53 protein-coding genes and 1 riboswitch (2 of these 54 cut by a window edge) are annotated in these 56,573 nt (G+C 71.9%); of the genes, 22 read left to right on the top strand and 31 right to left on the bottom strand.

All coding sequences use genetic code 11. The features are described from left to right. Positions 1–363: the 5' portion of an amidohydrolase family protein gene (locus ACIP6U_RS41575; RefSeq protein ID WP_401727969.1), read on the bottom strand. It extends 945 nt beyond the left edge of the window; only the first 363 of its 1,308 coding nucleotides appear in the window; the start codon lies at positions 361–363; its stop codon lies beyond the left edge, outside the window. Positions 364–456: 93 nt separating this feature from the next. Next, entirely contained in the window at positions 457–1,629 is a 1,173-nt protein-coding gene (locus ACIP6U_RS41570) for a trans-sulfuration enzyme family protein (RefSeq protein WP_401727967.1), read from the bottom strand. Positions 1,630–1,781: 152 nt separating this feature from the next. On the opposite strand from ACIP6U_RS41570, the gene ACIP6U_RS41565 reads away from it, so the two are divergent. After that, positions 1,782–2,243 carry an Lrp/AsnC family transcriptional regulator gene (locus ACIP6U_RS41565; protein ID WP_401727966.1) on the top strand — a complete coding sequence of 154 codons (462 nt, stop codon included), beginning with the start codon at positions 1,782–1,784 and terminating at the stop codon, positions 2,241–2,243. 9 nt (positions 2,244–2,252) lie between these two features. On the opposite strand, the gene ACIP6U_RS41560 is transcribed toward ACIP6U_RS41565, so the two are convergent. Then, positions 2,253–3,101 (bottom strand): PhzF family phenazine biosynthesis protein, encoded by an 849-nt coding sequence (locus ACIP6U_RS41560; RefSeq protein ID WP_401727965.1) that lies wholly within the window; start codon positions 3,099–3,101, stop codon positions 2,253–2,255. 107 nt (positions 3,102–3,208) lie between these two features. Between ACIP6U_RS41560 and ACIP6U_RS41555 the strand changes: the two genes are divergently transcribed. After that, a complete protein-coding gene (locus ACIP6U_RS41555; protein WP_401727963.1) occupies positions 3,209–4,186 on the top strand; it encodes an Lrp/AsnC family transcriptional regulator in 978 nt (325 codons plus the stop codon). 17 nt (positions 4,187–4,203) lie between these two features. Here ACIP6U_RS41555 and ACIP6U_RS41550 read toward each other — a convergent pair whose 3' ends face one another. From ACIP6U_RS41550 to ACIP6U_RS41535, 4 genes are read right to left on the bottom strand one after another with little or no spacing between them, the layout of a single operon-like run. Then, positions 4,204–4,875, bottom strand: coding sequence for a response regulator (locus tag ACIP6U_RS41550; RefSeq protein ID WP_401727961.1), 672 nt, complete (start codon positions 4,873–4,875; stop codon positions 4,204–4,206). Positions 4,876–4,906: 31 nt separating this feature from the next. Next, positions 4,907–6,229: a sensor histidine kinase gene (locus ACIP6U_RS41545; RefSeq protein ID WP_401727959.1), complete on the bottom strand. Its 1,323-nt coding sequence runs from the start codon at positions 6,227–6,229 to the stop codon at positions 4,907–4,909. Between the two features lie 45 nt (positions 6,230–6,274). Beyond that, complete coding sequence (locus ACIP6U_RS41540) at positions 6,275–6,745, bottom strand: GNAT family N-acetyltransferase (protein WP_401727958.1); 471 nt, start codon at positions 6,743–6,745, stop codon at positions 6,275–6,277. A 4-nt stretch (positions 6,746–6,749) separates the two neighbouring features. Continuing rightward, complete coding sequence (locus ACIP6U_RS41535; RefSeq protein ID WP_124002368.1) at positions 6,750–7,523, bottom strand: IclR family transcriptional regulator; 774 nt, start codon at positions 7,521–7,523, stop codon at positions 6,750–6,752. Positions 7,524–7,660: 137 nt separating this feature from the next. Between ACIP6U_RS41535 and ACIP6U_RS41530 the strand changes: the two genes are divergently transcribed. Next, positions 7,661–9,190 (top strand): aldehyde dehydrogenase (NADP(+)), encoded by a 1,530-nt coding sequence (locus tag ACIP6U_RS41530; RefSeq protein ID WP_401727956.1) that lies wholly within the window; start codon positions 7,661–7,663, stop codon positions 9,188–9,190. A gap of 104 nt (positions 9,191–9,294) precedes the next feature. Continuing rightward, the gene (locus ACIP6U_RS41525; protein ID WP_401727954.1) at positions 9,295–9,903 is read left to right on the top strand and encodes a DUF1349 domain-containing protein; all 609 of its coding nucleotides are present in this window, start codon (positions 9,295–9,297) and stop codon (positions 9,901–9,903) included. Here ACIP6U_RS41525 and ACIP6U_RS41520 read toward each other — a convergent pair. After that, positions 9,806–11,251: an MFS transporter gene (locus tag ACIP6U_RS41520; RefSeq protein WP_401727952.1), complete on the bottom strand. Its 1,446-nt coding sequence runs from the start codon at positions 11,249–11,251 to the stop codon at positions 9,806–9,808. The genes ACIP6U_RS41525 and ACIP6U_RS41520 overlap by 98 nt on opposite strands. A gap of 70 nt (positions 11,252–11,321) precedes the next feature. Between ACIP6U_RS41520 and ACIP6U_RS41515 the strand changes: the two genes are divergently transcribed. The 6 genes from ACIP6U_RS41515 (at position 11,322) to ACIP6U_RS41490 (ending at position 16,615) form a co-directional block, all read left to right on the top strand. Further along, on the top strand, positions 11,322–12,317 hold the full coding sequence (locus tag ACIP6U_RS41515) for a GlxA family transcriptional regulator (RefSeq protein WP_401727950.1): 996 nt from the start codon (positions 11,322–11,324) through the stop codon (positions 12,315–12,317). Next, entirely contained in the window at positions 12,314–12,832 is a 519-nt protein-coding gene (locus ACIP6U_RS41510) for a GNAT family N-acetyltransferase (RefSeq protein WP_401727949.1), read from the top strand. The genes ACIP6U_RS41515 and ACIP6U_RS41510 overlap by 4 nt, the downstream gene beginning before the upstream one ends. A gap of 75 nt (positions 12,833–12,907) precedes the next feature. Then, positions 12,908–13,639: a DsbA family oxidoreductase gene (locus tag ACIP6U_RS41505; protein ID WP_401727948.1), complete on the top strand. Its 732-nt coding sequence runs from the start codon at positions 12,908–12,910 to the stop codon at positions 13,637–13,639. 59 nt (positions 13,640–13,698) lie between these two features. Beyond that, the gene (locus tag ACIP6U_RS41500) at positions 13,699–14,820 is read left to right on the top strand and encodes an aminotransferase class V-fold PLP-dependent enzyme (protein WP_401727946.1); all 1,122 of its coding nucleotides are present in this window, start codon (positions 13,699–13,701) and stop codon (positions 14,818–14,820) included. A 45-nt stretch (positions 14,821–14,865) separates the two neighbouring features. Further along, positions 14,866–15,483 (top strand): RNA polymerase sigma factor, encoded by a 618-nt coding sequence (locus ACIP6U_RS41495; protein WP_401727945.1) that lies wholly within the window; start codon positions 14,866–14,868, stop codon positions 15,481–15,483. A gap of 49 nt (positions 15,484–15,532) precedes the next feature. Then, entirely contained in the window at positions 15,533–16,615 is a 1,083-nt protein-coding gene (locus tag ACIP6U_RS41490; protein ID WP_401727944.1) for a maleylpyruvate isomerase family mycothiol-dependent enzyme, read from the top strand. A gap of 53 nt (positions 16,616–16,668) precedes the next feature. On the opposite strand, the gene thpD is transcribed toward ACIP6U_RS41490, so the two are convergent. From thpD to ACIP6U_RS41465, 5 genes are all read right to left on the bottom strand, one after another. Next, on the bottom strand, positions 16,669–17,556 hold the full coding sequence (thpD, locus tag ACIP6U_RS41485) for an ectoine hydroxylase (protein WP_401727943.1): 888 nt from the start codon (positions 17,554–17,556) through the stop codon (positions 16,669–16,671). A gap of 7 nt (positions 17,557–17,563) precedes the next feature. Continuing rightward, complete coding sequence (locus ACIP6U_RS41480) at positions 17,564–17,986, bottom strand: ectoine synthase (protein ID WP_401727942.1); 423 nt, start codon at positions 17,984–17,986, stop codon at positions 17,564–17,566. 53 nt (positions 17,987–18,039) lie between these two features. Beyond that, a complete protein-coding gene (ectB, locus tag ACIP6U_RS41475) occupies positions 18,040–19,311 on the bottom strand; it encodes a diaminobutyrate--2-oxoglutarate transaminase (protein ID WP_401727940.1) in 1,272 nt (423 codons plus the stop codon). Between the two features lie 54 nt (positions 19,312–19,365). Next, a complete protein-coding gene (gene ectA / locus ACIP6U_RS41470; protein ID WP_401727939.1) occupies positions 19,366–19,896 on the bottom strand; it encodes a diaminobutyrate acetyltransferase in 531 nt (176 codons plus the stop codon). A gap of 293 nt (positions 19,897–20,189) precedes the next feature. After that, on the bottom strand, positions 20,190–21,272 hold the full coding sequence (locus tag ACIP6U_RS41465) for a pyridoxal-phosphate-dependent aminotransferase family protein (protein WP_401728100.1): 1,083 nt from the start codon (positions 21,270–21,272) through the stop codon (positions 20,190–20,192). A gap of 201 nt (positions 21,273–21,473) precedes the next feature. Between ACIP6U_RS41465 and ACIP6U_RS41460 the strand changes: the two genes are divergently transcribed. The 5 genes from ACIP6U_RS41460 (at position 21,474) to ACIP6U_RS41440 (ending at position 26,232) form a co-directional block, all read left to right on the top strand. After that, the gene (locus ACIP6U_RS41460; RefSeq protein ID WP_401727937.1) at positions 21,474–22,325 is read left to right on the top strand and encodes a transporter substrate-binding domain-containing protein; all 852 of its coding nucleotides are present in this window, start codon (positions 21,474–21,476) and stop codon (positions 22,323–22,325) included. Beyond that, on the top strand, positions 22,322–23,155 hold the full coding sequence (locus tag ACIP6U_RS41455; RefSeq protein ID WP_401727936.1) for an amino acid ABC transporter permease: 834 nt from the start codon (positions 22,322–22,324) through the stop codon (positions 23,153–23,155). Before ACIP6U_RS41460 ends, ACIP6U_RS41455 begins: the two co-directional genes overlap by 4 nt. Next, positions 23,152–23,958 (top strand): amino acid ABC transporter ATP-binding protein, encoded by an 807-nt coding sequence (locus ACIP6U_RS41450; protein ID WP_401727935.1) that lies wholly within the window; start codon positions 23,152–23,154, stop codon positions 23,956–23,958. Before ACIP6U_RS41455 ends, ACIP6U_RS41450 begins: the two co-directional genes overlap by 4 nt. 48 nt (positions 23,959–24,006) lie before the next feature. Further along, entirely contained in the window at positions 24,007–25,104 is a 1,098-nt protein-coding gene (locus ACIP6U_RS41445; RefSeq protein ID WP_401727934.1) for an amidohydrolase family protein, read from the top strand. A gap of 231 nt (positions 25,105–25,335) precedes the next feature. Continuing rightward, on the top strand, positions 25,336–26,232 hold the full coding sequence (locus ACIP6U_RS41440) for an SCO1860 family LAETG-anchored protein (RefSeq protein ID WP_401727933.1): 897 nt from the start codon (positions 25,336–25,338) through the stop codon (positions 26,230–26,232). A gap of 221 nt (positions 26,233–26,453) precedes the next feature. Here ACIP6U_RS41440 and cobC read toward each other — a convergent pair whose 3' ends face one another. Genes cobC through cobM form a run of 6 tightly spaced genes read right to left on the bottom strand, consistent with a single transcriptional unit; the run spans position 26,454 to position 32,822 of the window. Further along, positions 26,454–27,515: an Rv2231c family pyridoxal phosphate-dependent protein CobC gene (gene cobC / locus ACIP6U_RS41435; protein ID WP_401727932.1), complete on the bottom strand. Its 1,062-nt coding sequence runs from the start codon at positions 27,513–27,515 to the stop codon at positions 26,454–26,456. After that, positions 27,505–28,428 carry a sirohydrochlorin chelatase gene (locus tag ACIP6U_RS41430; protein ID WP_401728098.1) on the bottom strand — a complete coding sequence of 308 codons (924 nt, stop codon included), beginning with the start codon at positions 28,426–28,428 and terminating at the stop codon, positions 27,505–27,507. The genes cobC and ACIP6U_RS41430 overlap by 11 nt, the downstream gene beginning before the upstream one ends. Next, entirely contained in the window at positions 28,422–29,060 is a 639-nt protein-coding gene (locus ACIP6U_RS41425) for a precorrin-8X methylmutase (RefSeq protein WP_401728096.1), read from the bottom strand. The genes ACIP6U_RS41430 and ACIP6U_RS41425 overlap by 7 nt, the downstream gene beginning before the upstream one ends. Before the next feature lie 23 nt (positions 29,061–29,083). Continuing rightward, positions 29,084–30,778, bottom strand: coding sequence for a precorrin-3B C(17)-methyltransferase (gene cobJ / locus ACIP6U_RS41420; protein WP_401727931.1), 1,695 nt, complete (start codon positions 30,776–30,778; stop codon positions 29,084–29,086). Further along, positions 30,775–32,007 (bottom strand): precorrin-6y C5,15-methyltransferase (decarboxylating) subunit CbiE, encoded by a 1,233-nt coding sequence (cbiE, locus tag ACIP6U_RS41415; protein WP_401727930.1) that lies wholly within the window; start codon positions 32,005–32,007, stop codon positions 30,775–30,777. The genes cobJ and cbiE overlap by 4 nt, the downstream gene beginning before the upstream one ends. Beyond that, positions 32,004–32,822 carry a precorrin-4 C(11)-methyltransferase gene (cobM, locus tag ACIP6U_RS41410; RefSeq protein ID WP_401727928.1) on the bottom strand — a complete coding sequence of 273 codons (819 nt, stop codon included), beginning with the start codon at positions 32,820–32,822 and terminating at the stop codon, positions 32,004–32,006. Before cobM ends, cbiE begins: the two co-directional genes overlap by 4 nt. A gap of 96 nt (positions 32,823–32,918) precedes the next feature. Between cobM and ACIP6U_RS41405 the strand changes: the two genes are divergently transcribed. Continuing rightward, complete coding sequence (locus ACIP6U_RS41405; RefSeq protein ID WP_401727927.1) at positions 32,919–33,647, top strand: ZIP family metal transporter; 729 nt, start codon at positions 32,919–32,921, stop codon at positions 33,645–33,647. Positions 33,648–33,685: 38 nt separating this feature from the next. On the opposite strand, the gene cobI is transcribed toward ACIP6U_RS41405, so the two are convergent. From cobI to ACIP6U_RS41355, 10 genes are all read right to left on the bottom strand, one after another. Then, on the bottom strand, positions 33,686–34,417 hold the full coding sequence (gene cobI / locus ACIP6U_RS41400) for a precorrin-2 C(20)-methyltransferase (protein WP_401727926.1): 732 nt from the start codon (positions 34,415–34,417) through the stop codon (positions 33,686–33,688). Next, positions 34,414–35,871 (bottom strand): cobyrinate a,c-diamide synthase, encoded by a 1,458-nt coding sequence (locus tag ACIP6U_RS41395; protein WP_401727924.1) that lies wholly within the window; start codon positions 35,869–35,871, stop codon positions 34,414–34,416. The genes cobI and ACIP6U_RS41395 overlap by 4 nt, the downstream gene beginning before the upstream one ends. A gap of 4 nt (positions 35,872–35,875) precedes the next feature. Then, the gene (gene cobO, locus ACIP6U_RS41390) at positions 35,876–36,475 is read right to left on the bottom strand and encodes a cob(I)yrinic acid a,c-diamide adenosyltransferase (RefSeq protein ID WP_401727923.1); all 600 of its coding nucleotides are present in this window, start codon (positions 36,473–36,475) and stop codon (positions 35,876–35,878) included. Beyond that, positions 36,475–38,502 carry a putative cobaltochelatase gene (locus ACIP6U_RS41385; protein ID WP_401727922.1) on the bottom strand — a complete coding sequence of 676 codons (2,028 nt, stop codon included), beginning with the start codon at positions 38,500–38,502 and terminating at the stop codon, positions 36,475–36,477. Before ACIP6U_RS41385 ends, cobO begins: the two co-directional genes overlap by 1 nt. Further along, the gene (gene cobN, locus ACIP6U_RS41380; RefSeq protein ID WP_401727921.1) at positions 38,499–42,152 is read right to left on the bottom strand and encodes a cobaltochelatase subunit CobN; all 3,654 of its coding nucleotides are present in this window, start codon (positions 42,150–42,152) and stop codon (positions 38,499–38,501) included. The genes ACIP6U_RS41385 and cobN overlap by 4 nt, the downstream gene beginning before the upstream one ends. Continuing rightward, positions 42,149–43,660 carry a cobyric acid synthase gene (locus tag ACIP6U_RS41375; protein WP_401727920.1) on the bottom strand — a complete coding sequence of 504 codons (1,512 nt, stop codon included), beginning with the start codon at positions 43,658–43,660 and terminating at the stop codon, positions 42,149–42,151. The genes cobN and ACIP6U_RS41375 overlap by 4 nt, the downstream gene beginning before the upstream one ends. Beyond that, positions 43,657–44,601, bottom strand: a complete 945-nt coding sequence (locus ACIP6U_RS41370; protein ID WP_401727919.1) for a cobalamin biosynthesis protein — start codon at positions 44,599–44,601, stop codon at positions 43,657–43,659. Before ACIP6U_RS41370 ends, ACIP6U_RS41375 begins: the two co-directional genes overlap by 4 nt. A gap of 97 nt (positions 44,602–44,698) precedes the next feature. After that, positions 44,699–44,862, bottom strand: a riboswitch (cobalamin riboswitch). 78 nt (positions 44,863–44,940) lie between these two features. Next, positions 44,941–45,162 (bottom strand): hypothetical protein, encoded by a 222-nt coding sequence (locus ACIP6U_RS41365; RefSeq protein ID WP_401727918.1) that lies wholly within the window; start codon positions 45,160–45,162, stop codon positions 44,941–44,943. A 33-nt stretch (positions 45,163–45,195) separates the two neighbouring features. Beyond that, positions 45,196–46,443, bottom strand: coding sequence for an anion permease (locus ACIP6U_RS41360; RefSeq protein WP_401727917.1), 1,248 nt, complete (start codon positions 46,441–46,443; stop codon positions 45,196–45,198). Positions 46,444–46,596: 153 nt separating this feature from the next. Continuing rightward, positions 46,597–47,403 carry a lysozyme gene (locus ACIP6U_RS41355; RefSeq protein ID WP_401727916.1) on the bottom strand — a complete coding sequence of 269 codons (807 nt, stop codon included), beginning with the start codon at positions 47,401–47,403 and terminating at the stop codon, positions 46,597–46,599. Between the two features lie 195 nt (positions 47,404–47,598). Here ACIP6U_RS41355 and ACIP6U_RS41350 point away from each other — a divergent pair, with 195 nt between their 5' ends. The 3 genes from ACIP6U_RS41350 (at position 47,599) to ACIP6U_RS41340 (ending at position 51,760) form a co-directional block, all read left to right on the top strand. Further along, on the top strand, positions 47,599–48,330 hold the full coding sequence (locus tag ACIP6U_RS41350; protein ID WP_401727915.1) for a class II aldolase/adducin family protein: 732 nt from the start codon (positions 47,599–47,601) through the stop codon (positions 48,328–48,330). Positions 48,331–48,507: 177 nt separating this feature from the next. After that, positions 48,508–49,635 carry an alpha/beta hydrolase family protein gene (locus ACIP6U_RS41345; protein WP_401727914.1) on the top strand — a complete coding sequence of 376 codons (1,128 nt, stop codon included), beginning with the start codon at positions 48,508–48,510 and terminating at the stop codon, positions 49,633–49,635. A 631-nt stretch (positions 49,636–50,266) separates the two neighbouring features. Continuing rightward, positions 50,267–51,760 carry a hypothetical protein gene (locus tag ACIP6U_RS41340; protein ID WP_401728094.1) on the top strand — a complete coding sequence of 498 codons (1,494 nt, stop codon included), beginning with the start codon at positions 50,267–50,269 and terminating at the stop codon, positions 51,758–51,760. 24 nt (positions 51,761–51,784) lie between these two features. Here ACIP6U_RS41340 and ACIP6U_RS41335 read toward each other — a convergent pair whose 3' ends face one another. Next, complete coding sequence (locus ACIP6U_RS41335) at positions 51,785–52,198, bottom strand: VOC family protein (protein WP_401727913.1); 414 nt, start codon at positions 52,196–52,198, stop codon at positions 51,785–51,787. Between the two features lie 97 nt (positions 52,199–52,295). Further along, on the bottom strand, positions 52,296–53,186 hold the full coding sequence (locus tag ACIP6U_RS41330) for a neutral zinc metallopeptidase (protein ID WP_401727912.1): 891 nt from the start codon (positions 53,184–53,186) through the stop codon (positions 52,296–52,298). Between the two features lie 345 nt (positions 53,187–53,531). Here ACIP6U_RS41330 and ACIP6U_RS41325 point away from each other — a divergent pair, with 345 nt between their 5' ends. The 3 genes from ACIP6U_RS41325 to ACIP6U_RS41315 form a co-directional block, all read left to right on the top strand. Continuing rightward, positions 53,532–55,130 carry an ABC-F family ATP-binding cassette domain-containing protein gene (locus ACIP6U_RS41325; RefSeq protein WP_401727911.1) on the top strand — a complete coding sequence of 533 codons (1,599 nt, stop codon included), beginning with the start codon at positions 53,532–53,534 and terminating at the stop codon, positions 55,128–55,130. A gap of 362 nt (positions 55,131–55,492) precedes the next feature. Further along, positions 55,493–55,714 carry a helix-turn-helix domain-containing protein gene (locus ACIP6U_RS41320; RefSeq protein WP_018533414.1) on the top strand — a complete coding sequence of 74 codons (222 nt, stop codon included), beginning with the start codon at positions 55,493–55,495 and terminating at the stop codon, positions 55,712–55,714. 121 nt (positions 55,715–55,835) lie between these two features. Beyond that, positions 55,836–56,573: the 5' portion of an enoyl-CoA hydratase/isomerase family protein gene (locus ACIP6U_RS41315; RefSeq protein WP_401727910.1), read on the top strand. Its footprint extends 66 nt past the window's final position; 738 of the gene's 804 nt are visible here — the first part of the coding sequence; it begins with the start codon at positions 55,836–55,838; its stop codon lies beyond the right edge, outside the window.

Raw genomic sequence — 56,573 nt, 5'->3', positions numbered from 1 at the left:
GAGCATCGTGGTCACCCCGGAGTGCAGGGCCTCCAGGCGGCCGAGCAGGGTGCCCGCGTAGACGTCCTCGGGCTCGTAGTGGGGCTTGACCGTGCCGTGCATGGCCCGCGCCCACTCGGGGAACGTCCAGTCCGCGCCCACGCCGCGGAACGCGGTCTGCCAGGAGTGGCGGTGGTTGTCGACGAAGCCGGGCATGACGATCCGGTCGGTCGCGTCGATCACCTCGGCGTCCGGCGCGTCGATGTGCGCGGCGACCGCGACGATCGCGCCGTCCTCGATCAGCACGTCACCGCGTTCGAGATCGCCGACGGCCGGGTCCATGCTGACCACGGTGCCGCCGGTGAGCAGGGTCTTGGTCGTCATCGGGGGATCTCCTTTGCGAAACAGGTGAGTTGAGGGAGGAGGCGAGGTGTCGCCCCCGCGGCCGGCACCGCCGTCATCGCGTCGCCACCGCCGTCATCGCGCTGCCACCGCGTCCGCCGCTTCGAGCGCGTCGGCGACCAGATCGGCCGTGTCCTCCGTGCCGGCGGCCAGGCGGACCAGGCCCAACGGCACCGATTCCGCCAGCTGTTGCTCGCTGAGCATTCCGCGCCACATGGACGCCGGATGCACGGCCAGCGACTCCACGCCGCCGAGGCTTGCCGACCTGCGGGGGTAGCGCAGCCGGCCGAGGAAGGCGTCCGCCATCTCGAAACCACCGGCGAACTCGATGCCGAGCACCCCGCCGAAACCGCTCATCTGGCCGGCGGCCAGCTTGTGTTGGGCGTGGGTCGCCAGCCCCGGGTAGTGCACCTTCGTCACCGCCGGATGCGCGCTCAGCGCCTCCGCGAGCGCCAGGCCGTTGGCGTTGTGCCGCGGCACCCGCAGCGGCAGGGTGCGCATGCCGCGCAGCAGCAGCCACGCGTCGATCGGGCCGAGCGTGGCACCGGTGAGCAGACCGACGTCCCATACGCGGTCCAGGATTTCGGCAGGACCGGCCAGCACTCCGGCGGACACGTCCGAATGGCCGTTGAGGTACTTGGTCGCGCTGTGCCAGACCAGGTCGATGCCGAACTCCGTCGGCCGCTGGTTCAGCGGGGTGGCGAAGGTGTTGTCCGCCATGGTCAACACGTCGTGCGCACGGGCCAGTTCGGCCACGGCGCGCAGGTCGGTGATCTGCAGCAGCGGGTTGCTCGGGGACTCCACCAGGATCAGGCGGGTCCGCGGGGTCAGCGCCCTCGCGAACGCCTCCGGGTCGGTCTGGTCCACCAGCGTGGTCTCCACCCCGAGCCGCGGCAGCAGGTTCAGCAGCACCGACGCCGTGCCGCCGTACGTGGACCTCTGCCCGATGACATGGTCGCCGGCGGACACCAGGGCCAGCACGGACGTGGTGAGCGCGGCCATCCCGGACGCGGTGACCAGGGCCGCCTCGGTGTTCTCCAGTTCGGCGACGACGGCGGCGACCTGGGCGTGGTTCGGGTTGCCGAAGCGGGTGTAGAAGTCCTTGCCGCGCGGCTCGACGGCACCCCGCGCGAACGTCTCCGAGTCGTCGGCCGCGAACGCCGCCGTCTGGTAGATGGGCGACGCCACGGCACGGCTGGGGTGGACCTCGCGGTCGGCGTGAACGGTGATGGTGCTCCTGCCCGGCATGGCGGCCCTTTCCGTGGAGTCCGTACGACTCCTGGAAGCGTGACCGACCGGCGCTCGGATCAGGCCGGATCTCGGCAATGTTGGCAGCAAATTGCGCTCACCGCTGGCGCATGATTGTGGTAGGCGGGCTGCCAGAGCAATAATCTGCCACCATGGACGAAGTGGACCGGTCGATTCTGGCCGTGCTCGAACAGCACGGCCGCATCAGCAACAACGAGCTGGCCGCCCGGGTCGGGCTGTCCCCCTCACCCTGTCTGCGGCGGGTGCGGCAGCTGGAGGAGTCCGGGGTCATCCGCGGCTACCGCGCCCTGATCGACCCCGCCGCGGTCGGCCGCGGTCTGCGGGTCTTCGCGGGGGTGCGCCTGGTCCGGCACACCCGCGCGGACGTGGTCGCCTTCGAGCGAGGAGTCACCCGGCTGCCCGAAGTGGTCGCCTGCCACCACATCACCGGCAACTTCGACTACCTCCTCCAGGTCGAGGTCGCCGACCTGCCCGCCTACGAGGACTTCCACGCCAACCAGCTGGCCACCCTGCACGGCGTGGCGACGGTGAGCAGCTACGTCACGATGAAGACGCTCACCGCCGAAACCGGCACGGGCGCCGGCACCGTATGACCGCGACGGTCAGAGCGTGATCGTGCCCTGGACGCACACGACGGTCGCGCCGCTGACCCAGACCGTGCCGTCCGGGTCGGCGGTGACCTCGATGCTCGCGGCCCGTCCCAGGCGTGTGCCCTGGGAGACCCGGTAGGAGGCCGGCGCGGCGCCGGTGGAGGTGAGCCACTGGCCGACGGCGGCGTTCATGCTGCCGCACGCCGGGTCCTCGGGCACGCCGACGCCGGGAGCGAAGGTACGCAGCTCGAAGCGGTGCGGGGACCCGTCCGGGTAGGCCCCGATCGCGCCGACCATCGCGGTCGGGATGAGGGAGAGGTCGGGTTCGAGGGCGAGGACCTCCTCGGCCGTGGACAGGTGGAGCACGGCCCAGCCGGGACCGTTGTCGACCCACTGGTGGGCCACGACCCGGTCCCGCGTGATGCCGAACGCGGCCACGAACCGGTCCAGGTCGTCGTCGCCGAGCGCGCCCTCACGCACCCGTGGCGGGGCGGCGAAGGCCAGGGCGTCCTCGCCGCGGCGCACGGTGACCAGTCCTGCGGCGCACTCCTGCACGATGTGGTCGGCGTGCCGCGGCGCACCGCCGTCCGCCAGCCAGGCGCGCGCGGAGCCGAGGGTGGGGTGCCCGGCGAACGGCAGCTCACCGTCGGGCGTGAAGATCCGCAGCCGGTAGTCCGCCTCCGGGACGGTGGGCGGCAGCACGAACGTGGTCTCGGACAGGTTCGTCCAGCGCGCCAGACGCTGCATCTCCTCGTCGCTCACGTCGGTCCCGTCCAGGACGACCGCGACCGGGTTGCCGGAATAGGGAGTCGTGGAGAACACGTCGACCTGCACGAACGGGCGGGTACGCGGCATGGTCATCAGGGCCTTTCGAGCGGCTGCGGCGGAAGCGGGTCCATCCCAACGGACGCCCGCATGGCGAGGACAGTGCCAGTCACAACAAAGTGGACCGAGGAGGATCCGGAGACATGCCGAAAGCAAGCCGTCCGCTGAGCGACACGGACCGTCGGATCGCCGCGGCGCTGCTCGCGTCCCCGCGGGCCTCGTGGCGCACGGTCGGACGCGTCCTGGGCGTCTCCGAGCGGACCGTGGTGCGTCGCGCGGCGCCGCTGTTTCACGACAGGACGCTGCGCGCCACCGCCGTACGCAACCCGGTGTGGTTCCCCGACCTGATTCCGCTGGCCCTGCGCATCCGGTGCCGGCCCCACCGGATCGGCGCGGTCGCCGCCACGCTGGCCCGCCGCCCCGACACCGTCTGGGTGGACGTCCTCGGCGGCGCCGACGAGATCTGCACGATCCTGTTCCTGGACGGGCCGGACGCGCGCGACTCGCTGCTGCTGCGCGACCTTCCGGCCACTCCCGCGGTCCGGTCGTGGACCTCGCACGTCCTGCTACGGGTCTTTCCGGCGGCCTTCGACTGGAGCGGCGGCCTGCTGACGGAAGCCGAACTGACCGAACTGAGGCCGGAGGCCTCCGCCCCGGCCGTCCACTCTCCCCGCCGGCCCGTCGACCACGCGCTGATCACGGCCCTGGTCGAGGACGGACGGGCCTCCTACGCCGATCTCGCCCGCCGCGCCGACACCACCGCACTCACCGCCGCGCGCCGGCTGGACGCGCTCGTCGGCGACCAGGTCATCAGACTCGCGACCGAGGTCGACCTCGCCCGGCTGGGCATCCGCACCGAGGCGCTGTTGTGGCTCACCGTCGCTCCCGGCGGCCTGGAGGAGACGGGCCGGGTCGTCAGCCGTCACCCCCAGGTCCGCTTCGCCTCCGCCGTCACCGGCTCGGCCAACCTCCTCGTGGCCGTCGCCGTCGCCGACCTCAACGCCCTCTACCACTTCCTGACCGACACCATCGGCGCCCTCACCCACGTCTCCACGATGGAGGTCACTCCTCTCCTGAGCGGGGTCAAAAGGACCGGCCTGGTCCGCCCCGGGAGTCTCTGAACCCACGCATGCCGTCGTCAGGAAGGGCGCAGGAAACCCGCCTCGTACGCCGCGATCACCGCCTGGGTGCGGTCCCTGGTGCCGGTCTTCGCCAGGACGGCCGCCACATGCGACTTCACGGTGGCCGGGCCGACCTCCATCCGACGGGCGATCTCCGCGTTCGTCAGCCCCTCCGCCAGGTGCCGCAGCACCTCGCTCTCCCGGCCGGTGAGCCGCGCCACCCACGCAGGTGGCGTCCCGTACGCGCGCGCGTGCTCGGCGGCCAGCGTCCGCAGCGCCGACGGGAACAGCAGGTTGTCGCTGCGAGCGACGAGCCGTACCGCCTGGACGAGTGCGTCGGCGTCGGCCCGCTTCAGCAGGAACCCGGCGGCTCCGGCGCGCAGCGCGTCGTACACGTAGGAGTCGTTCTCGAAGGTGGTCACGACGACGATCCGGGGCGGCTCGTCGAGCGCGGCGAGGATCTCCTCGGTGGCCCGGATGCCGTCGATCCCGGGCATGCGTACGTCCATGAGCACGACGTCGGGCCGCACCTCCCGCACGACGGCCACCGCCTCGTCCCCGCGCGCCGCCTCACCGACCACCTCCAGATCGGGCTCGGCGGAGAGGATGGCGCGCAGCGCGGTACGGACCATGCGCTCGTCGTCGGCGAGCACGATCCGGATCGGGGGGCGGGGCTCGGGTTGGGGCATGCGGGGGTCCTCCAGGGCGGGCGGGTGCGGTTCAGGCCGGGAACTTCACCGGCAGGCGTACGTGCAGACACCACATCCCGGTGCCGTCCGGCCCCGCCCGTGCCGTCCCGCCCAGCAGCCGGGACCGGTCCGCGATGCCGCGCAGTCCGTGACCGCCGCCGGGGCGTGGGGAGTTGGACGGGGTGAGGGTGTCGACGAGGGGGTTCTCGACGCTGATCTCCAGGTGGCCGTCGGTGAGTTCGACGCGCAGCGTCACCTCGACGTCGTCGCCGGCGTGCCGGACCGCGTTGCTCAGGCCCTCCTGGACGATGCGGTAGGCCTCGCGGGACAGGACCGGCGGCAGGGCGTCGGGGTCGGCGGGCACGGTCGCCGTCAGCCGGAGGCCGCCCGCGCGGACCCGGCGCAGCAGACCGTCGAGGTCGGCGGCGAGGGTGGGGGCCGGGCCGCTGCCCGGGGTGTCGCCGTCCCTCAACACGCCCAGCACGGCGTCGAGTTCGCCCACGGTCCGCCGGGTGGTGTCCTCGATCGCGGCGAGCGCCTCGCGGACGAACTCCGGGTCGGAGTCCAGGACGCGCCGGGCCGCACTCGCCTGGAGGGTGACCGCGCTGAGCGCGTGGCCGACGGAGTCGTGCAGTTCGCGGGCGAGCCGGTTGCGTACCGCGAGGTCGGCGGCGCGGGCCTCGGCCGCCGCGAGCCGGTCCTCCGGGGCGGGCCCGAGCAGCGCCGGCGCCCAGCGCGCCAGCAGCGCCCCGGCACCGGCCGCGCACCCCGCGAGCGCGAGCAGGCACGCGATGCCCGCGACCGGCGAGAGCGCCAACGCCCAGGTGTGGTCGAGGACTTCGGGCAGCCCGAGCCGGCTGTCGCGCAGCCACGCGAACAGCGGCAGCACGATCAGGACGACGGCGAACGGGGGTACCGCCAGCGACATCCCGGCGATGATCCCGCCGAAGCCGAGATGCAGCGTGAACCAGGCCGCCGTCCGCCCCTTGGCGGCCCGGGTGCGGGCGGGGCCGTAGACCAGCCGGTTCGCGTCGACCCCGCACAGCCACCGGACGGCGCTCGCCTCCAGCGGTCGGGTCAGCGGGAACAGCGAGGTGGCGGCGGCCAGCGGCAACCCGGCGGCGAAGGAGAGGAGTTGGAGACGGAAGTCCCCGAAGACGTTCTGCGAGCCGGTGATCGGACCGACGAAGGCCTCGCCGAGCAGGACGTACGGCATGGCGAGCGCGCCGCCGAGGATCAGATGGACCCAGCGCAGCCGGGCCCGTCGTCCGAACAGCAGACGGGCGAACTCCCGTACCCCGACCGGCGATCCGACCGGCGATCCGGCCGTCGACCCGACTGTCGTTCCGGCCACCGCCCCGTCCGTCGGGCCGTCCCCCTCGAACCGCCGCAACGGTCCTCAACCCTCCAGCGTCAGCACGACCTCGTCGATCTCCTCGCCGCGCGCGTTCGCGTACCCGCTCGTGTGCGCCGTGACCCGGAAGCCGCACTTCTCCAGCACCCGCCGGGACCCCGCGTTGTCCGCCGCCGCCCGTGCGTACAGCGGGCGTTCGGGTCGCTCGGCGAGCAGCGCCCGCAGCGCGGCCGTGGCGATGCCCTGTCCCCAGTAGGCGCGGTCCACCCAGTAGGTGACCTCGAGCTCGCCCGGCTCCCCGTACAGCCCCGCGCTGCCGACCACGTCACCGTCGGCGAGGATGGCCCACTGGATGGCGGAGGAGGCCCGGATCTTCTTCCAGTGCGCGTCGAAGGCGTCCCGGTCGGCCGGGTCCGCGGGCGTGAAGGCGGCCATGCGCAGCGACTCGGGGTCGTTCAACTGCCGGTAGAAGACCGGCAGATCGCTGTCGTGGACCGGGCGCAGTACGACGTCCATGCGTTCAGAGCCTCCGGGTCGCCAGCGTCAGCCGGTCGCGCGCGTCGAACAGCGCGTCCTTCACCATCTGTTCGTGCGCGGGCGTCAGCCGCGCCACCGGCACCGAGCAGCTGATCGCGTCCCGTGCCGGGGTGCGGTACGGGATCGCCACACCGAAGCAGCGCAGCCCCAGCGTGTTCTCCTCGCGGTCCACCGCGAAGCCCTGCTCCCGGATCTGGTTGAGCTCCTCGATCAGCTTCTCGCGGTCGGTGATCGTGTGCTCGGTCAGCGCGGGCAGCGTCTCGGGCAGCATCTTGCGGACCTGCTCGTCGCTGTAGGTGCTCAGCAGCGCCTTGCCCAGCGAGGTCGAGTGCGCGGGCAGCCGGCGGCCGACCCGGGTGAACGGGCGCAGATAGTGCTGCGACTGGCGGGTGGCCAGGTACACCACGTTCGTGCCGTCCAGGCGGGCCAGGTGGATCGTCTCGGTCGTGTCGTCCGAGAGCCGGTCCAGCGTCGGCCGCGCCGCCGCGACCACCTCGTCGCCGTCGATGTAGGACGTGCCGACCAGCAGCGCCCGTACGCCGATCCCGTACCGCGTGCCCGTCGCGTCCGTCTCCACCCAGCCCAGTTCGACCAGAGTGCGCAGCAACATGTACAGGCTGGACTTGGGATATCCGACGGCCTCCTGCACCGACGCGAGCGAGTGCATACCGGGGCGACCGGCGAAGTACTCCAGCAATTCAACGGTCCGCACCGCGGACTTGACCTGCGCCCCGCCGCCTGTCTCGCCTGCCGACATCGCCCTTGACCCCTTCGTTGGACGGGAAATAGTCTCCAACAGCATATTCATCATCAGAGACAGCGTTCAGCATATCGAACGACCCTGGTGAAATGACCCAGATAGTACGTCGCCAGATTTACCTGGAGGGACCCGCGGTGGCAGCAGCACCAGTCTGGAGTGTCGACCCCCGTACCGGGAAGCAGCGCGAGCAGGTTGCGGTGGAGGCCACAGCCCAGGAGGTCGACGCCACCGTACGCGCCGCGCACGAGGCGCGCGCCTCGCTCGCCGACCGCGCGGTCCGCTCGGCCTTCCTGCGCACCGCCGCCGATCAGCTCGAAGCCGCCAAGGACGGGCTCGTCGAGACCGCCGACGCGGAGACCGCGCTCGGCCCGGTCCGGCTCACCGGCGAACTCGCCCGCACCTGCTACCAGTTGCGCGCGTTCGCCGGCATCGTCGACGAGGGCGCCTTCCTCGACGTGATCATCAACCACCCCGACGCCACCGCGACCCCGCCGATCCCGGACCTGCGCCGGTACAAGGTGCCGCTGGGCGTCGTCGCCGTCTACTCGGCCTCCAACTTCCCCTTCGCCTTCTCCGTCGCGGGCGGCGACACGGCGTCGGCACTGGCCGCCGGCTGCCCGGTCGTCGTCAAGGCGCACCCCGACCACCCGGCGCTGTCCGAGCTGGTCGCCAAGGTGCTGCGCCGGGCGGCCGCCGCGCACGGCATCCCGGCCGGTGTCGTCGGTCTGGTGCACGGGTTCGAGGCGGGCGTCGAACTGGTCAAGCACCCGCTGGTCAGCGCGGCCGGCTTCACCGGGTCGGTGCGCGGAGGGCGGGCGCTGTTCGACGCGGCCGCCGCGCGGCCGACGCCGATTCCGTTCCACGGTGAGCTGGGCTCCCTGAACCCGGTCGTGATCACCGAGGCGGCGGCGGCCGAGCGGGCCGAGGCGATCGGGACGGGGCTCGCGGGCTCGATGACGCTGGGTGTCGGGCAGTTCTGCGTGAAGCCCGGGATCGTGTTCGCGCCTGCCGGTGCGGCGGGCGACCGGCTGGTGAAGTCGCTGACGGACGCGGTCAGCGACACGGACGCCGGAGTGCTTCTCGACCACCGGATGCGGGACAACTTCATCGCCGGCGTCGCCGAACGGGCCGAGTTGGCCGAGGTCGAGTCGCCGGTCACTCCCGGGGCAGGGAGCCGGCACACCGTCAGTGCGGGGTTCCTCACGGTGGCTGCGGAGAAGCTGGCCGCGGAGGGGGCGTACGACCTGCTGCTCGAGGAGTGCTTCGGGCCGGTGACGGTTGTCGCTCGCTATGAGGACGAGGACGAGCTGCGGGGAGTGCTTTCCCGGCTGCCGGGGAATCTGACGGCGACGGTTCATCTGTCTTCCGAGGAAGCGGACGGTGAGGGGCGGGGCGCGGAGATTCTGGCCGAGTTGACGCCGCTTGCGGGGCGGGTGCTGGTGAACGGGTGGCCTACGGGTGTTGCTGTGGCCCCGGCTCAGCATCATGGGGGGCCTTATCCGGCGACCACGTCCACGTCGACCTCCGTCGGTGGGACGGCTATCGAGCGGTGGATGCGGCCGGTTGCCTACCAGGGGGTGCCGGAGGCTTTGTTGCCGGCTGAGTTGAAAGACGACAACCCGTTGGGGCTGCCCCGTCGGTTTGATGGGCGGTTGGAGCGGTAGCGCCGTAGGGGTGCGGATGCGCTTCGGGGTGCGGGTGCGCTGTGGCTTGTCGCGCAGTTCCCCGCGCCCCTGGGTAGGCATGCTGAACCTGGTTGAATCAGTGGATGGACTTGGAACTTTCCGAACTGCCCTTCGCCCTCCGTACCTATGGTCCCTCCGGCAACTGGTCCTATGAAGACGGCATTCTCACCGGGTGGGCCGGGCCCCGGCAGGATCGATTCGTGCCGCCTACCGATGAGGGACTGGATCCCGCTGCCGACGCGCCCAGGTTGCTCGGGGCGCCGGACGGGGACTTTCAGCTGATCGCCCGGGTCACCGTCGGGTTCGCCGGGGCCTTCGATGCCGGGGTGCTCTACGTCCATGTCGGTGACCGGGCCTGGGCGAAGCTCTGCCTGGAGTACTCCCCGGATGTGCCGACCGTCTGCACGGTGGTCACCCGGGGACACTCCGATGACGCCAACTCCTTCAGCGTGGAGGGGAGTTCGGTGTGGCTGCGGGTCAGCCGGACCGGACGGGCCTTCGCCTTCCACGCCTCCCGTGACGGAGAGCGGTGGACCTTCGTCCGGCTCTTCACACTGGGCGCCGAGAAGGAGACGGACGCGGCGCTCGTCGGGTTCATGACGCAGTCGCCGATGGGGGAGGGGTGTGTCGTGACGTACGACCACATCGAGTTCCGGGACAGCTGGCCCAGCGACCTGCGCGACGGAAGCTGAGCAGGAGCGTCAGGAGAAGCAGGGCCGCGCCGATGGCGAGGCTCACCCGCAGGCCGCCGGTGAATCCGTTGCCCACCAGCGCTCCGAACACCGCGATGCCGAGGCCGCCCGCCACCTGACGGGCCGAGTTGAACACGCCCGCCGCGAGGCCGGCCCGCTCGGCCGGGACCGCGTCCATCATGGCCGCGGTCAGCGGCGGGATCATCAGCGCGCAGCCGACGGCCATCGGTACGAGGAGCACCGCCACCAGCACCGCGGACGTGCCCTCGTCGACGTACAGCAGAAGCAGGAGTCCGGCCGCCGCCAGGGACTGGCCCAGCAGCATCGGGAGGCGGGGGCCGTGGCGGCCCGCCAGTTTGCCGGCGATCACGTTGGTGACCGGCATCAGGCCCGCCATCGGCAGGAACATCAGTCCGGTGTAGAGCGCGGACCGGCCCTGGACCTGCTGGAAGAACAGGGAGAAGACGAAGACGATGCCGTAGAAGGCCACGTTGCAGGCCGCGCCGGCGGCGACGGTCGTCGAGACGGTCTGGTCGCGGAACAGACCGAGCGGGACCACCGGGTGGGGGTGGCGCGACTCGACGAGGAGGAAGGCCGCGCCCGCCACGACGGCCACCACCAGCGCCACGAGGCCCGTCGTGCCGCCCTCGATCACCGCGAACGTGACGGCGGTGAGGGTGATCACCGCCGTCAGCTGGCCCGGCAGGTCCAGCGGGGCCGGTCGGCGCGGTGAGCGGGGCGCCCGGACCAGCAGGAGCAGGGCCAGGGCGCCGAGCGGCAGGTTGATGAAGAAGACGGCCCGCCAGTCCCAGGCCGTCGTCAGCGTGCCGCCCGCGACCGGACCCAGGGCCAGCGCCACCGCGCCGCCCGCCGACCATGTCGCCACCGCCCGGGACCGGCGTGCCGGATCGGCGTACGCCTGCCGGACCAGGGCGAGCGAGGCCGGCAGCACCACGGCCGCCGCCGCCCCCTGCGCCACCCGCGCCCCGATCAGCGTCGGCAGGTTCGGCGCGAGACCGCACGCCGCCGAGGCCAGCGTGAACACCGCGATGCCCAGGGCGTAGGCGCGGCTCGCCCCGGCCCGGTCCGCGAAGGCCCCGGTGGAGAGCATCAGGGCGGCGAACGCGAGCGTGTACGCGTCCACCACCCACTGCAGGCCCGACATCCCGCCGCCGAGCGCGGAGCCGATCGAGGGCAGGGCCACGTTCACCACGGACGAGTCGAGGGTGATCAGCGAGAAACCGAGGAGAGCGGCGGTGAGGGTGAGGCCGGGAGAGGGACGCGACTCCTTCAACTCGCTCCGGGTGTCGACTGGTTGCTTGTGCAGGAAGGTCCGGTCGGTGGGCATGTCCTCATGCTGCTGATCTCGGCACGGGTACGGTAGTGGCCTGAACGCCATGCATCCGGAGGTTCTGGCCATGCACCAGCTCAGGCGCCCCCGCCGGGTCGCCGTCGTCGCGGCGACCCCCGTCTCGATGTTCAACCTGGCCATCCCGGAGCTGCTGTTCGACCGGGTCGAGATCGACGGGGAACCGGGCTACGAGACGGTCATCTGCGCCCCGGAACCGGGTCCCGTCCCCACCACGGGGGGCCTCGAACTGCACGTACGGCAAGGCCTCGACGTCGTACGGGGCGCGGACATGGTCCTCGTCGTCGGCACGGGTCACCGGTACACACCCGACCCGCGCACGGTGACCGCCCTGCGCGAGGCCGCCGCCGCGGGCAAGCGCATCGCCTCCATCTGCAGCGGCGCGTTCGCCCTGGCCGAGGCCGGCCTGCTGGACGGCCGCCGGGCCACGACCTACTGGAACCAGGCCGAGGAACTGCGCAGGCGCTATCCGGAGGTCGACCTCACCGGCGACGTCCTCTACGTCCAGGACGGCCAGTTCCTGACCGCCTCCGGCTACGCCGCCGGCATCGACCTGTGCCTGCACATGATCCGCACCGACTACGGCGCCGCCGTCGCCAACGAGGTCGCCCGGCTCGCCCTGGTCGCGCCCGTACGGCCCGGCGGTCAGACCCAGTTCACCCACACCCCGCTGCCGCCCGAGCGCGGCGAGGCCTGCGCCGACACCCGCGGCTGGGCCATGCGCCACCTCGACCGGCCGCTCACCCTCACCGACCTGGCCCGGCACGCGGGCGTCAGCGTGCGCACCCTCACCCGCCGCTTCCACGCCGAGAGCGGGGTCAGCCCGTTGCAGTGGCTGCTGCACCAACGCGTCGAGCGGGCACGGGAGTTGCTGGAGACCACCGCCCTGCCCATGGACCAGGTGGCCCGCGCCTGCGGCCTCGGCACGGCCGACTCGCTGCGCGCCCACGTGGTCCGCAGGACCGGTCTGACGCCGAGCGCCTACCGGGCGCAGTTCAGCCGGCTCGGAACCGGAGCGGCCGTGGACTCGTCATCGGTTGCATGATCAGAGAGCAAGCCGCGGTCGGCCGGGTGATCCGTACGGTCCTGCCCGCCGAGGTCGCGACCGTCACCGCCCTGCACGCGCGCGCCCGGGCCACGTACTACCCCGAAGGGGTCCCGGACGACGGCACCGACTGGCTCGCCGCCTGGCAGGGCGCCATCGAGCGGCCCGAGGGGCATGTGCTGTGCCTCGTCGAGCGGGGTCGCATCGTCGGGCTCGCCTCCTTCCGCACCCCGCAGGGCGCCCCCGCCGACACGGTCAAGCTGTTCCAGTTCCATGTCGACCCCGACCACTGGCGCTCCGGCGTCGGTACGTCCCTGCACACGGCCTGCGTGGAGCAGTGGCGGGCCGACGGCCGACGGACGGCCGTCCTCGACGTGCACGTCGACAACCGGCGCGCCCAGGCCTTCTACGCCCGCCTGGGCTGGACGCCGGACCCGGAGAACCCGCCGGTCGACGGGGACCACCACCGCTACCTGCGCTTCACCGTGCCGGGAGCGGGCGGGCCCGGGGAATGAAATCGGCTGCCTGAACGTTCTTGCGGCCGGCGGAGGGACCCTCCGTATCCCTTCGAGCCGGAAAGAGCCGAGAGCATGCGCGTCGAGATCTGGTCGGACATCGCCTGTCCCTGGTGCTACGTGGGCAAGGCCCGCTTCGAGAAGGCGCTGGCCGCGTTCCCGCACCGCGAGCAGGTCGAGGTGGTGCACCGCTCCTTCGAACTGGACCCCGGGCGGGCCAAGACCGACGTCCAGCCGGTGATCGGCATGCTCACGAAGAAGTACGGCATGAGCCAGGCGCAGGCCCGGGCCGGTGAGGAGAACCTGGGCGCGCAGGCCGCCGCCGAGGGTCTGGCGTACCGCACCGAGGACCGCGACCACGGCAACACCTTCGACATGCACCGCCTGCTGCACCTCGCCAAGGAGCAGGGCCGCCAGGACGAGCTGATCCAGGCCTTCTACCAGGCGAACTTCGCCGAGGAGCGCTCCGTCTTCGCCGAGGGCGACGAGCGGCTCGTCGAACTCGCCGTGACCGCGGGACTCGAAGCCGAGGACGCCCGCAAGGTGCTCGCCGACCCGACCGCCTACGCCGACGACGTCCGCGCCGACGAGCGCGAGGCCGCCGAACTCGGCGCGAACGGCGTGCCGTTCTTCGTCCTCGACCGCAAGTACGGCGTCTCCGGCGCCCAGCCCGCCGAGGTCTTCACACAGGCGCTGAGCCAGGCGTGGGGCGAGCGGTCGCCCCTGACGCTGATCGACCAGGGGGGCGCGGGCGGCGACGCCGAGGCGTGCGGTCCGGACGGGTGCGCGGTGCCGCCTCGGCCGTAAAGGCACAGGTCAGGGCGGACGTATAAGCGTTCCTTAGCGGTACCCCGTAAGAATCGGCAATGGACTACGAGTTCCGGCGGGCCCACAGTGGATCCATGGAGACCACGGAGAGCACGGAGACCGCCGGGACCGACGCCGACTTCGCGCGCCTCGTCCGGGCCGAGTTCGCCCCGAGGAACACCTACCTCAACAGCGCGAGCAGCGGGCTGATACCGGCCCGCACGGTGACCGCCATGCGGATCGCCGTGGAAGCGGCGGCCGCCGGGGCGCCGACCGACATGTTCGGCGACGTCGAGGCGAGCCGGGCCTCCTTCGCGCGACTGGTCGGGGTGCCCGGACGCCGGGTGGCGGCCGGGGCCTCGGTCGCCGTCTACAGCGGCCTGGTCGCCGCGTCGCTGCCCGCGGGCGCCGAAGTCCTCACGGCCGAGGGCGACTTCAGTTCCACCGTCAACCCCTTCCATGTCCGCTCCGAACTCAAGGTGCGCAGCGTGCCGTTGGAGCGGCTCGCCGAGTCGGTGCGGCCCGGCACCGCCCTCGTCGCGGTCAGCGCCGCGCAGTCCGCCGACGGCCGGGTCGCCGACCTGCCCGCGATCCGCGCGGCGGCCCGCGAGCACGGGGCGCGTACGTACATCGACGCGTCACAGGCGGCCGGTTGGCTGGACTTCGACGCGGACGACTACGACTACTCCGCCTGCGTCGCCTTCAAGTGGCTCGTCTGCCCGCGGGGCGTGACCTTCCTGGTCGTCCCGGAGGACCTCGGCGCACTGCCCCCGCTGTTCGCCGGCTGGGTGGCGGGGGAGCACCCCTGGGACTCCTGCTACGGCCCCGTCGAGGAACTCGCCCACTCCGCACGGCGGTTCGACGAGAGCCCCGCCCTCTTCTCCTACGCCGGCGCCCGCCACTCGCTCCAACTGCTGGAGGAACTGGGGGTGGACGCCGTGCGCGCCCACGACCTCGCCCTCGCCGACCGCTTCCGCGCGGGCCTGGCCGCGATCGGCCACGAGCCCGTCCCGTCACCCGGCTCGCCGATCGTCTCCGTACCCGGACTCGGCGTCCGCCAGGGCGAGTTGAGCGCCGCCGGGGTCGAGGTCTCCAACCGCGCGGGCAACCTGCGTGCCGCCTTTCACATGTACAACACGTCCACCGACGTCGACCGGCTGCTGGACGTCCTGTCCTCCTGAACCACTGGCGCGGCGCCCGCCCGGACGCTAGGAAGGGCACCAGGGGTGGTGGTGCCGGTGGAGATCACGGGCGATACGTCCATGCAACTCGCCGTCGACGCGGAGCTGCACAGGCGGCTGGTCTACGGGGACGAGTCCGCGCTCGCCGAGGCGTACACGGCGTACGGCTCGCTGGTGCGGCGCGTCGCGGTGCGGGTCACCCGCAGCGCGGGCGCCGCCGAGGACGTGGCGCAGGAGGTCTTCGCCCAGCTGTGGAGCAGGCCGTACGCCTTCGACGCGCGCCGCGGCAGCCTGCGTTCCTGGCTGTCCATGCTGGCCCACCGGCGGGCCGTGGACTGGGTGCGCAGCGAGGCACGGCATCGCAAGGACGTCCGCGCCGACGACTCGGCCCTGCACGCCATCCCGGACGCCGCACCAGGCCCCGACGAGGCGGTCGTCGACCGCGAGCGCTCCCTCCTGCTGCACTCCGCCCTCGCCGAACTCCCGCAGCCACAACGGGAGGTGGTGCATCTGGCCTACTTCGCGGGCCGCACCTACCGGCAGGTTGCCGTCGAACTCGGCATCCCCGAGGGCACCGCGAAGACCCGGCTGCGCACGGCTTTACGCACCTTGGCCGAGTCTTTGGCCGACCCACCGGACCCCGCGCTCGAAAGGGGCGCATGATGGCGACAGGGCGCAGGACGGAGCGTTCGACGGAGAAAGGCGGGGCACGGTGACCGACGACCACGACGGCGTACGCGAGCTGCTGGCCGCCTGGGCCTTCGACGCCCTGTCACCGGCCGAGGAACGCCTGGTCGCGCCCCATCTCGCCGAGTGCCCGAGCTGCGCGGCCCAGGCACGGCGGCTGCGGGAGACGGTACGGCTGCTGGACGGGCCGGTGTCGGACGGGCCGGTGTCGGGCGGGCCGGTGTCGGACGGACCGGCGGCGAACGGGCTGCCGAGCGCGCCCGCCGCGTCCGGGGCGGCCACCGGCGCCTCCGACATCCTCGCCTACGCCCGCCGCCTGCGCCCCGCCGCACCCCCGGTCGCCGCCCACGCCGCGCCCTACGCGGCCGCCGTCGCCGGGCTCAAGGCGTTGCTGGCCGAGGCGGACGGGCGGTGGGGGACGCCGGTCGTGCACGACTGGGACGTCCACGCGACCGTCGCGCACCTGCTGGCCGCCGACGAGCCCCTCGCCGGGCGGCTCGGCATCGCGGCCCGGGTGCCGTCGTCGCGGACCGAAGTGGATGAAGAAGGCACAGCCTGGCAGGACGCCTGGAATCGGCGCAGCGCCGACGTCATCGTGCGCGAACACGGCCGTACGCCCCAGGAGACGGTCGCCGACTGGGCCGCGCAGGCCGCCGCGCTGCTCGCCGCGCCCGAGGCCCACGACCCCGAACCGGCGGGCCGGGCCACGGTGTTGATGGGGGTGCGGCTGCCCGTCGCCGACCACTTCGTGGTGCGCGCCTTCGAGACGTGGATCCACACCGACGACATCGGCCGCGCCCTCGGCCTGCCCGTTCCGCCGCCGCCCGCCGTCCACCTGGACCGGCTGGTCCGGCTGGCGGTCCGCGTCCTGGGCCTCGCGCTCGGCCCGACGGCACCCCCGGTGCTGTTCGCGATCGCCGGCGGCGAGCGGTGGGTGCTGGGCTCCGAGGACGAGCCGGTACGCGCCGAACTCACCCTGGACCCGGTCGACTTCTGTCTCCTGGTCGGCGGCCGGTACGCCCCCGACGAAGTGCCGCACACCACCTCGGGCGACCCGGGCGCGGTCGGCGACGTACTGGAGCGGGCGGCGGCACTGGCCTGGCTGTGACGCCTGGCCGTGACACCGCCCGCTGCTCTCCTGCCGACTACATCACCGGTCGGCTACTTCACCGGCGTGAAGTCCCGTGCCCCGATGAACTCCGGGCGCCGGACCGGCGCGGCGAACGGCTCCACGGCCTCGTTCTCCACGCTGTTGAACACGATGAACACGTTGCTGCGCGGGAACGGCGTGATGTTGTCGCCGGAGCCGTGCATGCAGTTGCAGTCGAACCAGGTCGCCGAACCGGCCTTGCCCGTGAACAACTTGATGCCGTACTCGCCGGCCAGCTCGGTCAGTGCCTCGTCGGACGGTGTGCCCGCGTCCTGCATCTGGAGCGACTTCTTGTAGTTGTCCGAGGGCGTGGCGCCCGCGCACCCGAGGTACGTGCGGTGCGAGCCCGGCATGATCATGAGCCCGCCGTTGGTGTCGTGGTTCTCGGTCAGCGCGATCGAGACGGACACCGTCCGCATGTTCGGCAGCCCGTCCTCGGCGTGCCAGGTCTCGAAGTCCGAGTGCCAGTAGAAGCCGCCGGCCCCGAAGCCCGGCTTGACGTTGATCCGCGACTGGTGGACGTACACGTCCGAGCCGAGGATCTGCCGGGCCCGGCCGACGACCCGCTCGTCGCGCACCAGGTTCGCGAAGACCTCGCTGATCCGGTGCACCTCGAAGACGGAGCGGATCTCCTTGGACTTCGGCTCGATGATGGAGCGTTCGTCGGCCCGGATCGCCGGATCGGCCAGCAGCCGCTCCAACTCCTTGTGGTAGACGGCCACTTCGTCCGCGCCGATGAGCTGGTCGACGGCGAGGAAGCCGTCGTTCTCGAACGAGCGCAGGCCGTCGGCCGCGATGGGTCCCGGGGTGTCGAGGGGGCCCCACACGACGGGGTCCTTGCGCGGGATCGACACCTCGGTGGTGCCGCGGCTGGGGTAGAGATCGGTGACGGTGGTCATGGTGATGTCACACCTCCTCGTGTGCGGACTCCGGCCCGGGTTCGGTGAGCAGCGGGTAGACGCCGTTCTCGTCGTGGTCCTCCCGGCCGGTCACGGGCGGGTTGAACACGCAGATGCAGCGGAAGTCCTCCTTGACCCGCAGCGTGTGCCGCTCGTGCCCGTTCAGGAGATAGGTCGTGCCGGGCGTGATGTGGTACGTCGTCCCGGTCTCGCGGTCGGTCAGTTCGGCGTCGCCCTCGACGCAGACGACGGCCTCGATGTGGTTCGCGTACCACATGTCCGTCTGCGTACCCGCGTACAGGATCGTCTCGTGCACGGAGAAGCCGACCCGCTCCTTGGCGAGGACGACGCGTTTGCTCTCCCAGGTGCCGGACGCGGCCCGTACGTGGCGGTCGGTGCCTTCGATGTCCTTGAACGAACGGACGATCACGGTGGTGCGATCCCTCCTAGGTGGTACGGAAAGGTGTGCTGTGCGGTGTGCTGTCAGGCGGTCTCGCGGACGGCCCGGGCGAGGACGGTCAGGCCCTCGTCGAGTTCCTCGGGGGTGATGGTCAGCGCCGGGAGCAGTTTCACGACCTCGCTCTGCGGGCCCGACGTCTCGATGAGCAGCCCGAGTTCGAAGGCGCGCCGCGCGATCCGCTCGGCCCGCGCCGGCTCCAGGAACTCCATGCCCCACACGAGCCCGCGACCGCGGTACTCCTTGATGTCGGCGCGGTTCTCCTCGGTGATGGCGGCGAAGGCCTGCTCGATCTGCTCGCCGCGCGCCCGGGTCTGTTTCTCCATCGCGGACCCGTCCGCCCAGTACGCCTCGAGCGTGGCGGTGGCCGTGACGAACGCGGGGTTGTTGCCGCGGAAGGTGCCGTTGTGCTCGCCCGGCTCCCAGATGTCCAGCTCGGGCTTGAACAGGCACAGCGACATGGGCAGTCCGTAGCCGCTGATCGACTTGGACACGGTGACGATGTCGGGCGTGATGCCGGCCTCCTCGAACGAGAAGAACGCGCCGGTGCGTCCGCAGCCCATCTGGATGTCGTCGACGATGAGCAGCATGTCCTGCCGCTCGCACAACTCGGCGAGCGCGCGCAGCCATTCGGGCCGCGCCACGTTGATGCCGCCCTCGCCCTGCACGGTCTCGACGATCACGGCCGCGGGCTTGTTGAGCCCTGAGCCCTGGTCCTCCAGGAGCCGCTCGAACCACAGGAAGTCCGGGACCGTCCCCTCGAAGTAGTTGTCGAAGGGCATCGGCGTGCCGTGCACCAGCGGTATCCCGGCACCGGCCCGCTTGAAGGCGTTGCCGGTCACGGCGAGCGAGCCCAGCGACATTCCGTGGAAGGCGTTGGTGAACGACACGATCGCCTCGCGGCCCTTCACCTTCCGCGCCAGCTTCAGCGCGGACTCGACGGCGTTGGTGCCGGTGGGGCCCGGGAACATGACCTTGTACGGCAGATCACGCGGCCGCAGCACCAGGTCCTGGAAGGTCTGGAGGAAGGCGCGTTTGGCGGTGGTCGACATGTCGAGCCCGTGCGTGACGCCGTCCCGCTCCAGGTAGTCGATCAACGCCCGTTTCAGGACAGGGTTGTTGTGCCCGTAGTTCAGCGAGCCGGCGCCGGCGAAGAAGTCCAGGTACTCGTGGCCGTCCTCGTCGTACATACGGCTGCCCTGCGCGCGGTCGAAGACGGTGGGCCAGCCGCGGCAGTAGCTGCGTACCTCGGACTCGACGGTCTCGAAGACGCTGAGGTCGGGCTGGGTGATGGTCACGACGAATCGCTCCTCGGTGCGTGGGGGTCAGGCGGAGGGGTCGGACGGAGAGGGTCAGGCAGCAGGGGTCGGGGAGAGGGGACCGATGCGGTGGAGGACCTCGGGGTCGTGCGGCCCGTCGGGGAACAGGCCGGTGTCGAACAGCACCTCGCGCTCCAGACGGGCGCCGTGCCGCTCGGCGAACGCGCTGAACAACCGCTCGGAGGCGGTGTTGCCCGGCGTGATGGTGGTCTCGACGGTACGGAGGTCCTGGTCGGCGGCGATCCGCGCGACCAGGCCGTCCAGCAGGGAGGCGGCGAGCCCGCGTCCGCGGTACGCCTCGTCCACCGCCACCTGCCAGACCAGCAGGGTGCCGGGCCGGTCGGGCCGGACGTACCCGGTGACGAACCCGACCGGGTCCCCGCTCTCGTCGCGCGCCACCGCGGAGGTCGCGGCGAAGTCCCGGCACCACAGCAGATAGCTGTACGACGAGTTCAGGTCGAGCGCCTTCGACTCCTTCGCGATCCGCCACAGCGCGGCGCCGTCCGTCACCGACGGACGGTCGATTCGCAGTTCGGCTTGCAGTTCCGCTTGTCCCGCAGTCATGGGAATTGAATTTACCGAGGGAAATTCGAAATTGCATCGCCGCAAGGGGTTACGGGCAGAGGGCTCCTGTGTTATCGCGCGGGCGTGGGTGGCCACGCGGAAACTGGTCGGAAGATGGTGATTTGCCCACCACAAAAACCACAAAACGACCACGATGTGTAACGCGTCACAACCGTACAACCCCCGCGTAACTCCCGCGAAATCTTTGCGTTTGGCCCGAAAAAAAGCGGGCAGGAGAAAGTGGGAAGCTGCGCTCGGGAATTCGGGAAGTGAATTCTGGAATTCCCCTGGAATTAGGCTCCGGTAACCCCGTCGAGGTTCACGTCGAGTCCCCGTTCCCGCATCGCCGCCCCGAGCGCCGCGAGGCTCGCCCGCACCACCTCCGGCGTCGCGTCCGCCCCGTAGTGATTGACCCGGATCATCTCCTTGGCCAGCGCTCCGCCGCCCGCGGCCAGCGGCACCGAGGGGTCGACGGCCAGCGCCCGCGCGACCAGCTCCGAGGCGTCGACGCCGGCCGGCGTCCGCAGGGTCGTGGCGACCGGTGCCGCGTCCCGGGCCTCGTGGACGTACGGCTCAAGGCCCCCGCCCAGCGCGAGCGCCCCCGCCCGCGTCGCCGCCGCGGCGGACGCGTGGCGGGCCATGACCGTGGGGAGCCCCGCCGCCTCGATCCGCTCGACGCACGCCTCGAGGGCGAGCATCTCCAGCTGTGCCGGAGCGTGCGGCAGCGCCTTGCGGCCGGCGTCGGTCCAGCGCTCCTTCCAGTCCAGGAGCGAGAGGTAGGAGCGGCGCGGCGCCCGCGGGTTGGCCGCCATCCGTGCCCAGGCCCGCGCGCTCACCGACACCGCCGACACGCCCGCCGGGCCGCCCATCGCCTTCTGCGCCCCGATCACGCACAGGTCCACGCCCCACGCGTCCGGCAGCACCGGCTCGGCGCCGACGGAGGCGACCGCGTCCACATAGAACAGCGCGCCCCGCTCCCGTACGACCTCGCCGATCTCCGCGACCGGGTTGGTGTTGCCGGTCGCCGCCTCCGCGTGGACCAGGGAGACGAAGTCGATCGAGGGGTGCGCGGCGAAGGCCTCGCGGATCTGCTCGGCCGTGACGGCCGTGTGGAAGGGCACCGCCAGATCGATCACCGTCGCCCCGCAGTCCCGCAGCCAGTCCCCGAAGGTCTGTCCGTAGGGGCCGGTGATGACGTTGAGCGCGGTCGTCCCGGGACCGGCGGTGGAGCGGATCGCGCCCTCCAGGGGCAGCAGCGCCTCGCCCTGGGTGATCACGACGTCCTGCCGGGTGTCGAGCAGCCGGGCCACCCGGTCCTCGATCGAGGCGAAGCGCGCGGCGGTCAGCGGAGGGAGGTCGAGGAAGGGGTGGGTCACGGCGGTGCTCTCTTCACTCACGGGCGGTACGCGCAGGCGGTACTCACGGGTCGTCGGCTCGATCGAGGGTAGCTTCCTCCCGTGTCACTCCCGTCACTTGAGAGTTCCTAGGCCAGACGGCTCTCAAGCCATGGGAATGGTTTGAGAGACCCAAGCATCTCCTTATAATCAGAACCCCCACTTCCCCCACTGGAGGTCTCCGTGAACACCGTCCTCGGTCGCCGGGCCCGCGTCCTGGCCGCCACCACCGCGACGGCCGGGCTGGTCCTCGTGGCCGGCTGTACCTCGACCGACAGCGGTAGCAGTTCGAAGACGTCCGGTGGGGTCGCGCTCGTCAAGTCCGGGCAGCTCACCACCTGCACCCATCTGCCCTACCCGCCCTTCCAGTCGGAGATCGACGGCAAGGTGCAGGGCTTCGACGTCTCGCTGATCGACCTGGTGGCGAAGGACCTCGGGGTGAAGCAGGAGATCCTCGACACGCCCTTCGAGAACTTCAAGACCGGCGCCTTCCTCAACTCCGGCGAGTGCGACCTGGCCGCGGCCGGCATGACCATCACGGCCGAGCGCAAGAAGAACGTGGACTTCTCGGACCCGTATTTTGACGCAACGCAGGCCGTCCTCGTCGACAAGAACAGCGGCATCGAGTCCTTCGCCGACCTCAAGGGCCAGAAGGTCGGCGCCCAGGCGCAGACCACCGGCGAGGACTACGTCAAGGGCAAGGGCCTGGACCCGGTCTCCTTCGAGTCCTCCGACGCCGTCCTCAACGGCCTGCGCACCGGCCAGGTCAAGGCCGTCGTCATCGACTACCCCGTCGTCCAGGGCTGGTTGAAGGACAAGGCCAACGCGGCCGCCTTCAAGGTCGCCGACAACATCAACACCGGTGAGGAGTACGGCTTCACGGTCAAGAAGGGCAACACCAAGCTGCTCGCCGCGGTCAACAAGGCGCTCAGCGAAGCGAAGTCGGACGGCACGTACAAGAAGCTGTACGAGCAGTGGATCGGTCCCTACGACGCATCGGCCGCCTCGCCCGCCGCGTCCGCCTCCGCTTCATGACCGGCATCGACGCTCAACTCCAGCCCCGCAAAAAGGGACTGACACGGAGTCAGAAGCGCAGCCTGTCGCGCGGTGCGCAGTACGTCCTCTTCGTCGCCGCCGTGATCGCCTTCGCGGTCTCGGCGGACTGGGGGCGGCTGAAGAACCAGTTCGCGCAGTGGGACATCGCCAAGCAGATGTTCCCGGACGTCATCACGCTGGCGCTGAAGAACACCGTCCTGTACACGCTGTCCGGCTTCGTCGTCGGACTGGCGCTGGGCATGCTGATCGCGCTGATGCGGCTGTCGTCCGTGGGCCCCTACCGCTGGGTCGCCGGCATCTACATCGAGATCTTCCGCGGCCTGCCCGCCCTGCTGATCTTCATCTTCATCGGGGTCGCCGTCCCGCTGGCCTTCCCCGGCACGGAGATCGTCGGCGGCACCTACGGCAAGGTGGCCCTCGCGCTCGGTCTGGTCGCCGCGGCCTACATGGCGGAGACCATCAGGGCGGGCATCCAGGCGGTGCCCAAGGGGCAGCTGGAGGCGGCCCGTTCGCTCGGTTTCTCACCGGCGCGCGCGATGATCTCGATCGTCATCCCGCAGGCCTTCCGCATCATCCTGCCGCCGCTGACCAACGAGTTGGTGCTCCTCTTCAAGGACTCCTCCCTCGTCCTGTTCCTCGGCGTCACCCTGGAGGAGCGCGAACTGTCCAAGTACGGCCGGGACCTGGCCAGCCAGACCGCCAACTCCACGCCGATCCTGGTCGCCGGCCTGTGCTATCTGCTGGTCACCATCCCGCTCGGCTTCGTCGTGCGCCGCATGGAGGCGAAGGCCCAGGAGGCCGTGAAATGACCGAGACCACCGCTCATGGGGCCGGTCCGCGGACGTCGGGCCCGGAGATCGAAGTACGCGGCCTGTACAAGTCGTTCGGCGACAACGAGGTCCTCAAGGGCATCGACCTGGAGATCCGGCGCGGCGAGGTCGTCTGTGTCATCGGCCCGTCCGGCTCCGGCAAGTCCACGCTCCTGCGCTGCGTGAACCTGCTCGAAGAGCCCACCAAGGGGCAGGTGTTCGTCGGCGGCACCGAACTCACCGACCCGGACGTGGACATCGACGCCGTACGTCGTCGTATCGGCATGGTCTTCCAGCAGTTCAACCTCTTCCCGCACCTCACCGTGACCGAGAACCTCACGCTGCCGCAGCGGCGGGTGCTGCGGCGGAGCAAGGCCGAGGCGGCGAAGGTGGCCGCCGAGAACCTGGAGCGGGTGGGCCTCACGGAGAAGGCGGACGCCTACCCCGCCTCGCTCTCCGGCGGCCAGCAGCAGCGCGTCGCGATCGCCCGCGCGCTGTCGATGGGCCCCGAGGTGATGCTCTTCGACGAGCCGACGTCCGCGCTCGACCCGGAACTCGTCGGAGACGTCCTCGCCGTCATGCGCATGCTCGCGCGCGAGGGCATGACCATGATGGTCGTCACCCACGAGATGACCTTCGCGCAGGAGGTCGCCGACCGGGCGGTCTTCATGGACGGCGGCGTCATCGTCGAGGACGGGGCACCCGCCCAGGTGATCGGCGACCCGAGCCACGAGCGGACCCGACACTTCCTGTCCCGGCTCCTCAACCCCGCGATGGCGGAGGTCGAGGAGGACATCGACTAGCGCGGACCGGCGCGTGTCTCGAAAGGGGCGTCGTCCTATCGTGCAGTCATGAGCGAACGCGCGATGCTGCACGTGAAGGGCCGGATCCTCGTCGGACCGGACGAGGTCCGGGACGAACTGTGGGTCGTCGACGGGCGGATCTCCTACGACCGTCCCGTCGGCGCCGGCTCCGACGACGTCCGTACGGTCGAGGGCTGGACCCTGCCCGGCCTGGTCGACGCCCACTGCCATGTCGGCCTCGGCGCGCACGGGCCCGTCCCGGAGGACGTCGCCGAGAAGCAGGCGCTGACCGACCGCGAGGCGGGCACCCTGCTGCTCCGGGACGCGGGTTCGCCCTCCGACACCCGGTGGGTCGACGACCGCGAGGACCTACCGAAGATCATCCGGGCCGGCCGGCACATCGCCCGCACCCGCCGCTACATCCGCGGCTACGCGCACGAGATCGAGCCTGCGGACCTGGTCGAGTACGTCGGCCGCGAAGCCGTCCGGGGCGACGGCTGGGTGAAGCTGGTCGGCGACTGGATCGACCGTGATCTCGGTGATCTGGCGCCCAGTTGGCCGCGGGACGCCGTCGAGCCGGCCATCGCCGAGGCCCACCGGCTCGGCGCCCGCGTCACCGCGCACTGCTTCGCCGAGAGCTCGCTGCGGGACCTGGTCGAAGCCGGTATCGACTGCGTCGAGCACGCGACCGGCCTCACCGACGACCTGATCCCGCTCTTCGCCGCCCGGGGCGTCGCGATCGTCCCGACCCTGGTCAACATCGCCACGTTCCCGCGGCTCGCGGACGGCGGCGAGGACAAGTTCCCCCGCTGGTCCGCCCATATGCGCCGGCTCCACGAACGCCGCTACGACACCGTCCGCAACGCCTACGACGCCGGCATCCCCGTGTACGTCGGCACGGACGCGGGCGGCACGCTCCCGCACGGCCTCGCGGCGGCCGAGGTGGCCGAACTGGTCACCGCCGGGATCCCGCCCCTTCAGGCCCTGTCGGCGACGGCCTGGGCCGCCCGGTCGTGGCTCGGGCGACCCGGCCTCGACGAGGGGGCGCCGGCCGACCTCGTGGTGTACGAGGCCGATCCGCGGGCCGACGTACGGGTGTTGGCGGCGCCGCGCCGGGTGGTGGTGAACGGGCGGGTCGTCGGCTGACGTCGGCAGTGGGTTGACGAGATGCGCGCCCTCTCGCGCGCCGGTACGTCAACCCCGTATTCGGACAGAAGGCGGTGCGGCGGGGGAGGAGTGGAACGCCTGTGCCGTGAGATTCGAAAACCTTCACGGGGAACCCACGTTGGGGTGAACTGGCGCTGGATTGACCCAAGTTCACTCGTCGTGCGTAATTCTTTCCGGGTCCCAAGCAAGTCTCCTCTGGGGGTCCCCACCTTGAACGGCAACAGCTTCCGCCTGCCCGCACGCCGCCTCGCCACCGTCGCGACGGTCACGGCCCTGGCCGCGGGTCCAGCGGTCCTGGGCGCGGCGGGCTCCGCACACGCGACCTCCGACCAGGGTCGCGCGAGCGCCGTCGTCCTGCGCACCGGGCTCGACGTGGCCCTGCTCAACAAGACCGTGAACGTCCCGCTCGCGGTCTCCCTGAACCAGGTCGAGGCGCCCGCGAGCGCCGAAAAGACCGCCCTGAGCGCCAAGTTGGACGGCGTCGACGGCGGAAAGCCCTTCAGCGTCCTGGCCGCGGACGTGGCGTCGGCGAAGTCCGCGGTCACCGCCACGAAGGCCGAGGGCCGCGCCGAACTCGTCCACGCCAGACTGCACGTCCCCGGTCTGCCCCTGCTGTCCCTGATCGAGATCGGACAGGTCAGTTCCAGGGCGACCTGCGAGGCGGGCAAGACCCCGACCGCCGAGGCGAACCTGCTCGGCTCGGTCACGGTCCTGGGCAAGAAGATCACGGTGACCGCCGGCGGCCCGACCGACGTCAAGGTCCCCGGCATCGGCGAGGTCCGCCTGGACCTGTCCAAGACGGAGACGACCTCGCGCACGGCGGCGGCCACCGCGCTCCAGCTCAAGGTCTCCATCAACCCGTTGAAGCTCAACGTCGCCGAGGTCGAGGGCACCCTGACCCTCGCCGAGTCCACCTGCGAGGCCCCACCCGCCCCCACGAAACCGACCCCGAAGCCGGCCGACGTCGAGCCGCAGAGCGGACCCGTCGAGGAGGCCGGCCTCGCCGAGACCGGCGGCAGCTCGATGACGCCGTACATCGCGGGCGGCGCGCTCGTGCTGCTCGTGGCGGGCGGCGGAGCGGTGGTGCTGGCGCGGCGCCGGGGCTGACCGGCTCAGCTCTCCGGGGCGCCGAACACGTACACCATGCAGGTGTTCGCGGCCTTGGCGAACGCCTAGTCCACCTGGGATGTCGTCCGCTCCAGCCAGTCAGCCAGTCAGCCAGTCAGCCGGCCGCGGCCGCCGGGTCGTTGCCCGGGAAGTCGAGGCCGGCGCAGGCCCGGTGGTGATCGTGTCGGTGGCCTCACTCCGCGGTTATCGCTGCGGTGGTCTCATCTCGCCAGCGTCACCGCCTGGTCCAGCGCCTGGAGGTAACGGTTCACGGTCGTGCGGTCCCGTACCGCCAGTCGCAGCCACTCCTCGCCGAGGCCCGGGAACGTGTCCCCGCGCCGGACCGCGAACCCGAGGTTGCGCAGGTGCCGGCGGACCACGTCGGCCCTGGGCAGCCGGATGAGGACGAAGGGGCCCTCGGCGGGCTCGACGACCCGCAGCCCGTCGGAGTCGAACTCGCTGAGCCCGGCGACGAGATGGGCGCGGTCCGCCGCGATGCGGTGGGCCGCGTGGGCCGCCTCCGCCAGGGCCCGCGGGCCGACACAGGCCTCGGCTGCGGCCAGCGCCGGTGTGGACACCGGCCACAGGGGCTGGGCGCGCTCCAGTTCCGCGATCGTCTCCGGGGCGGCGAGGACGTAACCGATGCGCAGCCCGGCCAGACCCCAGGTCTTGGTCAGGCTGCGCAGGACGACGAGACCGGGCACGTCCGTGCGCCCGGCAAGCGCCTCGCGCTCACCCGGCACCGCGTCCATGAACGCCTCGTCGACGACCAACGTCCGCCCGGGGCGGGCCAGTTGAGCCAGCACCGCGGCCGGGTGCAGGACCGACGTCGGGTTCGTCGGGTTGCCGACCAGGACCAGGTCTGCGTCCTCGGGGACCATCGCCGGGTCCAGCCGGAAGTCGTCCTCGGCGCGCAGCAGCACCCGGTCGACGGTGTGGCCCGCGTCCCGCAGCGCCGCCTCCGGCTCCGTGAACTGCGGGTGCACGACCACCGGGTGACGGACCTTCAGGGCGCGCGCCAGCAGCACGAACGCCTCGGCCGCACCCGCCGTCAGCAGCACCCGCTCCACCGGCAGCCCGTGCCGCGCGGCCACCGCGGCCCGCGCGGCCCGTCCGTCCGGATACGCGGCGAGCGAGCCCAGCGACTCGGCGATCCGCTCCCGCAGCCACGCCGGGGGCGTGTCGGCGCGGACGTTCACCGCCAGGTCGACGAGCGCGGCACCGCCGTCGCGGACCTCGGCGTCACCGTGATGGCGCAGATCGTGTGCACCGTCAATGCGCATGGGCGTGTCCGTCGTGGTGGTGCCCGTGGTGGTGATGACCGTCGTCGTCCGGGTGGAAGTGCGGCTGCTGCGGCAGCCCCACCTTGTCCTCGAACCCCGGCAACGCGATCCGGTACACACACGAGTCGCAGTTCATCCGCAGATCCCCCTCGACGGCCTCCCGGTACCGCTCCATCACCAGATCGAGCAGCTCCGGTTCGGGCCCGATGACCTCCGCGGACGACACCTCGACCTCGGGGTGCGCGGCCGCCCAGCCCTCGGTCTGCTGCTTCACCCGCTCCGGCAGGATCCCGGTGAAGAGGAAGTACGGCAGTACGACGATCCGTCGCGCACCCAGCCGGACGCACCGGTCCAGGCCGCTGGGCACATCCGGCGCCGCCAGCGACACGAACGCCGTCTCCACGCCCGCGTACCCACGCCCCTCCCACAACAGCCGCGCCGCCTTCAGCACTTCGGCGTTGGCGTCCGGGTCGGTGGAACCGCGGCCGACCAGCAGGACGGTCACGTCGGCCCGGTCGCGCGGTGTGCGGGCGGACTCGCCGAGCACCTCGTCGAGCCGCCGCTCCAGGACCGCCAGCAGCGACGGGTGCGGGCCCAGCGGACGCCCGTAGGTGTACGAGATCCCCGGGTGCCGCTCCTTCTCGCGGGACAGCGCCGCCGGGATGTCCCCCTTGGCGTGGCCGGCGGACACCAGCATCAGCGGAACGGCCGCGAACCGACGTACGCCCCGCTCCACCAGCTCGGTGACCGCCTCGCCCAGCGGCGGCGCGGACAGTTCGATGAAGCCGCCCGCGACGGGCAGTTCGGGATGACGGCGGCCCAGCTCCCGGACGAAGTCGCGGAACGCCTCGGCTCCGGCCTGGTCCCGAGTGCCGTGGCCGGCGATGAGCAGGGCGGGCGGGGTGGTCACGATTTCTCCTCGGAGGACGGAACGGAAGACGAGACAGAAGCTGAAGTGGAGTGTGAAGGCGACAGCGAAGTGGGGTGGTACAGCAGGGCGTTGAGCGCGGCGGCGGCCACCGCCGAACCGCCCTTCTCGGACACGTTGCTCACGGCGGGCAGCCCGCTCGCGCGCAACGCGGCCTTGGACTCGGCCGCGCCGACGAAGCCGACGGGCAGGCCGATGACGAGCGCGGGGGAGACGTCCAGGGTCAGCAACTCCTCCAGGGCGGTGGGCGCGTTGCCGATCACCCACAGCGCGCCGGGCCCGACCTCCTCGTACGCGAGCCGGATCGCGTGGGCCGAACGCGTCAGCCCCGGACCGGACTCGGCGTCCCGGAGCCGGCAGACGGTCTCCCGCCGGGTGATCCCGGCCGCGACCATCTCCACGTCCACGACGACGGGCGCCCCGGCGTGCAGCGCGGCATGCGCGGTCGCCAACTCGCCCTCGTCCAGGACGAGATCGGTCGCGTAGTCGAGGTCGGCGGCGGAGTGGATGACCCGCTCCACGACCGCGCGGCTCAGCGGCGGGAAGTGCGAGGTGTCGAGGCGGGCGCGCAGCCGTCGGTAGGACTCCACCTCGATCGGATGAACCACCCGGTCCACACCGTTCACATGGTCCATACGGTTCACTGGGCGCCCTCCTGCCAGCGGTAGCCGCGCGGGGTCACCATGCGCCCGGCGATCTCACGGGTCGCCGTGTTGCCCACGGTCACGACCGTCATCATGTCGACCGTCACCGGATCCAGCGAGAGCAGGGTCGTGACCCGGCTGGATTCGTCCGGCCGTGACGCGTTGCGTACGACCCCGACCGGCGTCGTCGGCTCCCGGTGCTCGGCGAGGATCGCCAGGGCCTTGGGCAGCTGCCAGTCCCGGCCGCGGCTGCGCGGGTTGTAGAACGTCACGACGATGTCCGCCTCGGCCGCCGCCCGCACCCGCCGCTCGATGATCTCCCACGGTGTGTGCAGATCGGAGAGGCTGATGGAGACGTGGTCGTGGCCGAGCGGCGCGCCGAGGATCGCCGAGGCGGCCAACGCGGCGGTCACGCCCGGGACTCCGACCACCTCGATGTCGTCCGAGGCCTCCGCGAGCGCCGGCGAGGCCATGGCGTACACGCCCGCGTCCCCGCTGCCGATCAGCGCGACGGCATGCCCCGCGCGGGCCTCGGCCACGGCGGTACGGGCCCGCTCCTCCTCGGCGCCCAGACCCGACTCCAGGACCCGGGTGCCGGGCCGCAGCAGATCGCGGATCTGGTCCACGTACTGGTCGAGCCCCACGAGCACGGAGGCGCGCCGCAGTTCGGCCTTGGCGCGCGGGGTGAGCAGGTCGCGGGCGCCGGGCCCGAGCCCGACCACCGCGAGCCGGCCGCGCGCGGGCCGCCGTACGACGGCACAGGTCGCCATCGCCGCTTGCCCGTCGGCACGCTCCGACTTCCGCTTGGGGACAAGGAGTTCGCCCCCGCCCACGAGCGCGGCGGCCTCCGCGACGGACGGCGTGCCCACGGCCGCGAGGGGCGCGTCGGACGGATTGGGCACCTCCACGGCTGCCAGCTCCTCGGCGGAGTGGGCCACCAGCGGCACGCCCAGCCGCTGGGCCGCCTGGATGATGCCGGGCTCGTCCGCCTTGGCGTCGACGGTGGCGAGTTCGGCGATGTTGCCGACCGAGAGTCCCGCCGCACGCAGGGCGTCCGAGATCAACCCGAGCACCTCGTTCACCGGTGCGCCCTTGGACGCGCCGACGCCGACGACGAGGGACGGCGGTCGCAGCACGACCTCCCGCTCGGCCGGTTCGACGACGCGATCGGTGACGCGGATGACGTACGCACCACCCTGGTCCGACACCGGAAGCGGCGGCAACGGCCATGCCAACTCGGCGTCCAGGGTGACGGGTTCGCCGTCCAGAAGCGCTCGGGAGACTCCGGCGACATCGCCCTCCACAGGGAACCCGAGCGTGTCGAGCCCCGGCACGCCGACCGCGTCCGTCGCCGTCGTCACCACGGGCTCGGCGTCCAGCAACTCGCCGACCTCGCGGGCGAGTTCGTTGGCCCCGCCGCCGTGTCCGCCGACCAGCGACACGGCGAACCGGCCGGCCTCGTCGACGCACACGACCCCGGGGTCGGTCCGCTTGTCGTGCAACAGGGGTGCCAGCAGCCGCACCACGGCCCCCGTGGCCAGGAAGCACACGAGCTGCTCGCACTGAGCGAACGCGGTCCGTACGGCGTCCCCGACGGGACCCTCGTACACGCGCGTCCGCTCCGGCCACGCCGCGGCCAGCCGGTCGCGCGCCGCCGCCCCCGCCGCGGTGGCGGAAATGAGGCCGATCACTGAGCAACTCCTTCATGAGGGGCGGGGGTTCGAGTCCCCCAGAGCAGAAAGACAGGGTTGGTCGCCGCCAGCCGGGTCACGTCACCCGGCAGCGGCGCGAGTCGCGAGGACTGCAACAGCACCCCGTCGCAGTCGAACCCGGCGCCGACGAGCGCCTGACGCGTGGCCGGCACCCGGTCGAGGGCGGCCATCGCGACGACGACCGAACGCCGGGCCCGCCGGGCGCACGCGGTGACGATGGAAGGCAGCTCGCGCCCGCCGCCACCGATGAACACGGCGTCCGGATCGTCGAGTTGGGACAGCGCGACCGGTGCCTCGCCGTGCACCACCCGCACCTCGACTCCGTGGGCGGCGGCATTGGCGCGGATCCGCTCGGCACCGTCCGCGGTCTTCTCGACGGCGACGACGGCGGCCCCGAGCCGCGCGCACTCGACGGCCACGGACCCGGACCCCGCGCCGACGTCCCAGACCAGTTCACCGAGCCGGGGCCCGAGCCGGGCCAGCGCCAGCGCCCGTACCTCGAACTTGGTGATCATCGAGTCGCGGTGCGTGAACTCCCGCTCGTCCAGAGCCCACTGGTCGGGTCCGACGGCCGCTCCCGCCACCGTCCGTACGGCGCCCGCCGCCCGGGTCTCGTCCAGGCACAGGACGACACTCACCGCCGTACCCCAGTCCCGGCCAGCGGCCTCGGCGGCCGTCACCCGCTCCACCCGCTCCCGCTCCGGATCACCCAGCGCACTCGCCACGACCAGCACCCGCCCACCGGGCAGCGCGGCACCCAACTCGGCGGGCCCGGCGCCCGGTCCGGTCAACACGGCCACCTTGGGATGCGCCCGACACACGTTCACCGCGGTCCGCAGCTCCCGCCCGTGCGCGCTCACCACCACCGCGTCGTCCCAGGTCAGCCCGAGCCGCGCGAACGCGGTCGCGACGGACGAGACGCCGGGCCGCACGTCCAGCACCCCGGACCCGAACCGCTCGGCCAGCGCCCGCACGATCCCGAAGAACCCGGGGTCGCCCGAGGCCAGCACGACGACGGGCCGGTCCTTGCCGACGTACTCCTCGATCGCGTCGAGCGCCGGCGCCAGCGGCCCGAGCACGATCCGCTCGGCCGTCTCCGGCAGCCGTACGGCGTCCAGGTGCCGCCGCCCGCCGACGACCAGCTCGGCGCCGGCCAGCGCCTCCGGGGCGAGGGGCGCCCCCGTCCCCGTACCGATGACGGTGATCACGTACTCGCCCCTCGCTCGCGCAACGCCCGACGGGCCTCAGGATCCGCCTTGCGGAAGCCGTGGAAGTGACCGGGGTGGTACAGATGCGAGCGCGTGCCCTCGGCGGCCAGCGCGGGCCCGACCAGGAACAGCGTGTGCTTCCACAGCTTGTGCTCCTTGACCGTCTCCTCCAGCGTGCCGATCGTGCACCGCACGAGCAGTTCCTCCGGCCAGGTCGCCTGGTAGGCGACCACGACCGGGGTCGACGTCGGATAGCCGCCCTCCAGCAGCTCCCGCACCAGCTGCCCGCTGCGGGCAGCCGAGAGGAAGACCGCCATGGTGGTGCCGTGCCGGGCGAACTCGCGGACCTCCTCGCCGGGCGGCATCGGCGTCTTGCCGCCGCCGAGCCGGGTCAGGACGACGGACTGCGCGACCTCGGGGATGGTCAGCTCGCGCTGCGCGAGGGCGGCGACGGCCGAGAAGGCGGAGACCCCGGGCACGATCTCGGTCGCGATCCCGATCCGGGCACACCGGTCGAGCTGCTCCTGGGTGCCGCCCCACAGGGCCGGGTCGCCGGAGTGGATACGCGCGACCCGCAGCCCCTCCTCGTACGCCCGCTCGTACACGTCGACGACGTCCTCCAGCGACATGGTCGCCGAGTCGAGGATCTCCGCACCCTCGCGCGCATGTTCGAGTACATCCTCCTGGACCAGACTCGCGGCCCAGATCACGACGTCGGCCTCGGCGATGGCGCGCGCGGCACGGAACGTCAGCAGGTCGGCGGCGCCGGGGCCGGCACCGACGAAGGTCACCTTGCCGGTGGGGGCATCGGCCATCAGAAAACGGTCCTCTCTGGACAAAAAGTCTTACGGGTGGTGCCGCCGCGCCCGCTGGATGTGCGCGAACGGGGGTTGATCGGATAGCAAGGGCACATGGCGGTCTTCGTCGCGCTCGGCGCGTTCCTGATGACGCTGGCCGGCGGCTGGACGGCACAGCGGGTCACCGACCGCCGCCATCTGGTCCTCGGCCTGGCGGGTGGCCTGATGCTGGGCGTGGTCGGCCTGGACCTGCTGCCGGAGGCGTTGCAGGCCGCAGGGGACGACGTCTTCGGCGTACCGGCGGCCCTGCTCCTGTTCGTGGCCGGCTTCCTGCTGGCCCATCTGGTCGAACGCCTGCTCGCCGCCCGCCAGGCCTCCCACGGCGGGGACGAGCACAACGGCCGCGCGCCCGAGGTGGGCCTCACGGCGGCCTCGGCGATGGTCGGCCACAGCGCCATGGACGGCGTGGCGATCGGCGCGGCCTTCCAGGTCGGCGGCGGCATGGGCACGGCGGTCGCGCTGGCCGTGGTCGCCCACGACTTCGCGGACGGCTTCAACACGTACACGATCACGAGCCTGTACGGAAACGCCCGCCGCAAGGCGCTGACCATGCTGTTCGCGGACGCGCTCGCCCCGGTCGTCGGCGCGGCCTCGACCGCCTTCGTGAGCATCCCCGAGGGCCTGCTCGGCGGCTATCTCGGCCTCTTCGCCGGCGTGCTCCTCTACCTGGCCGCCGCCGAGATCCTCCCCGAGGCCCACCACGAACACCCCGCCCGCTCGACCCTGCTGTGCACGGTCGCGGGCGTGGGCTTCATCTGGCTGGTGGTGGGCCTGGCCGGTTGAGCGGGCGGCCGGCCCATGGGCCGATGGCCGGTGGGGTCTCACAATTTCCCACCCCGCCCGCCGTCGCGCCGCGCGGGGGCGATGAGCGTGGAGAGATACGGCAACGGAGTCCCGTCCAGCTCGGCGGCGGGCCGGATGGACTCGGACTCAAGACCCAGGGCCGACCCCCACACCGCGTCCTCGAGCCGGCCGGTCTCCCGCAGGGCCTCGGCGACCTCACCGGCCTGCCGCCCGAACTTGTACGCGACGACCGTGCCGGGCCCGGCGAGCGCGTCCTTGAGCACGGCGGCCCCGGCGGTGACGGGCACGAGGGTGAGCGGCTCGGTGCCTTCGGTCAGCACGGCCCCCGACCTCGCGGCGAGGTCCTGCATGGCGGTGATCCCGGGCACGGTCTCGATGAGGACACCCGGCACCGACTCGCCGATGGTCTGCGCGAGATAGGTGAAGGTCGAATAGACATTGGGGTCGCCGATGGTGGCGAAGGCGACGTTCCCGCGCTCGCGCAGCAGCTGCGCCACGTGCTCCCCGGCGGCATCCCAGGCGGCCTCGCGCCGCGCCCGGTCGCTGCGCTCGTTGAGGGCGAACACGACCCGCAGGACCTTCTCCTGGGGCACGTAGTGCAACACGGTCGCCTCGGCCCGCCCCCGCTCACCCGTGTCCATGACCGGCACGACGACGACATCGGCGGCCCGCAGCGCGTTGACGCCCTTGACGGTCACCAGCTCGGGATCGCCGGGACCCACCCCGACTCCGATCAGCTTGCTGCTCATGACGTCCGGCACCTCTCGACGAACCTAAGGGCGACACCGGGCTCGGAGGCCCAGTGCGTATGCAGATAACTCGCGTGCACGCTGTCCTGCACGAAACCTTCGAGACGCCGCGTCGGAGTCCGCATGCCCCAAGCGGCAACGGCTCCGGCCCCCGGCTCGACGACCGTCCGATGAAACTCGTGCCCGCGCATCCGCGTCCCGGCCACCGCGAGCACGCTGTCACTCACGGCCACGGCATCCCGATACCCGAGCGTGAGCCGCTCGCTCATCCGCGCACCCGCGTCGAGCACCCCGCACATCGGCAGCCCGTCCAACTCCCGACACAGATAAAGCAACCCGGCACACTCGGCGGCAACGGGAGCGCCGGTCTCTGCGAGGGCGGTAACGGCTTTACGGAGGGATTCGTTGGCGGACAGCTCGTCGGCATACACCTCGGGAAACCCGCCCCCGATGACCAACCCGGCGGTCCCGTCCGGAAGTTCCTCATCACGCAGCGGATCAAAGGTGACGACGTCGGCCCCGGCGGCGCTGAGCAACTCGGCGTGCTCGGCGTAGGAGAAGGTAAAGGCGGGCCCACCGGCAACGGCAACTCGCGGGCGGGGATGCCGGGTTAGGCCTTCGCCTTGCAGCCCCTCCGGCGTTTGAGGAGCGGGGTCCGGGGCGGAGCCCCAGGATGGGACGGGTAGGGGCGGCGAGGGCGAGGAAGCCAAAGCCTCAGCCGCATCCCAACCCGCACAACCCAACACCCCCGCACCGCGTGCCAGCGCAAGCAACCCCTCCAGATCACACCCACGCTCAACCTGCGCGGCCATCGCCGCAACGGCCTCCATCGCCGCAGCCCGTCGCTCGGCGACCGGCACCAACCCCAGATGCCTCGCCGGCACATCCACCTGAGCCACCCGCCGCAACACCCCGAGCACCGGCACCCCGGCCGACTCCAACGCCTCCCGCAGCAACTCCTCATGCCGATCGGAGGCGACCTTGTTCAGAATCACGCCCCCGACCCGAACCTCCGGATCCCACGAGGCGAACCCATGCACCAACGCCGCAACCGACCGGGACTGCGAAGACGCGTCGACCACAAGCACCACAGGCGCCCGCAGCAACTTCGCCACATGCGCGGTGGACGCCAACTCGCCCTCCCCGGCAGCCCCGTCGTACATCCCCATCACACCCTCGACAACCGCGAGATCACACCCGCGCGCCCCATGCGCGAACAGCGGCCCGACCAACTCCGGCCCGCACAGATACGCGTCGAGGTTCCGCCCCACCCGCCCGGTGGCGAGCGCGTGATACCCGGGATCGATGTAGTCGGGCCCGACCTTGTGCGGAGACACGCTGAGCCCCCGCGCGGTCAGCGCGGCCATCAACCCCGTGGCAACGGTGGTCTTGCCGCTGCCGGAGGACGGCGCGGCGATGACCAGTCGGGGCACGGAGGACGAGGAAGAAGTCACGGGGTCACCACTCGATACCCCTCTGGCCCTTCTGGCCGGCGTCCATGGGGTGCTTGACCTTCGACATGTCGGTCACGAGATCCGCGAACTCGACAAGTTTCTCCGGCGCGTTCCGCCCGGTGATCACCACGTGCTGATTCCCGGGCCGCCCCCGCAACACGTCGATCACCTCGTCCGTGTCCACCCACCCCCAGTGCATCGGATAGGCGAACTCGTCGAGCACATAGAGCCGGTACGTCTCGGCAGCAAGGTCCCGCTTGACCTGCTCCCAGCCCTCCCGGGCCTTCTCCTCGTTGTCCATCTGGGCATCCCGCTGCACCCAGGACCACCCCTCGCCCATCTTGTGCCAGTCGACGGACCCGCCCTCCCCGCTGGCCCCCAGCACCCGAAGCGCGTTCTCCTCGCCGACCTTCCACTTCGCCGACTTGACGAACTGGAACACCCCGATCGGCCACCCCTGATTCCAGGCCCGCAGCGCGAGCCCGAAGGCGGCGGTGGACTTGCCCTTCCCCACTCCCGTGTGCACGACGACGAGCGGCCGGTTACGCCGCTGACGGGTCGTCAGTCCGTCGTCCGGCACCACACTCGGCTGACCCTGCGGCATTACGCGGCCCTCCTCGAACGACCCTGGTTGCCCTGAACGTCCTTGACCAGCCCGGCAATGGAGTCCGCCCGCAGCTCGTCCAAGGTCACGGCCGTCCCCTCCAACTCACCCGCGAGCTGCCGGGCGAGCCCCAACCGCACCGGCCCCGACTCACAGTCGACGACCACCGACGCGATCCCCTCGGCCGCGAACAGCCGAGCCGCCCGCCCGGCCAACGCCACCGGCTCGGGCCCACCGGTCGCCCGCCCATCGGTCACCACGACGACCAACGCCCGCCGAGCCGGATCCCGCAACCGCTCCACCCGCAACACGTCGTGCGCCTTGAGCAGCCCGGCAGCCAGCGGCGTACGCCCACCCGTCGGCAACGACTCCAGCCGTACGGCAGCCGCGTCCACGGAAGACGTCGGCGGGAGAGCCACATCGGCGGCAGCCCCCCGAAACGTCACCAACCCCACCTTGTCCCGCCGCTGATACGCGTCCAACAAAAGCGACAGCACAGCCCCCTTCACCGCACTCATCCGCTGCCGGGCCGCCATCGACCCCGAGGCGTCGACCACGAACAGCACGAGGTTCCCCTCGCGCCCCTCCCGCGTCGCCTGCCGCAGATCGTCCCGGCGTACCACCAGCCCCCGCCCGGACCGCCCGCGCGCCCGCTGATGCGGCGCGGCGGCCTGCACGGTCGCCGCCAGATGCAGCTTGGTCAGAGCGCCCCGGGGCCGTCGCGCACCCGTCGTCCGCCCGTGCTCGGTCCGCGCCCGAGACCGCCGCCCGGCGGCTCCGGCCCCGATCCCGGGCACGCTCAACACCTTCGTCCGGAACGGCTCGGCGGCCCGTACCGCGGACTGCTCGCCCGCCCCGGCGCCGGAGGGCTGCGGCTCGCCGGACTCCCCGGCCTCGGGCTGCGCCCCCGCGTCCCCGTCCTGCGGGCCGGCGTCGTCCGGCGCCGGCTCCCCGCCGCCCCCGTCCGGTCCGCCGTCGCCGGGCCCGTCACCGTCCGGATCGGGATCGTCCTCGGGCTCCGCGAACTCCTCCAGCGTCTCGTCGAGCTTGTTCTCGTCAAGTCCCGGCGCGTCGAAGGGATTACGGCGCCTGCGATGCGGCAGCGCGAGGAGCGCCGCCTGCCGTACGTCCTCGGCGAGCACGTCGGTCCGTCCGGCCCAGGCGGCCAGCGCGGTCGCCGTACGCGCCATCACGATGTCGGCCCGCATACCGTCCACCTCGAAGGCGGCACAGGTCGCCGCGATCTGCCGCAGCGCCCCGTCGCCCAGCCGCACCGACGGCAACAACTCCCGCGCGGCGACGATCCGCCCGCGTACCGACGTCTCCTCGTCCGCCCAACGCGCCGAGAAACCGGCCGGATCGTCGTCGTAGGCGAGCCTGCGGCGCACGACCTCGACCCGCTGGTCGGGCTCCCGCGAGGCGGCCACCTCGACGGTCAGCCCGAACCGGTCGAGCAACTGCGGGCGCAGCTCGCCCTCTTCGGGGTTCATCGTGCCGACGAGGAGGAAGCGGGCGGCATGCCGGACCGAGACGCCCTCGCGCTCGACATACGACGCGCCCATCGCCGCCGCGTCCAGCAGCAGGTCGACCAGGTGGTCGTGGAGGAGGTTGACCTCGTCGACGTAGAGGATCCCGCGGTGCGCGTCGGCGAGCAGGCCCGGTTCGAAGGCCTTCACGCCCTCGGCCAGCGCCCGTTCGATGTCGAGGGCGCCCACGAGCCGGTCCTCCGAGGCGCCGACCGGGAGTTCGACCATGCGCGCCGGACGTGTCTCGAACGCCCCCGGCTCGTGCGGTCCGTCCGGGCAGGCGGGGTCGGGGGAGTCGGGGTCGCAGGAGAAACGGCACCCGGCGACGACGTTCAGTGTCGGCATGAGCGCCGAAAGGGCGCGTACCGCCGTCGACTTGGCGGTGCCCTTCTCGCCGCGCACCAGCACACCGCCGACGGCCGGTGAGACGGCGTTCAGCAGCAGCGCGAGCCGCAGGTCGTCCTGGCCGACAACGGCCGTGAACGGAAAGGGGGTACTCACTTCTCGTCGCCCTCCAGGTCGCCCTCGAGCTCCAGGTAGATCGCCCGCAGCCGCTCCAGCGTCTGCGCGTCCGGCTCGGCCCACAGTCCGCGCTCGGCCGCTTCCAGGAGCCGTTCGGTGATGCCGCGCAGCGCCCACGGGTTGGACTTCTTCATGAAGTCCTGGTTCTCCGGGGCGAAGACGTACTCGGCGCTGAGCTTCTCGTACATCCAGTCGTCCACGACCCCGGCCGTGGCGTCGTACCCGAAGAGGTAGTCGACGGTCGCCGCCATCTCGAAGGCGCCCTTGTAGCCGTGCCGCCGCATCGCCGCCATCCAGCGGGGGTTGACCACCCGGGCCCGGAAGACGCGGTGGGTCTCCTCGCCCAGGGTGCGGGTCTTGACCTGGTCCGGGGTGGCGGAGTCGCCGACGTACGCCTCGGGGGAGGCGCCGGTCAGGTGGCGGACCATGGCGACCATGCCGCCGTGGTACTGGAAGTAGTCGTCGGCGTCGACGAGATCGTGCTCGCGGGTGTCGACGTTCTTCGCGGCCACGGCGATGCGCCTGAACGCCGTCTCCATGTCCCCGCGCGCCGCCCGCCCGTCGAGACCGCGCCCGTAGGCGTACCCGCCCCAGACCGCGTACACCTCGGCGAGGTCGGCGTCGCTGCGCCAGTTGCGCGCGTCGATCAGCGGCAGCAGCCCGGCGCCGTACGCGCCCGGCTTGGAGCCGAAGATACGGGCCGTGGCCCGGCGCCGGTCGCCGTGCTCGGCGGTGTCCTCGTCGGCGTGCTTGCGGACGTAGTTGGACTCGGGGGGCTCGTTCAGCTCGGCCACCGCCCGTACCGCGTCGTCGATCAGTCCGACGACGTGCGGGAACGCGTCCCGGAAGAAGCCGGAGATCCGGACCGTGACGTCGATGCGCGGCCGGCCCAGCTCCGTGACGGGCACGATCTCGAAGCCGGTCACCCGGCGCGAGGCGTCGTCCCACACCGGACGGCAGCCCAGCAGCGCGAGGATCTCGGCGATGTCGTCACCCTGGGTGCGCATCGCCGACGTGCCCCACACCGTGAGGCCGACGGACTGGGGGAACTCGCCGTTGTCCTGGAGGTACCGCTGCACCAGCGAGTCCGCGAGGGACTGGCCGACCTCCCAACTCAGCCTGGACGGAATGGCCTTGGGGTCGACCGAGTAGAAGTTGCGGCCGGTCGGCAGGACGTTGACCAGGCCGCGGGTCGGGGAGCCCGACGGGCCCGCCGGGACGTAACCGCCGTCCAGCGCCTTGAGGATGTGGTCGATCTCGTCGGTGGTGCGGGCGAGCCGGGGGACGACCTCCTCGCACGCGAACTCCAACACCGCCACGGCGTCCGGGAGTTCGGCGCCGATGACGGCACGAACCAGCGCCGGGACGGTCGTGACGTCCCACTCCTGGGCCTCCATGCCCTCCGCGAACCGGCGGCACAGCTGCTCCAGCAGATCGATAGCGTCGGCGGCCGACCGGGCCGGTCCCTCGACCAGCTCCGTCAGCTCCACCGGCACCTTGACGGGAGCGCCGGGCTCGGCCAGCAACTCCTTCTCGCCGAGCCCGAAGTGCTCGGCCAGCGAGGCCCGCAGCCCCGGCAGGGCGTTGGCCTGACCGCCCCACACCTGCGAGGCGCGCAGCACGGCGAGCACGAGGTTCACGCGCGCCTCGCCGACCGGGCCGCCGCCGAGGATGTGCAGCCCGTCGCGGATCTGCACGTCCTTGATCTCGCACAGATAGCCGTCGATGTGCATCACGAACTCGTCGAACGCCGTGTCGTCCGGCTGGTCGTCCACATGCAGGTCGTGATGCAGCTCGGCCGCCTTCACCAGCGTCCAGATCTGCGCGCGCACGGCCGGGGCCTTCGTCGGGTCCAGGTCGGACACCATCGCGTACTCGTCGAGGAGTTGCTCCAGCTTCGCCAGGTCGCCGTAGGTGTCGGCACGCGCCATCGGCGGCACGAGGTGGTCGACGACCGTGGCGTGTCCGCGCCGCTTGGCCTGGGTGCCCTCGCCGGGGTCGTTGACGATGAACGGGTAGATGAGCGGGAGTTCGCCGAGCACGGCGTCGGGCGCGCAGCCACCGCTGAGCCCAAGTCCCTTGCCGGGCAGCCACTCCATCGTGCCGTGCTTGCCCATGTGGACGATCGCGTCCGCGCCGAAGCTGTTGTCCAGCCAGCGGTAGGCGGCCATGTAGTGGTGCGACGGCGGCATGTCGGGGTCGTGGTAGATCGCGATCGGGTTCTCGCCGAAGCCGCGCGGCGGCTGGATCATGACGACGACGTTCCCGAACTGGAGGGACGCCAGCACGATGTCGTCGCCGTCGACGTAGAGGTTGCCCGGCGGCTCACCCCATGCGTCCGACATGCCCTGCCTGAGCGCCGGTTCGAGCGTGTCGAACCACGCCTGGTAGTCGGCGAGCGGCACCCGCGCGGGCGCGGCGGCCAACTGGTCCTCGGTGAGCCATTCGACGTCGTGGCCACCGGCGTTGATGAGCGTGTGGATCAGCTCGTCGCCGTTGTCCGGGTGCCCTTCGACGACGTAACCGGCGTCCCGGAGCGCGTCCAGCACCTGGATGGCCGAGGCGGGCGTGTCCAGCCCCACGGCGTTTCCGACCCGCGAGTGCTTGGTCGGGTACGCGGTGAAGACGAGCGCCAGCTTCTTGTCGGCGTTCGGCTTGTGCTTCAACTTCGCGTGCCGTACGGCGATTCCGGCGACCCGCGCGGCCCGCTCGGGGTCGGCGACGTACACCGGCACGTCGTCCGGACCCTGCTCCTTGAAGGAGAAGGGGACCGTGATCAGCCGTCCGTCGAACTCGGGGATCGCGACCTGCATCGCCGCGTCCATGGGGGAGAGGGCGGCGTCGGACTCGTCCCAGGCCGCGCGGGACGACGTAAGGCACAGTCCTTGCAGCACCGGCACGTTGAGATCGGCGAGGGCCCCGATGTCCCACGCCTCCTCGTCACCGCCGGCCGAGGCCTGCGAGGCGTGCGTGCCGCCCGCGGCGAGGACGGTGGCGATCAGCGCGTCGGACCTGCCGAGGATGTCGTACAGCCCAGAGTCCGCACCGCGCAGCGAACCGCAGTACACGGCAAGGGCGTTGGCGCCCTTCGCCTCGATCGCGTCGCACAGGGTGTCCACGAAGGCCGTGTTGCCGGAGAGGTGATGCGCCCGGTAGAAGAGCACGCCGACCGTCGGCCGGCCCTCGACGAAGGCACGCTCGCCGTGGACGCCGAACTCGGCCATCTTCCGCGGCTCTTCGAAGCCCTCGCCGGTGAGCAGGACGGTGTCGGAGAGGAACCGGGCCAGCTCGGCCAGGTTCTCCGGGCCGCCCTCGACGAGGTATCGCAGCGCCTCGGCCACCACACCGGCCGGCACCGACGACTCGGCCATCAACTCGGCGTCGGGGACGGTCTCCCCGCCGAGCAGCACGGTCGGGATCCCGGACGCCTTCAGCGCGGCGAGACCGTCCTCCCAGGCGCGCTTGCCGCCGAGCAGCCGCACGACGGCGACGTCCGCGCCCTCGACGAGCGCGGGCAACTCGCCCTCGACATCCACCCGGTTCGGGTTGCCGATCCGGTACCCGGCGCCGGCGGCACGCGCCGCCAGCAGATCCGTGTCGGCGGTCGACAACAACAACACTGTGCTCATGCGGGCGCTCCCGGTGGAATGAAAGGCAGTCCTTGCGGCGCGCCGGACTCGATGAGCCGCCACAGCGCGTCCGTGTCCGCGTGCTGTTCGATCAGGTCGCCGAGCCGGTCGAGCTGCTCCTCGCGCAGCGCGGCGAAGGAGGTGTCGGCGGCCGGCACGAACCGGCGCCCCGCGGCGGCCGCCACTTCGCGCAGGAACGCCCGCCGGAACCCGTCCGACTCCAGCGAGCCGTGCCAGTGGGTCCCCCAGGTCTGACCGACCCGGCAGCCGTCCAAGAAGGCCTCGCCGCCGGTCAGTCGGGCGACACCGTGATGGATCTCGTACCCCTCGACCGGCTCGCCGAGGGCTTCGCCCACCGGCCGGGTGAGGGTCTTCTCGCGCGCGAACCGCACCCGCAGGGGCAGCACCCCGAGCCCGTCCACGTGTCCGCGCCGGCTCTCGACCTCGTCCTCGATGTGCTCGCCGAGGACCTGGAAACCACCGCAGATACCGAGGATCGGCCGCTGCTCGGCGGCCCTGCGGACCAGGGCGTCGGCAAGTCCCCGCTCCCGCAGCCACTCCAGCGCCTTGACCGTCCCCCGGGTCCCCGGGATCACGACGAGATCGGCGTCGGCCAGCTCCTCGGGCCGGTCCACGAACCGCACCACGACGCCCGGTTCGGCGGCCAGCGCGTCCACGTCCGTGAAGTTGGACATGAGCGGGATCGCGCACACGGCGACGCGCAGCACGTCCTCGCCGACAGGCGGCGCGGTGTTGGATTCCCGCACGGTCCCGCGCAGCGAGATGCGCAGCCCGTCCTCCTCGTCGATCCCGAGGCCGTGCTGGAACGGCAGCACGCCGTACGTCCGCCGCCCGGTGAGGCCGAGCAGCATCTCCAACCCCGGTTCCAGCAGCGACACATCGCCACGGAACTTGTTGACGACGAACCCGGCGATCAGGGCCTGATCCTCCGGGCTGAGCAGCGCGACCGTCCCGAAGAAGGAGGCGAAGACGCCCCCGCGGTCGATGTCGCCCACCACGAGCACGGGCAGCCGCGCGTTGCGCGCGATCCCCATGTTCACGATGTCGGTCCGCCGCAGATTGATCTCGGCAGGACTGCCGGCCCCCTCACAGATCACCGCGTCATACGTGCCCCGCAACTCCGCGAGACAGTCGAGCACGGTCCCGAGCAACCGTTCCTGCCGCCCGCCGTGGTAGCCACGCGCACTCATTTCGCCCACGGGCCTGCCCATGAGCACGACCTGACTGCTCCGCTCGCCACCGGGCTTGAGCAGCACGGGATTCATCAGCGCGGTCGGCTCGATCCGACAGGCCTGCGCCTGCATGGCCTGCGCCCGCCCGATCTCCGCGCCCTCGCGCGTCACGAACGAGTTGAGGGACATGTTCTGCGCCTTGAACGGCGCGACCTTCACGCCCTGCCGCACCAGCCACCGGCAGATTCCGGCGGTGACGACACTCTTGCCGGCGTCCGAGGTGGTCCCGGCGACCAACAGCCCGCCGCCGCTCATGACTTGCGCCCCTTCGCGAGCAGCCGCCCGGCGACGCTCACGCCGAGCGCGAGCAGACCGACGCGCCGGGACAGCCGTACGGCCCGCTCGATGTCCTGTGTGACGACCGCGCGCCCCGAGGCGCCATTGAGGACGGGCCGGTGCTCGACTCGCCCTCCATAGGCCAGCGTTCCGCCCAGCCGCACCCCGAGCGCCCCCGCGAACGAGGCCTCCACGGGCCCGGCGTTGGGGCTCGGGTGCTTGCCGGCGTCGGCACGCCAGGCGCGTACCGCCCCGCGCGGATCGTCGCCCGCCACGGTCGCGAGGACGGCGGTGAGCCGCGCCCCCGGCCAGCCGGCCACGTCGTCGAGGCGGGCCGAAGCCCAGCCGTAGCGGCGGTACTTGGGCGACTTGTGCCCGACCATGGCGTCGAGGGTGTTCACGGCCCGGAAGCCGACCAGGCCCGGCACGCCCGCCACCGCACCCCACACCAGCGCGCCCACCACCGCGTCGGAGGTGTTCTCGGCGACGGACTCGACGACGGCCCGGGCGATCCCGTCGGCGTCGAGGGCCTGGGGGTCGCGCCCGCAGAGGTGGGGCAGCCGGGCCCGCGCGCTCTCGATGTCCCCGGCCGCCAGCGCCTGCCCGATGGCCCCCGCCTCACGGGCGAGGGAGGTGCCGCCGACGACGGCCCAGGTGGCGGCGGCGGTCAGCGCGACGGAGGCGGTACGGGAGGGGCGTACGGCGGACGTTGCCGCGGCGGCGAGGGCGACGGCGCCGCCCGCGCACACGGCGGTGTGCAGGGCGCCCCAGCCGCGGTGGTCGCGCCACAGCACCCGCTCCACGGCGCCCGCGGCCCGGCCGAACGCGGCGACCGGATGGCCGCGGCGCGGATCGCCGAGCAGATGGTCACCGAGGAGGCCGGCGGCGGCGCCGTACGCGAAGACGCGATCGGCACGCATCGGCTCAGCCGGCCGTCGGGTCGGGCAGAGCTCGGGTGATGGACCTCAACAGGCGGCCGCGCATGGCGAATTGTCCTCACTCAGGGTGTCCGCGCCCTGGTTCGAAGAGAGCGACGGCGAGAGTTCCTGGCTCCCGGGACTACCTACCCCGGTGACAGTGGCGGGACCGCGCCGGAATCACACCGGCTTCCTCTCTTGCCGCCGTACTTGGCCCCGGCAGTCCACCACGGGCCTGGAAGAACCGTCAACTTGCCGCTGACCTGCGACGGGAGAGTGTGCTGAGGCCCACACAGGGCCCGTCGGAGGTCGGCGGACGATAGGTCGAGGAACGTGCGGGGATCAGGCGACGATCAGCGAGATCCCGTACGCCACAGCCGCCGCGCACGCCGCGAAGCAGACGTAGGCGCCGGTCACCGCGAGGGTGGCCGAGCCGCCCTGGGCCGTCGCCTTCTCCTGGCGGGACAGGCCCGCGACGCCGAGGGTGAACAGGGCCACGAGGCCCACGGTGACCACGAGGCTGACGCCGAAGACGGAGCCGAGGGCCGCCCAGTCGATGTGCATGCTGGTGATTCCTTCGTTACCGGTGGGCGGGGATCAGAGAGCGGGGGCGGCCGACGGGGCGGCCGGATCGGCCGCGGGGGTCGTGGGCGCCGGGATGGTGGCCGTCAGGTCGTCGGTGACCGGGCCCGCGGGAGGCGGGGTCACGGCGGCGATCGCCGTGGTCACCACGCCGGGCGGCTCCTCGGTCTCGTTGACGTTGCTGTGGTCGACGACCTCGCGGCGGGAGAGCTTCCAGATGGCCGCGCTGGAGGCGATCAGGAAGACGGCGACGACCGCCGTGCCCCAGTCGCCCAGGTCGGTGACGGACTCGGCGAGCGCGCCCACCAGGGCGGCGGCCGGCAGGGTCAGGCCCCAGGCGACGAACATGCGGGTCGCCGTCGACCAGCGGACCACGCCGCCCTTGCGGCCGAGGCCCGCGCCCATCACCGAGCCGGAGACGACGTGCGTGGTGGAGAGGGAGAAGCCGAGGTGCGAGGAGGCCAGGATGGCGGTCGCCGCGCTGGTCTGGGCGGCGAAGCCCTGCTGCGGCTGAAGCTCGGTCAGGCCCTTGCCCATGGTGCGGATGATGCGCCAGCCGCCCAGGTAGGTGCCCAGCGCGATGGCGAGACCGGCGGAGAGGATGACCCAGGTGGGCGGGTCGGAGTCGGGGGCGACGGCGCCGCCGGCGACCAGGGCGAGGGTGATGATGCCCATCGTCTTCTGCGCGTCGTTGGTGCCGTGGGCCAGCGAGACCAGTCCGGCGGAGGCGATCTGGCCGGCGCGGTAGCCCTTCGCGGCGGCCTTGCCGTCGGCCTTCCTGCCGAGCCGGTAGGACAGGCGGGTCGCGAGCAGCGCGGCGACACCGGCCACGATCGGGGCGGCGACCGCCGGCAGCAGCACCTTGGTGACGAGCGCGTCGCCGTGCACCGCACCGGTGCCGGCCGAGGCGATGGTGGCGCCGATCAGACCGCCCATCAGGGCGTGCGAGGAACTGGACGGCAGTCCGACGAGCCAGGTCACCAGGTTCCACAGGATCGCGCCGACCAGGGCGGCGAAGATGACCTCGGGACGGATGCCGGTCTCGTCGACGAGACCCTTGGAGATCGTGTTGGCGACCTCGACGGAGAGGAAGGCGCCCACCAGGTTGAGCGCGGCGGACATCGCCACCGCCACCTTGGGCTTGAGCGCACCGGTCGAGATGGTGGTGGCCATCGCGTTGGCGGTGTCGTGAAAACCGTTCGTAAAATCGAACGCGAGAGCGGTTACGACCACAATCGCGAGGATCAGCGAGAAGTTTTCCATTTACCCAGGCAATCGTTCGAGGTCATCGGCCAATTGAACGTAGGCAACCTGAATGAACGGAAAGTGAACTGAGGGGGGCTTCGTGGTGTATGAAACGGGGGGTCGCCGCACCGATCCGTCCCGGCGACCTCGACGACCCCCGCGCCCCTTGGCTCAGTAGCCCCGGGCGAACCTCTTCAGCTGGGTCTGGGTCCCGTTGAAGAGATTCTGATCACCCGGCAGGCTGCCGCTGTTGTCGTACTGCCAGAAGGTCCAGTACGACCATCCGGCCGGCAGCGATCCGGTGTCCGGGGAGTCGTGGCGGGCGATCCACAGCGGGTTCGCGGCGAGCGCGCCGCTGCCGCCGGTGCACAGGGCCCACCAGTGCGCGGTCGTGTAGATCACCGGCAGGCGCCCGGTGAGCCGCCGCACCTCGGAGCTGAACGACTTGATCCAGCCGACCATGGCCGCCTTGCTCAGTCCGTAGCACTTCTTCTTGGAGTCGTACGGGTTGTACTCGATGTCGAGCGCGGGCGGCAGCGTCCTGCCGTCCGCCGTCCAGGCACCGCCGTGCCGCACGAAGTACGCCGCCTGCGCCTTGCCCGACGACTTGTTCGGCAGCGCGAAGTGGTACGCCCCGCGGATGATGCCGGCGCCGCGCGCACCGTCGTACTGCCGGCCGAAGTAGGGGTTCTGATAGGTCGTCGACTCGGTCGCCTTGATGTAGACGAACTTGGCGCCCTTGGCCTTCGCGCCGGCCCAGTCGACGTTCCTCTGGTGCGAGGAGACGTCGTGCCCCTTCGGCAGGCTCGCGGCGGAGGCGGGAACCTCGGCGAGCAGGCTGCCCCCGACGGCCAGCGCCGCCACACAGGCCGCGATCAGGCGGCTGCGGCGGTGGTGGGGCGCGCGAAGAGGTGCGTGAGAGGGCGCGCGGAAGGGCGTGCGGACGGGCGCGCGGAACGGTGTGTGGTCACGGGCCATATTTCCCCCCGGAATGGCGACGTGCAGACAAAACACCCGGAGATTACTGGAAGATCCCCGTGCGCTCGGCGCTCCCCGGCCAAGCGCGACACGTAAGAGGTATGTCCGCATAGGCGATCTTCCGGAGGTGCGAGTTCCGCCCTAAAGTGCCCCGACCCGGCGGCGGCCGAGGGGCGCGGCTGGCAGGATCGCGCCATGGCTGAGCAGAGGCGGGACGGGCGCGGCGGGCGGGACGAACGGGGCGGTGCGCAGGGCGTGCCGGAGGCGTGGGGGAGAGCCGTGCACGCGGACGAGGCCGAAGCCTGGGAAGCACTGGTCGCGACGGCCCGCCGCACGGTGTCCGAGGGTCTGGTCGTCGGCACCTCCGGCAACGTCTCGGTGCGCGTCGGCGACACCGTGCTGGTCACACCGTCGGGTGTCCCCTACGACCGGCTGACGCCGGACGACGTGACCGGCGTCGACCTCGACGGCCGGCAGGTCCTCGGCACCCTGATCCCGACCAGCGAACTGCCGATGCACCTCGCCGTGTACCGCACGACCGACGCGCACGCCGTCGTCCACACGCACGCCGTGCACGCGACGGCGGTCTCGACGCTCGTCCCCGAACTCCCGGTGATCCACTACATGGCCGCGGCTCTCGGCGGCCCGGTCCGAGTCGCGCCTTATGCGGCATACGGCACCGACGAGTTGGCCGAGAACATGCTCCGCGCCCTCACCGACCGCTCCGGCTGCCTCCTCCAGAACCACGGCACGGTCACCCACGGCACGACCCTCGACCAGGCCTACGACCGCACGGCCCAACTGGAGTGGATGTGCCGCCTGTGGCTGACGGCGTCCTCGGTACCGGGCCTGTCACCGACGCTCCTCACGGGGGAGCAGCTGGCGGAGGTGGGGGAGAAGCTGCGGGGGTACGGGCAGCGGGGGTGAAACGTCGACCGTGGGGCTGGGGCTGGGGCTGGGGCTGGGGCTGGGGCCGGGGGTGGTCATGAGCCTGCGGCGGAAGCCGCGACCGAGCCTCCTCGTGAGAGCGACCGGCTCGCAAGAGACGTCACCCGTCCCTCCCTCCGGCTGGCCGGTGACCGGCTCCGCCAGGACACTGGACGGGTGCGCACAGTCAAAGCAACGGCCGCTGCCGTCACCGTAGCCCTGGCCGCCGGCGCAGCGTCCGTCGCGGCCGGCCGGTTCGCGAGCGACGCCGCGCTCAAGGCGCCGCCGGGCAGACCGCTGCCCACCGAACCCCGGCTCACCGTGCACGCCACGGCGGCCGGCCAGATCGCCCTCACCCGGGCCCTGGCCTCCCTGCGCCCCGGCACCTACGGCCTGGCCGGCGACGACAGCCACGCGGTCGTCGGCCCCGTCCTCGACAGCGCCACCCACACCGCCGACACCGTCGTCCGCCGCCTGGAACGCGTCACGCACGGCACCCTCGAACCCGGCACCAAGGTCTGGTTCACCCCGAACGTGCACGTCGGCGACCCCGGCACCGCGCTCGGCCTCGACCACGCCGACGTCGAGGTCACCGGCGAACTCGGCGCGCTGCCCGCCTGGTTCGTGCCCGGCGTGCGGGACACCTGGGTGATCACGGTGCACGGCCTCGGGGCGACCCGCGAACACCCCATGAACGTCATGGAGTTCCTGCACCGCCAGCAGTTCCCGGTCCTCGATCTCGCCTACCGCGGCGATCCCGGCGCACCCCGCTCCCCGGACGGGCTGAACCACCTCGGCGAGACCGAGTGGCGCGACCTGGACGCGGCGATCCGGCACGCCGTGCGCCAGGGCGCGTCGAAGGTCGTCCTGTACGGCTGGTCCACCGGCGCCACCATGGCCCTGCGCGCCGTCGCCCACTCCGGACTGCGCGACCGCGTCTCCGGGCTCGTGCTGGACTCCCCGGTGCTCAGCTGGCCGGCCACGCTGCGCGCCCTTGCCTCGGCCCGGCACACGCCCGGTGCCCTGCTGCCGCTCGCGGTCCGCGCCGCCCAGGGCCGCACCGGCCTGCGGGGCGACCCCACCGCCGAGACCGCCGACGCCGCGCAGCTCACCGTCCCGACCCTGATCCTGCACGGCCCGGACGACACCCTGGCCCCCTGGACCCACTCCCGCCGCCTCGCCGACGCCCGCCCCGACCTGGTGACCCTCCACCCGGTCCGCCACGCCCCGCACGCCGCGATGTGGAACGCCGACCCGAAGTCCTACGAGGAGACACTGCGCCGATTCCTCACACCGCTGATGTGACGGCCGGGCGGGATGGGTTGAGCCTCCGCTGGTGTGAGGGGAGCGCTGTCTCCTTGCGGTGCTGCGGTGCTGCGGTGCACGCGCGTCGCTGCCCCTTCGCTCCGCTGGTGGGAGGGGAGTACTGCGTCCTTCGCGCCGCCGGAGAGACGCTGGCAGCGCTGCCCGACCCCGCTGTCGTGACGCTCGCGGCGCTGCCCGACCCCGCCGCCCTCCACTGATGCGCCGCCACACAGCCTCCCGCCCCCGCGGACGCAAGCCGCCGCGCCCGGTCGGCGCCCGTTCTCCTCGCCCGCTCTCATCGGCTGTGTCACCCGGCTCACAGTGACGGCTTCACCCCGGTCCCCATCATTCCGTTTAAGGCCGTACCACTGGCCGGTTCTCGGCCCTGAGCGGCTCGCCGGACCCCGTGCCTTGGCCCTCCCCGTCGCCCGCGGTGACATTCCGTTTGGGTTTTCCGACCGTCAACCGGAAGACTGCACCCGTGACGTCCCGTATCCCGCGCGACTCCAGGCTTCGACTCGTCCGCCCACGACCCCTGGCCGCCGCCCCCCGAGCTGTGAACCAGCGGCCCACCCGCCGCCCCGCGCCCCGCCCCCCGGAGGGCACACCGGCCCCCGCCGAGCTGGCCAGAATGGCTCGCTCCGGTCTGGCCGCCGCGGCCCGCCTGGCCCGCTGGGCCGACACCGCCCTCGGACCGGGCAGCGACAGTGCCACCGCCGACGGCAAGGCCACGCTCTCCGAGTCCACCGCCGAACGCGCGGCCGAGGAACTGGGCCTGACCGTGCACCAGGTCCGCGCCGACTGGGACACCGCCCGCCTGGCCGGCCTCGTCGAGGTGCACGGCGACAGCGCGCGCCCCGGCTGGCGGCTACGCGCCTGGGACCGCGACGACAGCGCCGTACTGCGCGGCTGGGTCGCCCTCTTCGACGCCTGGTCGCTCGCCCACCCGGAAGCCCCGGAACACGAGCCCGCCGCCGTGGCCGAGGTCGTCTCGGCGATGCCCCAGGTGCTCTCCTTCCTGCAGCTCTCCGCCGGGCCCGTCCCGATGGACCAGCTCCTCGACCTCCTGGAGCAGCGAGTCACCGAACTGCGCACCGAACGCTGCGAGGTCCCGTACGGGCCGCAGCGCGAGCCGGTCGAGCAGCCGACGTCGACGGGTCTTGAGGCCCCTGCGGACTCCGCCCCTTCGAACCCCGCCCGTGCGGACTCCGCCGCCCCCGCGGCCCCGGCGAACTCCACGGACCTTGCAGCTCCCTCCGGCCTCGCCGCCCCGGTGAACCACGCTGCCCAGGCAGGCCTCGCGGCTCCCGCCGGCCCGGCGGCCTCCGCAGCCCTGGCTGACTCCGCCGCCCCGGCAGACCCCGTAGCGCCCACCGGCACCCCGGCCGACGCTCCCACCGACACCCCCCTCGCCCCCCTCCTCGACTGGGCCCTGCACGCGCTCGCCTCCGTCGGTGCGCTCACCTACGGGACCGGGCAGGCCACGCTCACCCCGCTCGGCAGCTGGGCGGTCTGGGTCAAGCTGGAGCAGATCTGCGTCGCCGCGCAGAGCCCCGCGGGCAACATCGAGGTCGCCGCCGAGGAGATGCTCCGCGGCTGTGCCCAGCTGCGCCCCAACGCGGCCCGCGCCGAGTACCGCGCCTGGCTCGCCGCCCGCCCCGTCGGCGGCGCCGTGACCGAGCTGCTCGGTGCCGCCCGCGGTGACGACGCCCTGCTGCGCGGCCTCGCCTTCGAGGCGATCCGGGTGGTCGGCGCCCCCGCCGAGCCCGACGTCCGCTCCGTGGCCGACGAGCCGACCCTGCGCCCCTACGCCCTGCTGTGGCTCGCCGAGCACGACGGCATCGACCCCGAGGACGCCCACGAGGTGCTCACCCGCGAAGAGGCCACCTGGCTGTGGGTCGACACGGCCGCCGCCGTCGCCGACCACGGCGAGGCGCCGATGCTGGTGCGGCACCTGGAGTCCGCGGTGCAGCCGACCGTCCCCATGCTTCTCGACGAGGTACGCGCCGTCGGCCACCCCCGCACCGTGCAGGTCCTGGTCGCGCTGGCCGCCGCCCACCCCGACCCCGCCCTGGCCAAGGCGGTGCGCCGGGCCGCCTTCCAGGTCCACACCGGGGGCAACTAGGCAACCCGGCAGGGAGCCGCACGCTCAGGCCGGTATCTCCGGGGCGTACGTGCCGAAGCTCCAGATGTTGCCCTCGGCGTCACGGGCCATGTAGTCCCGGGAGCCGTAGTCCTGGTCCGTCGGGGGCATCAGGATCTCCACGCCGTGGTCCACGGCCCGCTGGTGGTGTACGTCGACGTCGTCCACGACGACGTACACCCCGCACGGGCCCGCGTCCTTCATCGCCGCGTCGAAGACACCACCGCGGCCCTTGGAACTGACCATCACCACGCCGTTGCCCTGCACCAGTTCGGCGTGCAGCACCGTGCCGTCCTCGCCCTCGTACACCGACAGCTCGGTGAAGCCGAGGGCCTGCGTGAGCTGCTTGATCGCCGCCTTCGCGTCGACGTACAACAGCGTCGGGTACATGCTCGGACGTCCGCCGCTCGTCCCTGCCATGCCGATCACCCCTTCGTGGCCGGCACCGGAAGCACCTGCCACGACCGAGTCTCGCAGCGACCACTGACAACGACCCCCGACTTGGGAGAACGCCGGCTCAGCGGAACGTGTTGCACCGTGCCATGTCCCCGCTCCGGTACCCCTGGTCGAACCACTGCTGCCGCTGCTTCGCCGACCCGTGCGTCCACGTCTCCGGCGTCACCCGGCCCTGGAACCGCTCCTGGATCCGGTCGTCGCCGACGGCCGCCGCCGCGTCCAGCCCGTCCCGGATGTCGGCGTCGGTGAGGCTGGTGATCAGCGGCCGCCCGGTCGACTCGTCGTTGGTCGTGGTCGCGTGGCGCGCCCACACCCCGGCGTAGCAGTCGGCCTGCAGCTCCACCCGTACCGCGTTGCTGTCGGCGCCCGTCCGCCCGTCCTGCGACCGGCTCAGCGTGCCCATCAGGTCCTGGACGTGGTGCCCGTACTCGTGCGCGACCACGTACGCCTGCGCGAACGCCCCGCCGCTCGCGCCGAACTTCGACCGCAGTTCGTCGAAGAACCCCAGGTCCAGATAGACCTTCCGGTCGCCGGGGCAGTAGAACGGCCCGACCGCGCTGGTCGCCGTCCCGCACGCGGTTCCGACCTGCCGGCTGAAGAAGACCGTGGGGGACCGCGTGTACCGGGCGCTGCGCCGCGTGAACTCCTGGTCCCAGAAGTCCTGCGCGCTGTTGACCACCGCCACCGTCCGACAGTCGTCCTTGGTGTTCGCGTCCTGCCCGGTACGGCAGGTCTGCTGGACCTGCGCGAGCGAGGAGGCGGTCGCCGCGGGCTGGTCGGAGCCGGAGGAGAGCCCGAGGTTGTCGGGGCCTACCCCGAGGAAGAGCCCGAGGAGCAGCGCGATCAGACCGGCGAGCCCGCCGCCCACGGTCGCCCGGCCGCCCGGGATCCGGCTGCCGCGCACGTCCTGCACCTCGGAGGTGTCCAGCTGGGCGTCGTCGTCGAACTGCACGGGGGCACCACCCTCTGCCTGCGTCGTCCCCCTGCCGCCATCCTCGCCCGCCCCCGCGGCCCCGGCGCCGGGCCCGCGGCCGAACGGGGGACGCGTCCGGCCCCCTGGACGCGTCCCGACGGCACGCCTGATGCGTGCCGTACGTCACGCGTGCGTGCCGCTCGTCGCCGACACCCTGCGCGGATGCCGACGAGCCACCGCGGAAGCCGCCCGAACACCCGCACGCAGAAAAAGCGCTTGCACGGCCCCGTTAGACTTGTCTCATGGCCATTCTCCTCGCGCATTAGACGGCGGGAACGTCCTCAGCCGTCCACCGTCAACCTCTTCCCGCCCTGGAGTCTGTCCGTGATCTCCGCCTCCGGTATCGAGCTGCGAGCCGGTGCCCGCGTCCTCATCGAGTCCGCCACCTTCCGTATCGCCAAGGGCGACCGCATCGGTCTGGTCGGGCGCAACGGCGCCGGCAAGACCACGCTGACCAAGGTCCTGGCAGGCGAGGGCACCCCGGCCGGGGGCACCGTCACCCGCTCCGGCGAGGTCGGCTACCTCCCCCAGGACCCCCGCACCGGCGACCTCGACGTGCTCGCCCGCGACCGCATCCTCTCCGCCCGCGGCCTGGACACCCTGATCCGCAAGATGCGGGAGAACGAACAGCGCATCGCCAACGGCAGCGGCGCCACCCGCGAGAAGGCCCTGCGCCAGTACGAGCGCCAGGAGACGGAGTTCCTCACCAAGGGCGGCTACTCCGCCGAGGCCGAGGCCGCCACCATCGCCGCCGCGCTGAACCTGCCCGACCGGGTCCTCGGCCAGCCGCTCCATACGCTCTCCGGCGGTCAGCGCCGCCGTATCGAGCTGGCCCGCATCCTGTTCTCCGACGCGGACACGCTGCTCCTGGACGAGCCGACGAACCACCTCGACGCCGACTCGATCGTCTGGCTGCGCGACTACCTGAAGACGTACCGCGGCGGCTTCATCGTGATCTCCCACGACACCGACCTCGTCGAGACCGTCGTCAACAAGGTGTTCTATCTGGACGCCAACCGCTCCCAGATCGACTACTACAACATGGGCTGGAAGCTCTACCAGCAGCAGCGCGAGGCCGACGAGAAGCGCCGCAAGCGCGAGCGGCAGAACGCCGAGAAGAAGGCCGCCGCCCTGCACTCGCAGGCCGACAAGATGCGCGCCAAGGCCACCAAGACGGTCGCCGCGCAGAACATGGCCAAGCGCGCCGACCGGCTGCTCGCCGGTCTGGACGCGGTGCGCGTCTCCGACAAGGTCGCCAAGCTGCGCTTCCCGGAGCCCTCGCCCTGCGGCAAGACCCCGCTCATGGCGGAGGGTCTGTCGAAGTCGTACGGCTCCCTGGAGATCTTCACCGACGTCGACCTGGCCATCGACAAGGGCTCGCGCGTCGTCATCCTCGGTCTGAACGGCGCCGGCAAGACGACCCTCCTGAAGCTCCTCGGCGGCGCCGAGAAGCCCGACACCGGCGAGGTCATCGAGGGCCACGGCCTCAAGCTCGGCTACTACGCGCAGGAGCACGAGACCCTCGACCCCGAGCGCACGGTCCTGGAGAACATGCGCTCCGCCGCCCCCGACCTGGACCTGGTCGAGGTCCGCAAGACGCTCGGCTCGTTCCTGTTCTCCGGCGACGACGTCGACAAGCCCGCCGGCGTCCTGTCCGGCGGCGAGAAGACCCGGCTCGCGCTCGCCACCCTGGTGGTGTCGTCCGCGAACGTCCTGCTCCTCGACGAGCCGACGAACAACCTCGACCCCGCCTCCCGCGAGGAGATCCTGGGCGCGCTGCGCACCTACAAGGGCGCCGTCGTCCTCGTCACCCACGACGAGGGCGCGGTCGAGGCCCTGCAGCCGGAGCGGATCATCCTGCTGCCGGACGGCGTCGAGGACCTCTGGGGTGCCGATTACGCGGACCTGGTCGCCCTGGCCTGATCGCAGCGGCTTGGTCGAACCGGCTTCCCGGAGGTGTGATCCACTGCGTATGGATCATTCGGCCGATCGGTGATCCACCATCTGTGTGAGATCTCCTCGTACCGAAGTGTGTCCTACATCGATTTTGCGGCCGAGTCCTTTATCGACAAGGGCTCGGCCGTCGCACGTCCCTGACCTGGCACTTCGCGAAACAACCCGTTCGGCGGAACGAACGCCTCTGTGTGGAATCACAGATTCCTCTTGTGTGGACGTACTCCTGTCGTCAAAACCCTGTCTCACGGACCTTGCCGAATGGGTGGCCATGAAGCCCTGGAGGGGTGATCATGAGGAGACCAGAGCGCACTTCCCATGAGGAGGCACGGGTGGCCGAGACTCTGAAGAAGGGCAGCCGGGTAACCGGCGCCGCGCGCGACAAGCTCGCGGCAGACCTGAAGAAGAAGTACGACTCCGGTGCGAGCATTCGGGCGCTGGCCGAAGAGACCGGCCGCTCGTATGGCTTCGTGCACCGGATGCTCAGTGAGTCGGGCGTCACGCTTCGTGGGCGTGGCGGAGCGACACGAGGCAAAAAAGCCGCCGCGTCCTGACTCCGGGCGGTCCATCGCTTCGATGGTGACCACCCGGTCGGTCGGCTGACCGACCGGGTGGTTACTGTGCAGTCACTTAGCTAGTAGTTTGCTCTGTTGACCGCACTCATCGGAGGCTCGCATGGCTTCGCCCGCCCAGGACCTCGGTCCTGTACTCGACAAGGACGGCGTACGGCTCACCGTCGACGACGCGATCGCCACGGTGACGCTGACCAACCCGGCCAAGCGCAACGCGCAGAGCCCCGCCATGTGGCGCGCGTTCGCCGAAGCCGGACGGCAGCTGCCGGGGTCGGTCCGGGTCGTGGTGCTGCGTGCCGAGGGCCGTTCCTTCTCCGCCGGACTCGACCGGCAGATGTTCACGCCCGAAGGCATCGAGGGCGAGCCGACGTTCGTCGACCTCGCGCGCAGTGCCGACGGCGAACTCGACGCGAGCATCGCCGAGTTCCAGGAAGGCTTCACCTGGTGGCGGCGGAGCGACATCGTGTCCATCGCCGCCGTGCAGGGACATGCCATCGGCGCGGGCTTCCAGCTCGCCCTCGCCTGTGACCTGCGCGTCGTCGCCGACGACGTGCAGTTCGCCATGCGCGAGACCAGCCTCGGCCTGGTGCCGGACCTGACCGGCACGTACCCGCTGCTCAGCCTGGTCGGCTACGCCCGCGCGCTGGAGATCTGCGCGACCGGACGGGCCGTACTGGCCGAGGAGTCCGTCACTATCGGGCTCGCCAACCTCGCCGTGCCCGGCGACCAGCTCGACGCCGCCGTCAAGGACCTGGCGTCCGCTCTCCTGGCCGCACCCCGGGACGCCGTCATCGAGACCAAGGCGCTGCTGCGCGGCGCGCACGGCCGGTCCTACGACGAC

The sequence above is a fragment of the Streptomyces sp. NPDC088794 genome, from assembly GCF_044750545.1.
Taxonomy (GTDB): Bacteria; Actinomycetota; Actinomycetes; order Streptomycetales; family Streptomycetaceae; genus Streptomyces.
This window is presented reverse-complemented; position numbering and strand designations above follow the sequence as displayed.

What these genes read in the sequence shown, in the direction of transcription:
- ACIP6U_RS41570 (WP_401727967.1), bottom strand. Translation starts at nt 1,629, where the DNA reads ATGCCGGGCAGGAGCACCATCACCGTTCACGCCGACCGCGAGGTCCAC.
- ACIP6U_RS41565 (WP_401727966.1), top strand. Translation starts at nt 1,782, where the DNA reads ATGGACGAAGTGGACCGGTCGATTCTGGCCGTGCTCGAACAGCACGGC.
- ACIP6U_RS41560 (WP_401727965.1), bottom strand. Translation starts at nt 3,101, where the DNA reads ATGACCATGCCGCGTACCCGCCCGTTCGTGCAGGTCGACGTGTTCTCC.
- ACIP6U_RS41555 (WP_401727963.1), top strand. Translation starts at nt 3,209, where the DNA reads ATGCCGAAAGCAAGCCGTCCGCTGAGCGACACGGACCGTCGGATCGCC.
- ACIP6U_RS41550 (WP_401727961.1), bottom strand. Translation starts at nt 4,875, where the DNA reads ATGCCCCAACCCGAGCCCCGCCCCCCGATCCGGATCGTGCTCGCCGAC.
- ACIP6U_RS41540 (WP_401727958.1), bottom strand. Translation starts at nt 6,745, where the DNA reads ATGGACGTCGTACTGCGCCCGGTCCACGACAGCGATCTGCCGGTCTTC.
- ACIP6U_RS41535 (WP_124002368.1), bottom strand. Translation starts at nt 7,523, where the DNA reads ATGTCGGCAGGCGAGACAGGCGGCGGGGCGCAGGTCAAGTCCGCGGTG.
- ACIP6U_RS41525 (WP_401727954.1), top strand. Translation starts at nt 9,295, where the DNA reads ATGGACTTGGAACTTTCCGAACTGCCCTTCGCCCTCCGTACCTATGGT.
- ACIP6U_RS41520 (WP_401727952.1), bottom strand. Translation starts at nt 11,251, where the DNA reads ATGCCCACCGACCGGACCTTCCTGCACAAGCAACCAGTCGACACCCGG.
- ACIP6U_RS41515 (WP_401727950.1), top strand. Translation starts at nt 11,322, where the DNA reads ATGCACCAGCTCAGGCGCCCCCGCCGGGTCGCCGTCGTCGCGGCGACC.
- ACIP6U_RS41510 (WP_401727949.1), top strand. Translation starts at nt 12,314, where the DNA reads ATGATCAGAGAGCAAGCCGCGGTCGGCCGGGTGATCCGTACGGTCCTG.
- ACIP6U_RS41505 (WP_401727948.1), top strand. Translation starts at nt 12,908, where the DNA reads ATGCGCGTCGAGATCTGGTCGGACATCGCCTGTCCCTGGTGCTACGTG.
- ACIP6U_RS41500 (WP_401727946.1), top strand. Translation starts at nt 13,699, where the DNA reads ATGGACTACGAGTTCCGGCGGGCCCACAGTGGATCCATGGAGACCACG.
- thpD (WP_401727943.1), bottom strand. Translation starts at nt 17,556, where the DNA reads ATGACCACCGTCACCGATCTCTACCCCAGCCGCGGCACCACCGAGGTG.
- ectA (WP_401727939.1), bottom strand. Translation starts at nt 19,896, where the DNA reads ATGACTGCGGGACAAGCGGAACTGCAAGCCGAACTGCGAATCGACCGT.
- ACIP6U_RS41455 (WP_401727936.1), top strand. Translation starts at nt 22,322, where the DNA reads ATGACCGGCATCGACGCTCAACTCCAGCCCCGCAAAAAGGGACTGACA.
- ACIP6U_RS41450 (WP_401727935.1), top strand. Translation starts at nt 23,152, where the DNA reads ATGACCGAGACCACCGCTCATGGGGCCGGTCCGCGGACGTCGGGCCCG.
- ACIP6U_RS41445 (WP_401727934.1), top strand. Translation starts at nt 24,007, where the DNA reads ATGAGCGAACGCGCGATGCTGCACGTGAAGGGCCGGATCCTCGTCGGA.
- cobC (WP_401727932.1), bottom strand. Translation starts at nt 27,515, where the DNA reads ATGCGCATTGACGGTGCACACGATCTGCGCCATCACGGTGACGCCGAG.
- cobM (WP_401727928.1), bottom strand. Translation starts at nt 32,822, where the DNA reads ATGGCCGATGCCCCCACCGGCAAGGTGACCTTCGTCGGTGCCGGCCCC.
- ACIP6U_RS41405 (WP_401727927.1), top strand. Translation starts at nt 32,919, where the DNA reads ATGGCGGTCTTCGTCGCGCTCGGCGCGTTCCTGATGACGCTGGCCGGC.
- cobI (WP_401727926.1), bottom strand. Translation starts at nt 34,417, where the DNA reads ATGAGCAGCAAGCTGATCGGAGTCGGGGTGGGTCCCGGCGATCCCGAG.
- cobO (WP_401727923.1), bottom strand. Translation starts at nt 36,475, where the DNA reads ATGCCGCAGGGTCAGCCGAGTGTGGTGCCGGACGACGGACTGACGACC.
- cobN (WP_401727921.1), bottom strand. Translation starts at nt 42,152, where the DNA reads ATGAGCACAGTGTTGTTGTTGTCGACCGCCGACACGGATCTGCTGGCG.
- ACIP6U_RS41375 (WP_401727920.1), bottom strand. Translation starts at nt 43,660, where the DNA reads ATGAGCGGCGGCGGGCTGTTGGTCGCCGGGACCACCTCGGACGCCGGC.
- ACIP6U_RS41370 (WP_401727919.1), bottom strand. Translation starts at nt 44,601, where the DNA reads ATGCGTGCCGATCGCGTCTTCGCGTACGGCGCCGCCGCCGGCCTCCTC.
- ACIP6U_RS41365 (WP_401727918.1), bottom strand. Translation starts at nt 45,162, where the DNA reads ATGCACATCGACTGGGCGGCCCTCGGCTCCGTCTTCGGCGTCAGCCTC.
- ACIP6U_RS41360 (WP_401727917.1), bottom strand. Translation starts at nt 46,443, where the DNA reads ATGGAAAACTTCTCGCTGATCCTCGCGATTGTGGTCGTAACCGCTCTC.
- ACIP6U_RS41355 (WP_401727916.1), bottom strand. Translation starts at nt 47,403, where the DNA reads ATGGCCCGTGACCACACACCGTTCCGCGCGCCCGTCCGCACGCCCTTC.
- ACIP6U_RS41350 (WP_401727915.1), top strand. Translation starts at nt 47,599, where the DNA reads ATGGCTGAGCAGAGGCGGGACGGGCGCGGCGGGCGGGACGAACGGGGC.
- ACIP6U_RS41340 (WP_401728094.1), top strand. Translation starts at nt 50,267, where the DNA reads ATGGCTCGCTCCGGTCTGGCCGCCGCGGCCCGCCTGGCCCGCTGGGCC.
- ACIP6U_RS41335 (WP_401727913.1), bottom strand. Translation starts at nt 52,198, where the DNA reads ATGGCAGGGACGAGCGGCGGACGTCCGAGCATGTACCCGACGCTGTTG.